Raw genomic sequence first — 57,027 nt, 5'->3', positions numbered from 1 at the left:
AGAGCTCGGCGAGCTGTTCGGGGGTGAACGCCTCGACGGGGCCGGTGACCATGTGGCCGGCGTTGTGGATCAGGACGTCGATACGGTCGTGCTCGGCGATGACCTGGGCGACGGCGGCGTCCACGGACTCCTGGGAGTTGACGTCGAGCTCGATGGAGCGCAGGTCGACGCCGTGTTCGCGGGCGTACTCGGCGGCGGCCTCGACCTGGGGGGCGTTGCGGGTGGTGGTCTGGCGCATGCCGGCGTAGACGGTGTTGCCCTGGTCGGCCAGGGCGCGGGCGGTGAGGGCGCCGAAGCCACTGGAGGCGCCGGTGATCAGGACGATGTTGCTCATGAGAGGTCTCCTCGACAGATGAGTGGAACGCGGAGGCGGTGGAAGGGGTGCCGGGTTTCCCGGCGGGCCGGTTGGCGTCACCGGCCCGCCGGGTCAGGCGATGCCGCCGTTGGCGAACAGGACCTGGCCGTTGACCCAGCGGGCGGGGCCGGCCAGGAACGCCACCGCCTCGGCGATGTCGTCTGGAGTGCCCAGACGCTCCAGCGGGGCGGCCTTGGCCAGGTTGTCGATCTCGGCCTGGTCCTTTCCGGCCAGGAACAGCGGGGTGGCGGTCGGGCCGGGGGCGACCGCGTTGACGGTGACGTCCCTGCCGCGCAGCTCCCGGGCGAGGATCGGGGTCAGGCCCTCGACGGCCGCCTTGCTGGCCACGTAGGCGCCGTAGGCGGGGAACAGCAGGCGGGTGACGGAGGTGGAGAAGTTGATCAGCGCGCCGCCCCGGCGCAGCCGGTGCGCGGCCAGCTGGGAGACGACGAAGGTGCCGCGGATGTTGGTGCGGTGCATCCGGTCCAGGTCGTCGAGATCGAGGGTGGCAAGGGGCGACAGCAGCATGATGCCGGCGGTGTTGACGACGACGTCGATCCCGCCGAACTCGCGCTCGACCGCGTCGAAGGCGGCGGCCATCTCGTTCTCGTCGGCGACGTCGCCGCGGACGAGGATGGACCTGGCGCCAAGCGTGGTGACGGCGTCGGCGACCTCCTGGGCGCGGTCCCTGTTGCCGGCGTAGTGCACGGCGATCGAGTAGCCGTCACGGGCGAGACGCTCGCAGACGGCGCGTCCGATGCCTCCGGAGGCCCCGGTGACCAGCGCGACGCGGTTCACGGTGTTGTGCGTGGTGGTGTCAACCATGGCAGATGTCCTTTCGAGGAGCAGTGAAGAGGTCGACCGGGGTCAGCGCTCGCTGTCGAGCGTGGCCATCAGCGGGGCGGCGTAGCGGTCGCCCGCCGCGGCCCCCACAGGGATCGCCGCCTCGATCTCGGCCAGGGTTCGGGCGTCGAGCACGAGGTCGGCGGCGCCGAGGGATTCGGCCAGGCGCTCGCGCCGGCGGGCGCCGACGAGGGGGACGATGTCGTCGCCCCGGGCGGTGACCCAGGCGATGCCCACCTGGGCGGTGGTCGCGCCCAAGCGCTCGGCGACCCGGCCGAGTGCCTCGACCAGGCGCAGGTTGGCCTGGAGGTTCTCGCCCTGGAAGCGAGGGCTGTGGGCGCGGAAGTCGCCGCCGCTCAGTTCCCGGGAGGCGGACCAGTGGCCGCTGAGCAGGCCGCGGGACAGCACGCCGTAGGCGGTCAGCCCGATGCCGAGCTCGCGCAGCGCCGGGATGATCGCTTTCTCCGGGCCGCGGGACAGCAGGGAGTACTCGATCTGCACGTCGCTGATGGGGGCGACGGCCGCGGCACGGCGGATGGTGCCGGCTCCGACCTCCGACAGGCCGATGTGCCGGATGTAGCCGGCCTGCCGCATCTCGGCGAGGGCGCCGACGGTCTCCTCGACCGGGATCCCCGGGTTCAGCCGGGCGGGCCGGTAGATGTCGATGTAGTCGGTGCCCAGGCGGCGCAGCGAGTAGGCCAGGCGGTCCTTGACCGCTTCGGGGGAGACGTCGTACGGGACGGGCTGGAAGGCGCCGTCAGGGGTGCGGCGGGAGCCGAACTTCACGCTGAGCACGATGCTGTCCCTCGGGCGGGACCTCATGGCCTCGGCGATGAGCATTTCGTTGTCGCCGGAGCCGTAGAAGTCGGCCGTGTCGATGAGGTTCACGCCCGCGTCGAGGGCCGCGTGCAGCGTGGCGATGCTCTCGGTGCGGTCGGCGGGGCCGTACAGGTCGGACATGCCCATGGCGCCGAGACCGATGGCGGATACCCGGGGGCCGTGGCTGCCCAGTGTGCGGGTCGGGATGGTCATCGTGGTTCTCCTCGGATGCGGATCGGCGGTCGCCGGTGGTCGGTGTCAGGCGCGGTGGAGCAGGCTGGTGACGCCCATGCGGCGGGCCAGGCGCAGGCGCAGTTCCTCGGCGGCGCCGTTGACGACCTCCGCTCCGTAGTCGAAACCGTCGGCGACGGGCACGCCCACATCGGGGCGGGCGACCCGGTGGAACAGGTAAGACGGATCGGCTCCGCGGGGTGCCTTCGTCCTCGCCTGCGGCACAAGATTCCCTTCCGGAGACGGCGCCCCACAATCGAGCGCACACCAACGCCCGTTGTGGGGCAGTCCCCACGCCTGGCTCGGGAAATCCTGAGGAATCGCAGCTGGAGACGCTGCGGCTGCGGGCCCCGATCAGGTCGCGCGAGGGGGGAGCGTGCAGCCCCTGGAGCCCTTGTTTGCCTGAAGAGGGTTTCGTGGGGTTGACCCCACAGCTCGGCATGGGGACGGCAACCCGTGATGTTGGAGGTGTCTCGACAGCCTTGGACGCGCGCTGTCAGCAGGCTGGAGCCAGGAAGCGAGGCGGGCGGAAGCCGGACGAGACATCGCGAACCGCGGCTCCTCTCAGCGCGGCTGAGACGTTGCCGCTCCGGTGGCCGTGAGCCTTCCCTGCCCGCCGATCCAGCGAGAGAAGATGCGAGAGCGCCATGTCCCACCACCTCGATTCGCCCATCGCCCGCCAGGACCCGCGCCTGGACATCACGGACCTGTACGTCTTCCGCGGAGAGCGGGGGACGGTGTTCGTGACGAACCACAGTCACTCGCTCGCCGGCGAGGACATCCCGCGCGGGCTGCACCCGGAGGGCCGGTACGAGTTCAAGATCGACGGCAACGGTGACGCCGTCGAGGATCTGACTTACCGCTTCACCTTCGCCGACGCCGACGGGGCCCAGGACTACGAGCTGCGCCGCCTGGCCGGCGCGGAGGCCCGCGACGCCTTCGCGGCCGGCACGGTGATCGCCCATGGGCGCACCGGCGAGGCCGTCGAGCTCGCGGGAGGTGGCCGGGTGTGGGTCGGCAAGGCGGGCGACCCGTTCTGGATCGAGCCGGACGTGCTGCACGCCGTCGGCCACGCCTTCCAGGACGGGACCGTCGTCGATCTGTCCTCCTGGAACCCGGCCGAGGCGAAGAACCTGTTCGCCGGGCACACGGTCTATTCGATCGTCCTGGAGGTCCCGGACGAGGAACTGCTGCCGGTAGCGGGAGACGGCCGCCGGATCGGCGTGTGGGGCCAGACCTGGCTGGCCACTGACGCCGGCGGGTGGCGTCCGATCAACCGAGCCGGGCTGCCGATGATCCACCCGCTGTTCACCCAGTTGAACGAGGACCTCGGTGACCGCCTCAACGAGAACGTCCCGGCCGACGACATCGAGATCTACGGCAAAGTGCTCACCGACATGGTGGCGGGCGTGGTGCGCGCCTACGGAACCGCCGAGGTCCCGGAAGCCTACGCCCGGGCCGTCGTCAGCAGGATCCTGCCCAACGTCCTGCCGTACACCGTCGGGACACCCGCTGTCTACGGGTTCGCCGAGTGGAACGGCCGGTCGCTGACCGACAACGCTCCCGACGTCATGTTCTCCTTCGCTGCCAACACGCCGATCGCTCTCGGCATCGGGAAGGAGTCGGTGACGGCCAAGCCGTCCTCCGGCTTCCCCTACGTGCCCTCCGTCTCCTGACGCGGGCGCCGGTTGTGGGCCTCTCGGGCTACTCGCCGAGCCTCAGTGCAGTCCGGGCGGCCTCGACGAAGTCGGTGACGAGCGAGGACGGCCGCGTGTCGTCCCACGCGAGGGCTACCCGGCCCGGCGGTACGTCGGTTACGGGGACGTAGGCGATGTCGGGGCGCGGGAAGAGGGCCGCCACCGGGTCGGGTATGAGGACGACACCGCGTCCCGCTCTGATATAGCCGAGGAGTTCCTCCATGTCGTGGAACGCGGGTCCCCGCGACGGCTCGGCGTTCCAGACGGCCGCCCAGTCCGGGTCGGCGTCGGCGTAGCGCAGGATCGGTTCGCCTGCGAGGGCGCTGATGCCGATCGCGGCCTCACCGGCCAGGGGGTGATCGGCCGGCAGGACGACGCTGAGCCGCTCCGGGTAAAGGGGCAGGACCTTCAGTCCTTCGGCATCGATGGGCAGCCGGACGAAGCCGATGTCGACTGTCCGATCCAGGAGCGGCTGCTGCTGGTTCCACCAGCGGATGCGGACCAGTTCGAGCGGCACATCGGGATGGCGGGCGGAGAACGCGTTAACGGCGGCGGTGACATCCGTGCCGAGCATGAAGCCGACGGTCACCGTGCGCTCCCCTGCGCCGATGCGACGGACCCGGTCCTGGACCGCCTGCCCCGCGGCCAGCAGAGTCTTGGCGTCGTCGAGGAACTGCTCGCCGGCGGCGGTGAGGGTGACGTTCCGGCTGGTGCGGGTGAAGAGCTCGACCCCGAGGTCGCGCTCCAGTTGGCGTACCTGGCGGGACAGTGCGGGCTGGGTGACGTGCAAGGCGAGGGCAGCCTGGCCGAAGTGCAGCCGCTCGGCGACGGCCACGAAGTACCGCAGCTTGCGCAGATCGAGATCCATCGGATTGTCGAGCATCCCACTCCCCCTTCCTGCACGGATGCCTTCCGGTTATGGGTCGCACCACAACAGGCATTGGACCTGCCTATAACTGTGGCTGCATACTCTCCTTGAATACCTGGTCCCCAGCACGGTGAACGGACGGCTGTCACCATGATCCGCCTCTCCTCGCGAACCTCTGCCGCCGGCGCAGCGGTTTCCATCACTGGGCGGGCATGAGAGTAAGACGAGGATACGAAGGTCCGCGACTGGGACTTACGAACCTCACGATTGCGGCGAGCGGCGTGCTCGCCTTATTGATCGGTGTCACGTTCGCCGTCCTGCTGTGGGAGATCGCCGATGCGAACAGCGCCACATCGGCGAGACGTGCTTCTCGGACGGCCCTCGTCGAAGCCGGCAGCCTGGAACAACTGGTCCTCGACTTCGAGACGGGGCAGCGCGGCTTCGTGATCACCAAGCGTGAGGAGTTCCTCCAGCCGTGGCAGGCGGCACGGAAGGAGCTTCCCGCACAGGCGCGGAGGTTCACCGGGACCGCCACCTCTCCCGAACAGCGGCGCATCGCCGAACAGATCGTGCGGGGCGTCGACTCTTTCGTGTACGACTACTCGGTTCCGCTCGTGGAGGCGGTCCGGCAAGGAGATCCCGCCGCGTCCGGTCTTGCGGCGACGGCCGAGGGGAAGCGGCGCGTCGACGCCTTGCGGGCCCGGTTCGATCAGTACACGGCGGACGAACGCGGCAAGCTCGCGGCGCGCGAAGACATCGCCGGGGCCAACGCCCGGCGAGCGGTGATCGCGGCAGGTGTGGGGCTGGCCGCATCGACTGCGCTGGTAGCCGCTTTCACGGTGCTCCAGCACCGCGCCGTCGTGCGGCCGGTCCGTAAGGCCGCGGCTGCGGCGGGGCGGCTCGCCACCGGCGATCTCGGGGTGCGGATCGCCCCCAGCAAGGTGGCGGAGATCGACGCGCTGGGGGCCTCCTTCAACAGCATGGCGGGCTCACTGCAGGACAGCCGCAGGCGCATCATGGAAAGCGTCGAGGAGGTACACCGGCGTACGGCTCGGGACCTGCACGACGGGGCGCAGCAACGACTCGTCAACCTGATGATCGGGCTCCGGCTCGCCCGGGAGCTGGTCCCCGATACGGAATCGTCCGCCACTGAGCTGCTGGACCAGTCCATCGCCGACGCGAAGACGGCGATCGACGAGCTGAGGGAGCTCGCGTCGGGGATCTACCCGCTCGTGCTGACGGTGAAGGGGCTGGTGGCGGCGGTGCAGGACCTGGCGACCCGCTGTGCGATTCCCGCCGTCGTGGAGAGCAACTTCGACCAGAGGATTCCCGCTGCCGTCGAGTCGAACGCCTATTTCGTCGTGGCGGAGGCCGTGACGAACGCGGTCAAGCACGCCCAGGCGTCCCGGATCGACATCTCCCTCGAGCTCGAGGAGGTCCTGCGGATCCGGGTCGTCGACGATGGTGTCGGCGGTGTGGGCGCCGCCACGGCCGGCAGCGGTCTGACCGGGCTGGCCGACCGGGTAGCCGCCTTCGACGGCGTGTTGACCATCGAGTCGCCCCCGGGCGGCGGCACGACGATCCTGGCGCGGATCCCGATGCCGGCCTGAGGCCCTCCGGGGGTGAATGTGGGGTTGGCCCCATGGTCTGCACGTTGTCCCATCGGAGATGCTGGTCCCGTGTCAGTCAATGTGGTGGTCGTCGACGACGACCCCGGGTTCCGTCGCGTCGCCAGGGCGCTGTTGACCGCACGAGGGCTGCGGGTCGTCGCCGAGTCGTCGGACGGGGCATCGGCGGTCGCGGCGGTGCAGGAGCACCGCCCCGACGGCGTGCTGCTCGATCTTCATCTTCCGGACGAGGACGGTCTGTCCGTCGCCCGAGCGCTCACACGGGGGAGGCATCCGCTGAGGATCGTGCTGACCTCCACCGATTCGTGGACGTGGTCCGAGGAGGAACTCGCCGGTGCGGGGATCGTGCGCTTCCTGGCGAAGGACCGGCTGTTCGACGCCGATCTGAAGGCCCTTTTCTCGCCTACCGCCTGAGGTAGCGCAGCACGGCGAGGACGCGGCGGTGCTGTGAGGACTCCGCCTGCTGCAAGCCCAGCTTGAGGAAGATGCCGGTCACGTGGCGCTCCACCGCGGGGACTGTCACGACGAGCTTGTCAGCGATGCCGGAATTGGAATGTCCCTCCGCCATCAGCGCCAGGACCTCCCTCTCCCTGGGAGTCAATCCGTCCAGCGGGTCCGCTGTGCGCTTGCGGCTGACGAGCGTGGCGATGACATCCGGGTCCAGTGCCGAACCGCCGGCGACGACCCTCTGCACGGCGTCCATGAGGACCTGCTGGCTGGCGACCTTCTCCTTCAGCAGGTATCCGACTCCACTCGGATCGTCTCCGACGAGATCAAGGGCGAACGATGCGTCCAGGAACTGCGACAGCACGATCACGGGGGTGCCGGGACGCTCCGCCCGAATCCGGCGCGCCGCCTGGAGTCCGTCGTCGGCGAGGTTCGGTGGCATCCGGATGTCCGCGATCACCACGTCGGGCTTGTGCTCCGCGGCAGAATTGACCAGTTCCACCGCGTTGGAGACGGACGCCACGACCTCGACGCCGGACCGCTCCAGCATGGCCGTGATGCCCTCACGGACGATGACCTGGTCTTCTCCCAGCACTGCACGCAGAGGCCCACTCATGGAGGCATCCTAGTCGGCGGCTCCGAGCCGACCGGATCGCGCGGGGCGACGGCGCCACGAGGTGAACCGTGGGGTTTTCCCCACGTGCGGCCTCGGGGCGGCCGACACAGGAACTGGAGGCGGCTCGACAGCCGTCCGGACGGCCCGTGACCAGACTCGAAGACATCGCCAGGCGGGGTCCCCGCGGAGCCCCCCGTTCAGCCCCGCCCTCGAGTGGAGGAGCATCATGTCCGAGACGTTCACACCGGTTACGCCCGTGCTGGAAGAGGCCGCCGCGGCGTTTGCCGAGGCCACGTCGAAGCCGCCGTTCCTGTACCAGCTGCCCCCGGTCGAAGGCCGCAAGACGGTCGACGAGGTCCAGTCGGGGGAGGTTCCGAAGCCCGCCGTCGACGAGGAGTGGATCACCGTGCAGGGCGGGCCGACGGGCAGCGTCCGCGCCCGTATCGTCAGGCCCACCGGAGCCCGGGGCCCGCTCCCGGTCGTGCTCTACATCCACGGCGCGGGCTGGGTGTTCGGCAACGCCCACACCCATGACCGGCTCGTCCGCGAGCTCGCCGTGGGTGCCGGCGCCGCCGTGGTCTTCCCCGAGTACGACCTGTCGCCCGAGGCGCGTTATCCGATCGCCATCGAGCAGAACTACACGGTGGCCCGCTGGGTCGTCACCGACGGCGCCGGCAAGGAACTGGACGCCTCCCGGATCGCCGTCGCGGGCGACTCGGTCGGCGGCAACATGACGGCCGCGATGACCTTGATGGCCAAAGAGCGCGGCGACCTGCCGCTGACGTTCCAGCTGCTGTTCTACCCGGTCACCGACGCGAGCTTCGACACCGATTCCTACCACCAGTTCGCCGAGGGATACTTCCTGACCCGTGAGGCCATGAAGTGGTTCTGGGACCAGTACACGACCGACGAGAAGGAACGCACCGAGATCACGGCCTCGCCGCTGCGCGCCACCGTCGAACAGCTCGCCGGACTGCCGCCGGCGCTCGTCATCACCGGCGAGGCGGACGTCCTGCGGGATGAGGGCGAGGCGTACGCCGCCAAGCTGCGCCAGGCCGGCGTTCCCGTGACCGCGGTCCGCTACCAGGGCGTCATCCACGACTTCGTCATGCTGAACGCCCTGCGCGGCACGCAGGCCGCCGACGCGGCCATCCACCAGGCCATCGCCGCTCTGCGTACGGCACTGGCCGTCTGATCGACACGGTCGCCGCCGCGCCGCCCGCGTCGATCAACTTGTCCCCCGCCGGAGCTTCGGGAGTGCCGGGCTTCGCCCTTCGCGAGGTCGCCGGCGAATCAGACGTCCGCCCTCGACACCGTGCGGGCCCGGGGCGGGGCTACGACTGCCCGGCGATGCGGGCGAGGAGCCGGGCGAACTCCGGCGGCGGCGCGACGACCAGCCGGGTCTGCCCGTCGTGGCTGATGAGGTCGGCCTGGATGCGGGTCAGCTTGCCCCGGCGCCACCAGTACACGTGGGGGCTCAGCCCGTCGGCCCGGCCGGCGTGCTCGCGGTGCGCGAAGATGCGCAGGCGCTCGATCGCACGGACCACGCCGATGCCGGCCACCGGGTGCACCGCGACCATGCCCCGGTGCGGCAGCACGGCGAGCATGCCGTCCTCGGGCACGTCCATGTACGCCGTCAGGCGGCGCAGGTGGGCCGCCGCGCTGGGCGCGGTCAGCAGCGACACCTCGGTGCCGGCGAGGTCGAGCCGCGACACGGTGGGCCGCTCGTCGGTCAGGGCGTTGCCGATGGCCACGTCGAGCGCCTCGGCCGGCGGGATGGGCCAGCAGAACGCCTCCTCGGGCCGTACCGGACGGGCGCCGATGGTCAGCACCTCGATCAGGTCGGCGCTGAGGTGGCGGCCGATGATGCGGGAGGGGTCCGGGAAGGCGGGGTCGTCGGCGGCGTGGACCCGGGTGCGCAGCAGCGGCTTGATCGGCGTGAGGTTGCAGGCGTCGAACGGCTCGCCCGACACGGCGTGGGCCAGGTGCTCGGAGACCAGCATGGGCCAGTCCTCGCGGGCGCGGCGACCGGCCTCCCGGCGCAGGCCGACGAGGTTCACCACCCGCTCGCGCTCGGGCGAGGTCAGCGTCAGCGACGTGCCGTCAGCCGCGAACGCGCAGGTGTAGCCCATGGTCTCGGCGACCAGGGCCAGCAGGGAGTCGAGATCGACGTCCTCGACTGCTCTCGGGGCGGGATGGTCCGGCCGCGTCCGGCTGAGCAGTCGCCGCAAGAGTCCCAACGCACCATCCCTTCGCCACGGCCCGGGCACGCATCCGGGCGCGTCTCAGGTTGCCGCGTCAGAGTCGCGGAAGGTGCCCGCGACAGAGCACGATTCGGTCACAATAGCCACATTCGTCTCCAACCACATCGCCATCTGTGGTGTGCCGTGGCCGACAGGCAGGCCCGCGACGGTCGGCACGCCCAGCGGGGCCAGGAGTTCGGCCAGCATGGGCAGGGGGTCGCCGCACTCCACCCACGATCCCAGCACGATGCCCGCCGCGCCGTCGAGACACCCGGCCTGCAGCAGTTGCGTCACCATGCGGTCGATCCGGTACGGCTCCTCGGTGACGTCCTCCAGCAGCACGATACGGCCCCGCGCGCGCAGCGCGTACGGCGTGCCGCACAGGGCGGCGAGCAGGGCGAGGTTGCCCCCGGTGAGACGGCCCTCGGTCCGGCCCGGCACGATCACCCGGTCGCCCGCGACAGGCGCGGGCCGGCCGCCCTCGAACAGCGCCTCGCGCAGATGGGCGAAGGTGACCGGCTCGGGCCCCTCCGGCTCGCTGATCGCCCCGGTGGCCGGCATCGGCCCGAACAGCGTCGCCAGGCCCAGCCGGTCGGCGAAGGCCCGGTGCAGCGCGGTGATGTCGCTCGACCCGAGCAGGATCTTCGGACCGGCCGCCGCCATGGCGTCCCAGTCGAACAGCCCGAGCAGCCGGGTGGTGCCGTAGCCGCCCCTGGCGCAGATGACCGCCGCCACCCCGGGATCGCACCACGCGTCCTGGAGGTCGGCCGCCCGTGCGGCGTCCGGCCCGGCCAGGTAGCCCTCCCGCGCGAGGATCGACGCCCCGTGCACGACCCGCAGCCCGAGCCCGGTCAGCACCTCGGTGCCACGCTCGAGCCGTACGGGATCGACGGGGCCGGCCGGCGCGACCAGCGCGACGGTGTCGCCGGGCCGCAGCCGCCGGGGCAGGCTCGGGACCGTTACCGAGGCGTCACCGCCCGCCCCGCCGGGGAAGCGCTCGCTCACCCTTCAAAGGGTGTCAGACTTAGCGGTATCTATGCGACCTCCGACGCACATCCTCGTGGTCAACGGTGTCAAGGTCCGCCGTCCGGTGTTCGTTGTCGCGGCGCCGCACTCCGGCGCGGACCTGCTGGGCCGTGCCCTCAAGCGCTCGCCCGGCTTCCACGTGACCATGGGCAGGGGCCCGGTGGCCCGCGTCGTCTACGCCTTCGCCAGGAGGCCGTCGATCGCCCGCAGCGGCGGCGCCCCGCAGGTGCTGCGCGACGTGCTGGCGGAGGCGTGGCAGGTGGTCCCGGCGGCGTGCGCGGAGTGCACGGCCACCTGCAGGGAGGCGGGCGGCATCGTCGGCGCGGGGCCCTGCGTCGGGCCCGGCACGCTGTCCCGGTTCGGCGACGCCAGCCCCGACCTGCTCTACAGTGCGCCGGTGCTCCTGCAGGCGTTCCCCGACGCCCGGCTCATCCAGATCATCCGCGACGGCCGTGACGTGGTCGCCGACATGCTCGCCGACCCCGCCTGCATGACCTGGGTCAAGCCCCACATGCTGAGCGAGGACGCCGAGTTTCCCAACCCGTTCCTCGGCGTGCGCTCCGCCGAGCATCGCGAGCGCTGGGCCGGGATGCCACCCGCGGGCAAGTGCGCCCTGCGCTGGCGCGGCGCCGTACGGCTGAGCGCCGCCCTGCGCCGCGAACTGCCCGGCGAGCACCTGCTCACCCTGCGGTACGAGGACATGGTGGCCTCGCCGGGAGAGGCCATCGACGCGGTGTCGTCCTTCCTGGAGGCCAAGGTCTCCACGATCGCGCTGTACGGCGCGACGATCCCCCGGCCGGGAAGCTGGCGCAGGCGGCTGTCGGCCGAGGACGCCGAACTGGTGGAGAAGGTGGCCAAGGAGGAGCTCGCCCGCCTGGGCTACCGCTGAACCGTCATCCCGGCGTCTCCGGCGTTTCGGGCGTCTCAGGAACCGCCCGGGCCGGAGCCGGTGAACTGGGTGCGATACAGCTCGGCGTACGCGCCGCCCCGGTCCAGCAGCTCCTCGTGCCGGCCGCGTTCGACGACGTGGCCGTCCTCGACCACCAGGATCGTGTCGGCCTCGCGGATCGTCGACAGCCGGTGGGCGATCACCAGCGACGTCCTGCCCCGCAGGGCGGTCTTCAGCGCCTGCTGCACCGCGGCCTCGGACTCCGAGTCCAGGTGGGCGGTGGCCTCGTCGAGCACCACCACCCGCGGCGCCTTCAGCAGGAGGCGGGCCAGGGCGATGCGCTGCTTCTCCCCTCCCGACAGCCGGTAGCCGCGGTCGCCGACGACCGTCTCCAGCTCCTCGGGCAGGTTCTTGACGAGGTCGGCGATCTGGGCCGCGCGCAGGGCCTCCCAGATCTCCTCGTCGGTCGCCTCGGGACGGGCGTAGCGGAGGTTGTTGCCGATCGTGTCGTGGAACAGGTGGGCGTCCTGCATGACCACGCCGACGGTGTCCCTGATGCCGTCCAAGGTGGCGTCGCGGACGTCCACGCCGTTGATCCGCACGGCTCCCTCGTCCACGTCGTACAGCCGGGACACCAGTTGGGTGATGGTCGTCTTGCCCGCGCCCGAGTGGCCGACGAGCGCCACCAGCTCGCCCGGGTGCGCGGTGAACGACACGCCCTTGAGCACCTCCTGGGAGGGCCCGGTGTCCGGGCGGGCCACCGACTCGAGCGAGGCCAGCGACACCTCGGAGGCGGCCGGGTAACGGAAGCGGACGTCGTCGAACTCGATCGTGACCGGTCCCTCGGGGATCGGCCGCGCGTCCTGCTTCTCGGCGACCATCGGCTTGAGGTCGAGCACCTCGAAGACCCGGTCGAAGCTCACCAGCGCGGTCATCACGTCCACGTGCACGTTCGACAGGCTGGTCAGCGGGCCGTACAGGCGCATGAGCAGGGATGACTGGGCGACCAGGGTGCCGAGCGCGAAGGCCCCGGAGATCGCGAGCGCGCCGCCGAGGCCGTAGACCAGCGCGGTCGCCAGCGCGGCGACCAGGCCCAGCGCGATGCGGAACACCGCGCCGTACATGGCGACGATCACACCCACGTCGCGGACCCGGCCCGCGCGCTCCGCGAAGTGGGCCGCCTCGTCGTCCGGCCTGCCGTACAGCTTGGCGACCATGGCCCCGGCCACGTTGAACCGCTCGGTCATCACCGAGCTCATCTCGGCGTCGAGCTGCATCTGCTCGCGGGTCAGCGCGGACATCCGGCGGCCCACCCACTTGGCCGGGAAGATGAAGATCGGCAACAGCACCAGCGCGACCAGCGTGACCTGCCACGACAGCACGAGCATGGTGCCGAGCACCATGACCAGGCTGATGACGTTGGACACCACCGACGACAGGGTGCTGGTGAGGGCCCGCTGCGCCCCGATGACGTCGGTGTTCAGCCGGGAGACCAGCGCGCCGGTCTGGGCGCGCATGAAGAAGGCGACCGGCATGCGCTGCACGTGGTCGAAGACCTCGGTGCGCAGGTTGTAGATCAGGCCCTCGCCGATGCGGGCGGAGAACCACCGCTGCACCAGGCCGAGCCCGGCGTCCAGCACCGCGAGCGCCCCGATCGCCACGGCGAGCCACACCACGACGTCGACCCGCCCGGGGGTGATGCCGTAATCGATGATCGCCTTCATCAGCAGCGGGTTGGCGACAACGATGACCGCGTCGACCACGACCAGCGCGAGGAACCCGGCGATCTGGGTGCGGAACGGCCGGGCGTAGCCGGCGATGCGCCGGACGGTCCCCGGCGCGAGCCGCTCCTTCGTCACGGAGCTGTCACGCCGTAAGGACCGCATCACCTGGAGACCGTAGCCCCCGTTCATCATCGACATATGCCGTACATCCTCCCAGCCGTGCAGCGGTGGGAGGACTCCCCCGATTCCCCCGTCAGCTCGAAGCGAACAGCGTCGGTCGGTTCGAAGCGGCCGGCGCTCGCAGTTCGCCCCGACACAGTGCTCGTCAGTTCGGCGCGAACAGTACCCGTCAGTTCGCCCCGAACAGTGCCCGGATGCGCGTCACCTGCTCGGCCCGCTCGGCGGCGGCCTGCTCCTCCAGCGTGCGTCCCGGCGCGGCCTGCAGCAGCCTCTTCGTGGCGGCCGCGGCGGCGCGGTCGGTCGCCAGCAGCGCGGCGGCAAGGTCCTGCACGGCTTGGGCCAGCTCGGACGCGGGCACCGCGATCTCGGCCAGGCCGAGCCGTACGGCCTCGGCGGCCCCCACGGTACGCGCGGTCAGGCACATCTCGATGGCCCGGGGAACCCCCACGATGTCGGCCAGGGGCTTGGTCCCGGTCAGGTCGGGAACCAGCCCCAGCGCGGGCTCCTTCATGCAGAACTTCACGTCGTCGGTGACGACACGCAGGTCACACGCGAGTGCGAGCTGGAAGCCCGCCCCGATCGCGTGGCCCTGCACGGCCGCGATCGACACGATCTCCGGCCTGCGCAGCCACAGGAAGCCCTTCTGGGCCTCAGCGATCCGCTGCTCGAACTCGGTGTCGCCGAGCGCCGCGGCGCTCGCGAACGATCCCTGCCCGGGCACCCCCTCGGGCGTGAACATCCGCAGGTCGATCCCGGCTGAGAAGGACGGCCCCTCGCCTCTGACCACGACCACTCTCACCTGCTCCGGAAGGGTCTCCCCGATCCGGGCCAGGGCCGACCATGTCGCGAACGTCTGCGCGTTGCGCTTGTCCGGCCGGTCCAAAGTGACGGTCGCGATCTCGCCGTCCACCTCGAAGCGCAGTCCGACCTCGGCCGGCGCGGCCGCCGAGATCGTCGACACATCGGAGCCGTCGCCCGTCTCACGGGCGTGCTCCAGATTCCCCCCCATTGCCGCTTCCGCCATGCCCTGCTCCTGCGTCCGGTGCGGAGCGACGTCGCCTCGCACGGCCGGTCCGGTGCGGCGCACCGTCCGTGCCGGGCGTCCGCCCTCCTGGTTCATCCCGCGGTCGCGCCCGAGCTTACCGAATATCGTTCTGGCGAGTCGGACGCGACCGCTCCTCCTGCAGGAACGAGCGGCTGCGGTCGCGCGTCTTGAGGTGGATCTCTAGCGCTTGGACTTGCCCCGGGTCGCGCCGCCGCGCCCGCGCAGAGTCACCCCGGACTCGCTCAGGATGCGGTGAATGAACCCGTACGACCGGCCGGTGGAAGCAGCCAGAGCGCGGATGCTCTCACCCGCGGAATAGCGCTTCTTGAGATCAGCGGCCAGCTTTTCCCGGTCGGCCCCGGTCACCCGGGTGCCCTTCTTCAGAGTCTCGGCCACGAGTACCTCCTGTAGTGCCAGACTTCCGCAGCGTTACTTCAGCCCATGATCAGTCATTTCGACGGGATCGGCTACCTACTCCGCGGGAAAAGATCCCTACCCGCTCAAATTAAGATCAGGCAAGCGCCACAAGATCGGAAAATTCGTCGCTCCATGCGTCTTCTACTCCGTCTGGCAACAGAATCACCCTATCCGGCTTCAGCGCCTCCACGGCCCCCTCGTCGTGCGTGACCAGCACAATCGCGCCCGTGTAGGAGCCGAGGGCCGCCAGCACCTGATCGCGGGAGGCCGGATCGAGGTTGTTGGTGGGCTCGTCGAGCAGCAGCACGTTGGCGCTCGACAGCACCAGCGTCGCGAGGGCGAGACGGGTCTTCTCGCCGCCGGACAGGACCCCGGCGGGCTTGTCCACGTCGTCGCCGGTGAACAGGAACGACCCCAGCACCTTGCGCAGGTCGACGTCGGCCAGGTCGGGCCCGGCCGACCGCATGTTCTCCAGGACCGTGCGCTCGGGGTCGAGCGTCTCGTGCTCCTGCGCGTAGTAGCCGAGCTTGAGCCCGTGGCCGGGCAGGACCTCGCCGGTGTCGGGCTTCTCGATGCCGGCGAACAGGCGCAGCAGGGTGGTCTTGCCCGCGCCGTTCAGGCCCAGGATGACGATGCGCGAGCCCCGGTCGACCGCGGCGTCGACGTCGGTGAACACCTCCAGCGAGCCGTACGACTTGGACAGGCCGCGGGCCGTCAGCGGGGTCTTCCCGCAGGGCGCGGGGTCGGGGAAGCGCAGCCTGGCCACGCGGTCGGAGCGCCGCTCGCCCTCGACGCCGGAGAGCAGCCGTCGCGCGCGCCGCTCCATGTCCTGGGCCGCCTTGGCCTTGGTGGCCTTCGCCCGCATGCGGTCGGCCTGGGACAGCAGGGCGGACGCCTGCCGCTCGGCGTTGGCCCGTTCCCGCTTGCGCCGCTTCTCGTCGGTCTCCCGCTGGGCCAGGTACGCCTTCCAGCCGACGTTGTAGGTGTCGATGACGCAGCGGTTGGCGTCGAGATGGAGCACCCGGTTTACCGTCGCATCAAGAAGGTTTACGTCATGGCTGATGATCACCAAGCCGCCCTGGTGCGAGCGCAAAAAATCACGAAGCCAGCCGATCGAGTCCGCATCGAGGTGGTTTGTCGGCTCGTCAAGCAGGAGAGTCTCCGCTCCGGAGAACAGGATGCGGGCCAGTTCCACCCGCCGTCGCTGGCCGCCGGACAGGGTCTCCAGCGGCTGGCCGAGGACGCGGTCGGGCAGCCCGAGGCTGGAGGCGATCGAGGCCGCCTCCGACTCCGCGGCGTAGCCGCCGAGGACGTGCAGCCGGTCCTCCAGGCGGCCGTACGCGCGCACCGCCCGGTCGCGTACGCGCTGGTCGTCGGCCGCCATGCCGGCCTCGGCCTCGCGTAGTTCGCGGAGCACGTCGTCGAGGCCGCGGGCCGACAGGATCCGGTCGCGCGCCAGCACGCTCAGGTCGCCGGTGCGGGGGTCCTGCGGCAGGTAGCCGACGCTGCCGGAGATCGTGACCGTGCCCGCGGCGGGCAGGCCCTCTCCGGCCAGCACCTTGGTGAGGGTGGTCTTGCCGGCCCCGTTGCGGCCGACCAGACCGATCTTGTCGCCCGGGTTCACCCGGAACGAGGCGCCCTCGATGAGCAGGCGCGAGCCGGCGCGGAGTTCGATGTCAGAAGCGATGATCATGATGAAGGGGACACTCCCGTAGGTGATGAGGTCAGGATCGGCACCGGGAGCGATCAATCGGGAGTGCGCATGGGCTCAAGTGTAGTGCCGCCGCGTCCACCGCCGCCTGGCCGCGAGATCCGGCCGCTCCGCCGCTCGCCAGGCGACGTCCGGCGGACGACACCCCTCGCCCTGCGGCCCCCGGGGTTCGCCGGCGGCGTGCCACCCGCCGGGGAGTCCGGCTGCCCGGCTCAGGGTGAGCCGCACGTCCTCCGGTACGGCGTCCCCTTGATGAATCGGCGCCATTCTTCTGGAGTGAGGTCACGCCCGACAGCCCGGCAGATGCGGCTCGCCGTCTCCTGGGCGCCGGTGTCCCACAGCATCACGTTGTGATCGGCGCCGGCGGTGGCGAGCGTGCGGCCGTCAGGGCTGAAGGCCACCGCTGCTACCGCCTGCGAGTGACCGAAGAGCTGAGCTGTATGGGCCCGGCGACGGACGTCCCACAGGGTGACCGTGTGGTCACCGCTGGTGAAGGCGAGGGTGCGGCCGTCGGGACTGAAGGCGACGCCGTTGACCGGCAGGCTGTGGCCGGTGAGGGTGGCCAGGCGGGCGTGCCGGGCCGCGTCCCACAGAATCACGGTCTTGTCGGCGCTCGCGGTGGCCAGAGTGCGGCCGTCGGGGCTGAAGGCGACGTCCAGCACGGCATCGGTGTGTCCCGCGAGCGTGACGGAGGTCCCCTTCTCAAGATTCCACAGGGTGACGGTGCCGGTCGGCGTTCCCGGGGACGGTGCGATCTCCGCCTCCGCCATGGCGAGCGTACGCCCGTCGGGGCTGAAGGCGAGGGCGTTCACGGGCGGGGTCGCGGCCGTGCGTACGCCGCGCAGGGATCGATCTCGGATATCCCACACCATCGTTCGATGGGCGCTGGTCGCGGCGAGCAGGCGACCATCGGGGGTGAAGGCGACGTCGACGACCTCCGTGGCGTGACCGGCCAGGGATGCCTGCGCGGTGTCCCACAGGATGATCCTCCCGTCTTCTCCCGCCGAGGCCAGCATGGACATGCGGGGGTTGAAGTCGAGGGTGTAGACGTTGGCCTTGTGCCCGCTGAGGCGTCCCCGCAGCACACGGCGTTGGACGTCCCACAACAGAATCGCCGGGTCGTGTCCCGAGGTGGCGAGGGTTCGTCCGTCGGGACTGAACCTGAGGGCGATCACCGGCCCCGGCCGCCGATGGGTGAAGGTCGCAAGGCGGGCGCGCCGGCCGACGTCCCACAGGATCACGGTCGTGTTCCCGCCCGCGCTGGCCAGAGTGCGACCGTCGGGGCTGAAGGCCACGGCGCTGGCAGTCTCGGCGTGCCCGGTCAGGGTCGCCAGCTGGACACGCCGCGCGAGGTCCCACAGGATCACCCGTCTGTCGTCGCCCCCCCGTGGCCAGAGTGCGACCGTCGGGGCTGAAAGCCACGCCGCGGACCTTCGCGGTGTGCTCCCTGAGCGTCGTCAGGCGGGTATGCCGGACGGCGTCCCAGAGGATGACCGTGTGGTCGTCACTGGCGGTGGCCACCGTCTGTCCGTCCGGGCTGAAGGCGATCTCTCTGATCTGCGCTGTGTGCCCGGCAAGGGTGGCGACACGCGCACGTGCCGCCGTGTCCCAGAGCACGAGATCCCCATCGTCTCCGCCGGTCGCGAGCACCTCCCCGTCCGGGCTGAGCGCCGCGGCCTTCAGCCAGGTGTCGTGCCCGGTCAGTGCGGCCAGCCGGATCCGGCGCCGGACATCCCACACCCCCACCGTCCTGTCCCTGCCGACGCTGAGAAGCGTTCGGCCGTCGGGACCGAAGAGCACCTGGGAGACGGCGCCGGTGTGGCCGGCGAGCGTACCGTTGTGGGCCTGCAGGACCGAGAGGCTCAGCAGGGCCCCGCGTGCCTCGTCGGTCGGCGCGCGGGCGAAGGCCTCCGCGGCCAGCAGCATGGCGGTCTCGGACTCGGAGTCTGTCAGGGTGAGCGTCTGGGCGGCGAGCTGACGCGACAGCGCGATCCGGTGGGCGGCTTCGGCGTCCCGCCACTGCTGGACCGCTGTCAGGCCGGTAGCCGTGGTGACAAGCAGCAGGAGTGCGAGGCCGAGCGCCAGGTAGCGCAGTTGACGGCCGCGGCGGACGGCTCTCGCGCGCTCGGCCTCGTCCCTGTGGATGGAAGCGTCCAGGAAGTCGCGTTCCCGCCTGTTCAGCACACCGCGGTGGCCGTCGCCGGCGGCCCACTCACGGGCGATCGCCAGCCGGGCGCCCCGGTACAACGCCCCGGGATCGTGGTCGAGCGCCGCCCATGCCTGGGCAGCCTCGGTGAGCTGGCGGCGCACGCGCAGGGCCTCCCGGTCGTCCGTCAGCCGCCGGTGCAGGCGAGGCCAGCCCCGGAGCAAGGCCTCGTGGGCGATCTCCACGGTGTCGTCGCCGAGGGTGATGAGCCGGGCCTCGGCGAACAGGCCGAGGACGGCCTGGGAATCGGGGTCGTCGATGTCCAGTTCGTCCTTGGTGATCCGGCGGGCGGTGTCGTCCGTGCCCTCTCCCAGGGCGGTCAGCCGGATGAACAGGTCCTTGGCACGAGATTGCTGCGCGGGGGTGAGTGCGGCGTAAAGTGTCTCCGCGGTTCTGACCAGAGCGCCGTGGATTCCCCCCGCCGCCCGGTATCCCGCGAGGGTGAGCGTGTTGCCGCGACGCCGGCGCCAGGTCTCCGCCAATGCGTGGGAGACGAGGGGCATGGCCCCGGGCTGCCCGACGGCGTCGGCGACGATCGCGGCGAGCAGGGCGCCTTCGACGCTGCAGCCGACGGCGCGGGCGGGCTGCGTGACGGCCTGCCGCAGTTCCTCGGTCGTCATGGAAGCCAGGAGGATCTGCGCGTCCGTGAGCGCCGCCGCGAGATCGGGGAATCGGGGGCGGACTCTCGGTCGCCCTGTCCGCCGGTCCGGCGTACGGGTCCACAGCGAACTGCACGAACGGAGCCAACGGCTTCGTCAGCATCCCCCACAACAAGTCCGGGACCGTCGAGACCACCGCCGACCTCGGCGGCGGCCGGCGGGCCGAACTACACATCGCCTGGATCAATGGCGTCCCGCACAGATGGGCCAGGATCAGCGGAACCACCAAGGCCGGGGATCTGGTCTGGCTGGACTACAGCACGACCTATGGAAACGGCTGGATTCAGTGTGGACCCTGGACCGTGCAGAGCAACGGGTCGCCCAACACCAGCGCGGCGCACCCGGTGGCACGCACGCCCGGCGAGCAGTACCGCGCCTGCGGGCGACGGGTCGACGGGAACTCCGTATGCGGACCCTGGTTGTAGGTGAAGGTCCGGCGGCTGACGGTGCGTCAGGGGTCGAGCAGGCGGATCCGTACGGCGCGGAACAGTGCGGGGGCGCCCTCCAGGACCGTCAGCCGGGGGTCGGGGACGGTGAGGAAGGGGCCGGTCTCCAGGGCGAACAGCGGCGCGAGGCGCCGGTCCAGCCTGATCTCGTCGATCGAGCGCCGGTCCCCGCCGAGCACGACGGCCTCCAGGTCCGCGAGCCTCGGCAGGAGCACCCGGGCGGCCACGTCGGCGGCGGCCCGCAGCGCCTCGGCCGACTGCTTGTCCCTGCGCCGGGCGAAGCGCTGCTGCGACCACCCGCCCGCCGCGCTGCGCCCGTGGACCTGGCGCGAGCCGACCTTGGCGGTGACGAGGCGGGAACCGGTGAAGACGCCGGCGGCGTGCCCGCCGAGCCGGGCCAGTAGCACGCCGACGGTCCGCTCACGGCGCACGTGGGCCACCAGCGCCGCCGCGGGCGGAGGAAGGCGGAACTCGCCCTCGCGCCCGCCGTCTCCCCCGGCGCTCTCGCCCGCGTCATCGTGCGCTTCCGGCACCGCCGGCCGCGGTGCTACCCGGACGGGCTCCGGCGACGGGGACGACGAGCGCGGCGGCGGCATCGGGGAGCGCAGCGGCGGGAACGGCACGTGGCACTCGGCGACCGCGCCGTCGGCGGCGTCGAGACGGACCAGGTCCGGCAGGACGACGGCCTCGATCGCGCCGTGCCGCCCGGCGAAGCGCGCGATCCATCCGGCGAGCCGCTCGGGGGCGACCGAGATCCATCTGCCGCCTCCCGCGGCGGGCCGTGCCGTCATGGCTGATCAGCCTACTCATGCACCCGTCTGTCGGATTCCGTCCAACTGACGGGGAAATATAGGTGAATTTCCTCCTGCGGACGTCAACGTCGGGGTCCCGGGGTCCCACAATTCAATCGTGTCGCTCCCCTCCCCTTCGGCGGCGCCGCTCGCCGCGACCACTCAGAGCGTCCCGGCGCCCGGCCCGGCCCCGGCGACCCCGTTACCCCCGGACAGCGCGCGGGAACACGGCCCGGCCAACGTCGTGTGGGAACACGCCCCGGCCAATATGGTGCGGAGGTACACCCCGGCGGCCGCCGCCCAGCCGTACGACCAGCGCGCGTACGCGCCCGCGGCTCCCGCGCCCGGCTTCCCCGGCCCGGCCGCCCCGCTTTTCCTTCCGGTGGTCGACCTCGACACCGGCGGCGCCGTGGCCATCGAGGTGATCGCCGAGGGTTCCTCCTCCGGCGCCCCGGGCGTGGAGGGCACGGTGAACGGCGTGCTGGCCGCCGCCCGCGAGGAGGCCCTGCTGCCGCTGGTCCTGCCGATCTCCGCCACCGCCGTGGCCGGGGGCTCGGCCGGCCTCGCGCCGCTGCACGAGGCGATGCGCATGTGCAACCGGCGTCCGCGCGAGGTCATCCTCGTGATCGAGGGCGATCACGCGCCCGTGACGCGTACGGCCCTGCTGTCCGGGATCGACGGACTGCGCGCGGTGGGCTACCTCATCGCGTTCGGCGGCATCGGCACCGCCGCGCTGCCGCTCGACCTGCTCGCCGACGCCTCGCCGTACGTGATCGCGCTGTCCGCCGACCTCGTGGCGCGGGGGCCGCGCGATTCCCGGCGCGGCGCGCTCGCGGAGTCGCTGGTCCGTCTGGCGCGCGGCGTCGGCGCGCACGTGCTCGCCCCGGGCGTGCGGGACGAGGCGCAACTGGCGGCCGTACGCGGCTGGGGCATCAGGCTCGCGCAGGGTCCCCTGCTCGCGCCGTCCGACTGGCGGCCCTCCCACGGGTACAACCGCGTCCACGTGCCGCTGCCGGTGCCGGAGGCGGCCGCCGTCAACGCGGCGCTGGGCCCCCGGGTGCAGGAGTTCCTGCTTCCCGCGGTGACGCTGCCCGCCGGGTCGACGGCCGAGGAGGTGGTCGCCGTGCTGAGCGCCGAGCCCTCGATCACGAGCGTGATCCTCGTGGACGAATACCAGCGTCCGCAGGGCAGCATCGACCGCAGCCGGTTCCTGCTCTTCATGGCCGGGGCCTACGGCCACGCGCTGCACGCGAAGAAACCGGCCGGCCGCCTGGCGGACCCCGCGAAGATCGTGGCGAAGACGACTCCCGTGATCGCGGCCATGCAGGTGGCGGGGCGGGACAACGCCCGCGTGTACGACGACCTCGTGGTGGTCGACGAGGTCGGCAGGTGCATGGGCGTGGTCCGGGTCGGCGACCTGCTGCGGCACGCCGCCGACCTCCAGGCGCAGCCGTCCCGCTGAGACCACCGCGCGCTCGCGGCCGAGGGCGCGTTCGGCCTTCTTCATCCGCCGTGCAGCGGCGGCGACCATCCGTCGAGGCCTAGGGGAAGTCGTGCGCCGACATCGGCGAGGAACCGGCCCACGTCGCAGACCTGCGACGCGTCGCGACTCAGAGCCAGCCCTGCGCCTGCGCCTTCTGGACGGCCTCGATGCGGTTGCGCGCGCCGGTCTTCTGGATGGCCGCCGACAGGTAGTTGCGCACCGTGCCCTCCGACAGGTGCAGCCGCAGCGCGATGTCGTTGATCGTCGAGCCGTCCGCGGCTGCGGACAGCACGTCGCGCTCGCGCGGCGACAGGGGGTTCGGGCCGGCGCTGAGCGCGGCGGCGGCCAGCCCCGGATCGATCACGCGCTCGCCCCGCAGCACCCGCCTGATCGCGGCGGCCAGTTCGCTCGCGGGGCTGTCCTTCACCAGGAAGGCCACCGCCCCTGCCTCCATCGCGCGGCGCAGGTAGCCGGGCCTGCCGAAGGTCGTGAGGATCACCACCCGGCACCCGGGCACCCGGCGGCGCAGCTCCTCGGCGGCGGCGATCCCGTCCCTGCCGGGCATCTCGATGTCGAGCAGCGCGATGTCCGGCCTGGTCGCCTCGGCGACGGTGATCACCTCGTCCCCGTTCGCCGCCTCTCCGACCACCTCGATGTCGGGCTCCAGGCCGAGCAGGGAGGCGAGCGCTCCCCGCACCATGCTCTGATCCTCCGCCAGCACGACCCTGATCATTCGCCCAACCTATCCGCGATCATCTCCGCCGTACGGTCCAGGGGCGGCGCAACCGCGATCCGCACCCGGAACCCCCGCTTGCCGGCCTCGACCTCGAGGTTCCCGCCCGCCGCACGCACCCGCTCGCCGAGCCCGGCGAGGCCGTTGCCCGGCTCGTACGCACCGCCGCGGCCGTTGTCCCCGATCTCCAGCACCGCGCTCTCCTCGCCGTACGACACGTCGATCTCGCAGCGGGTGGCTCCGGAGTGCCGTACGACGTTGGTGGTGGCCTCGCGTACGGCCCAGGCGAACAGGCCGTCGAGGTCCTCGGGCAGCGGGGTGCCGCGGGTCCGCACGGTGAGTGCGACGCCGGCGGCGCCCAGCGCCGACCTGGCCCCGTCGATCTCCTCCGACAGGCGGCGCCGGCGGTATCCGCTGACGGCCTCGCGCACCTGGGCCAGCGCCTGCCGCGCCACCGACTCGATGTCGGCCACCTCCCCGGCCGCCTTCGGCGAGCCCTGCTCGCCCAGGCGGCGGGCCAGCTCGCTCTTGAGCACGATGAGCGAGAGGCTGTGTCCCAGCAGGTCGTGCAGATCGCGGGCGATCCGCAGCCGCTCCTCGGTGGCGGCCAGCCTGGCGACCTCGCTCTGCGCCTGCCTGAGCTGGACGACGAGGACGCGGGTGTTGCGAACGCTCATGAACAGCACGCCGAGCGTGACGACCTGCAGCACGAGCGCCCACACCGTGCCGTCGTCGGCGCCCATGGCCTTGCCCTCCGCGAGGACGAGCGCGGCCATGGCCGCGACACCCAGCAGGGCGCGGCGGGGCGGCAGTCCCATGGCGTAGGCGACCACCAGGTAGACCGGCAGGGTCAGCCAGGAAGGGCTCCGGAACAGCAGCGGGAAGACGGCCCCCATCACCGTCGCGACGCCGAGCAGGGGGAACATCCACCGGGGGTGGTCGTCGAGGGCGCGCGGCCCCAGCACGACCGTCAGGTAGACGGCCACGAAGACCGCGAGCGCGGCCATCCACCAGACCGCCCGCGCGCCGGTCACCGTGCCGTCGACCACCTCGGACACCGGGTAGAAGAGGTAGATCAGGCCCAGCGACATGCCCATCAGGCGCCTCAGGCGAGAGGGACGGTCGTCCATCCCGCCGAAGGTGAACACTCTGGCCAGCCGGCTCATCCCGCTGTCCCTCCGAACGTGGTGATGTCAGGTGCGCGCTGTCGCACTGTCCCGATCAGGCGCGCGCTGTCGCACTGTCCCGATCAGGCGCGCGCTGTCGCACTGTCCCGATCAGGTGCGCGCTGTCGCACGACGGTAGGCGACGAGAGCCAGCGCCACCAGGGCCACCCCCCAGACGAGGATGCCGGCCGCGTCGGCCGCGTGCGGGGTCTCGCCCGCCGCGATCCGCCATCCGATGCGCGCGTAGTCGTACGACGGGGTCACGTGCGCGATGCTCTTCATTGCCGCGGGCATCATGCTCTCGGGGAACCAGAGCCCGCCGAGCAGGGCCAGCCCGAACATGCCGATCATCGCGACGGGCTGCGCGGTGTCGGGCGGCAGCAGGGAGCCGATCGCCAGACCGAGCGCCGCGAAGGGGATCGTGCCGGCCCACATCGCCAGGATCAGCTCCACCCACCGCACCGGCGACAGCGACACGTGCTGGGTCAGCACCGCGGCCAGGCCGACGAGCAGCAGCGACGGCAGGACCAGCAGCAGCGAGGAGACCAGCTTCGTCAAGATGATCGCCCGGCCCGGCAGCGGGGTGATCTGGAGCTGCCGCAGCCAGCCGCTGTGCCGCTCCTGCGACCAGGGCACGGCCGTCGACATCATGGCGGCGGCAAGCGCGCCGTACGCGGCCATCGAGACCATCAGCAGCACGCTGCCGCGCAGGCCGGTCGCCTGATCGGACTCCGATCCCCAGAGGTTGGAGTAGAGGAGGTAGAACCCGACGGGGAAGGCGACCACGAAGATGACGTAGCGCTTGTTGCGCAGCATCCGCAGCAGTTCGACCTTGATGTAGTGCCGCATCGTCAGGCCTCCTTGGTGAGGGCGAGGAAGGCGTCCTCCAGGTCGGCCCCGTGGAGCTGGAGGTCGCGGATGTCGAGGGTGGTCTTGCGATACAGCGCGGCGACGGTGGCGTCGAGGTCGGTGGTGCGCAGCGTGACCCGGCCGCCCTGGAGTTCCACGCCGGTCGTCCCGGGCAGGGCGTCGAGCCCGGCGACCGGCTGCTCGCCCAGCAGGAAGCTCACCGCCTGACCGGCGACCCCCGCCTTGATCTCGGCGGCGCTGCCGTCGGCGACGACCCGGCCGCGGGCGATCACGACGACCCGGTCGGCGTTCTCGTCGGCCTCCTCCAGGTAGTGGGTGGCGAACAGGATCGTCCGGCCCCGTGCGGCGTACGCCCGCATGTTGTCCCAGAACGTACGGCGGGACTCGACGTCCATGGCCGCGGTCGGCTCGTCGAGCAGCAGCAGCCTCGGCCCGCCCGCGATCGCCAGCGCGAACCGGACCCGCTGGGTCTGCCCGCCGGACAGCCGGTCGGCCCGCCGCCGGGCGAGCTCGGTGAGGTCGGCGAGCCGGAGGATCTCCTCCAGCGGCAGCGGACGGGGGTAGAGCCGCCGCACGAAGTCCACGGTCTCGGCCACGGTCAGCTCGGGGATCAGCGCGCCCTCCTGGAGCATCGCGCCGATCTCCCCGTTGGCGACCGCCGTCTCCGGCGGCTCGCCGAAGACCCGGATCTCACCGGAGCTGGGCCGCAGCAGGCCGAGCAGCATGTTGATCGAGGTGGACTTCCCGGCCCCGTTCGGCCCGAGGAGGGCGACCGTGGCGCCGGTCGGGACCTCCAGGTCGAGGCCGTCGACCGCGAGCACGTCCCCATACCTCTTGGTGACGTCGGTGAAGGCGATGGCGTTCATGCCCTCACGGTAGAGATCGGGCGGGTCCGCCCATCAGTGCCGCGTCTCCGGCCTTCGCGATGACATTTGTCACCCGCCTCCCTCCCCCGTACGAGAGGGAGGGAGGAAACACAGGGGTCGTCAGGCCACGCGTCTCAGGTCCATCTGGAAGTTCTGCCGCCAGGTGGCGCCGCCGTCGAGGGTGTACTCACCGACCTCGTGCCACGTTCTGCCGGTGAAGCGCAGGGTGTACCGGATGGTGGGCCCCCCGGTGTGGAGGCTCCACTGGAAGAAGTCGTCGCCGACCACGGGCACGGACTCGGTGATGTGTCCCTGGGAGAACGCCTCCCACCGGTACTGCCCGGTCTGGTCGCTGTAGCTGACGACCGCGAGCGCGGTGTCCACAATCCTGCGCGGATCGATCTTGTCCCGCCCCTGGCCCTCCACCGTGAGCACCTGGCCGCCCGCCTTGTAGGCCACCTTTTCGGTCTGGAGGAACTCCTGCCGGCCGGAGGCGGTGTCGACCCATCCCGAACCGGCCCATCGCCCGACCATGAAATCGAGCCTGCGGATCGCGTCGAGTTGCGTCGGGGGGACGTCCGCCGCCCCCGCGCTGGTCGCCGAGTGCTCCGCCGCGACGGCGGGCGCGCCCGCCGCGAGGGTGAGCGCGCAGATCAACGGCACCAGCAGACGATGTAATCGCATCATGACGCGATCTTGACACACGTCCCGCCACGGTGACAGCGGGTCGGGAAAGCCTGGTTCAGAGGCGGCAGGCGAAGATGGCGGTGACGAGGATCGCCTTGGCGCCGATCTCCCAGAGCTGGTCCATCACCTGCTGGTGGCCCTTGCGCGGGACCATCGCCCGCACGGCCACCCAGCCCTCGCGGTGGAGCGGGGAGACGGTCGGCCCCTCCATACCCGGGGTGATGGCGATGGCCTCGTCGATGCGCTCGGCCCGGATGTCATAGTCGATCATGACGAAGTCGCGGGCCACGATCACGCCCTGCAGGCGGCGGATGAGCTGCTGGAACCCGTTGGCCTCGGGGGCGCCGGCCCGCTTGATCAAGATGGCCTCGGAGTGCGCGATGGGCTCGCCGAACACCTCCAGGCCGACGTTCCGCAGCGTCGTGCCGGTCTCCACCACGTCGGCGACCGCGTCGGCGACCCCCAGCCTGATCGCCGTCTCGACCGCGCCGTCGAGCTTGATCACCCGGGCGTCCACGCCCTGGTCGGCCAGGTACTTGCCGAGCAGCCCGGCGTACGAGGTGGCGACGCGCAGGCCGGACAGCCCGGAGACGCCGGAGTAGGCGCCCGGCGTGGAGGCGAAGCGGAACGTCGACCGGCCGAACCCCAGCGGCATGACCTCCTCGGCGGGGGCGCCGGAGTCGAAGAGCATGTCGCGGCCGGTGATCCCGGCATCGAGAGTGCCCTCGCCGACGTAGACGGCGATGTCGCGCGGGCGGAGGAAGAACAGCTCGCAGGAGTTCTCGGAGTCGACGACCACGAGCTCCTTGCTGTCCCTGCGCTGGCGGTAGCCCGCCTCCTTCAGCATGGTCTGGGCGGCCTCGGAGAGCGCGCCCTTGTTCGGTACGGCGATACGCAGCATGAGTGGGAGATCCTTTCGGGCAAGAACGAGGTCGATGGACGATCCGGGCCGCCGTGGCGGCTACAGATGCTTGTAGACCTCGTCCAGCCCGATCCCGCGCGCCAGCATCAGGACCTGGACGTGGTAGAGCAGCTGCGAGATCTCCTCGGCCGCCCGGTCCGCCGACTCGTGCTCGGCCGCCATCCAGCTCTCCGCGGCCTCCTCGACGACCTTCTTGCCGATGGCATGGACGCCGGCGTCCAGGGCGGCCACGGTGCCGGACCCCGCGGGCCGGGTGCGCGCCTTCTCTGCCAGCTCGGCGTACAGCTCTTCGAAGGTCTTCATGGTCTCTCTCGGGTCGTGAACCTGTGCCTTCAGGGTATCGGCCCCAGGGTAGTCGCGGGGGCGGGCCGCCGCGCCCCGCGTCCACCCTGCGAGATCGGGGCCTGCTCGGGCCGCTGCGAGATCGGGCTCAGCCGAGGATCTTCCTGGCCAGCCTGAGCAGCTCGAGCGCCTGCTGCGACTCCCCGCCCTCGTGCCCGTTGAACGGCCAGACCGTGATGTCCTTGGGGCCCGCGTAGTGGTTGTAGGCCCCGAACACGGTCGAGGCCGGGGTGACGCCGTCGCGCAGGGCGACGGAGAACCGGGCGGGCGTGCGGGCCCGCGCCGCGAAGTGCAGCCCGTCGAAGTAGTCGAGGGTCGCGAAGATGTCCTCGACCCGGGTCCTGTGGATCCCGCAGAACCGGCCCAGCTCGCCGTACGGGTCCTCGTCTGTGATCTCGACCGCGCGCCGGATGTCGCACATGAACGGCACGTTGACGAACGCGTAGGCGAGGTCCGGCACGAGCGCGGCGGCGGCCAGCGCCATGCCGCCGCCCTGGCTGCCGCCGGTCACCACGACCCGCCCGGCGTCCACCAGGGGATGCGACCTGGCCGCCTCGACCGCGCGCACGACGTCGGTGTAGAGCCGCCGGTAGTAGTAGTCGTCCCGGTCGAACACGCCCTGCGTGAGCTTGCCGGGAATCTGCGCGCCGTTGCCGCCCACCGGGTCGGGGGTGTCCCCCGCGCGCCAGGTGCCGCCCTGCCCGCGGGTGTCCATCACGAACGTCGCGTATCCGGCGGCCGGCCACAGCAGCCAGTCGTGCGGCCGGCCGCGCCCGCCGCCATACCCGATGAACTCCACCATGCACGGCAACGGGCCTGACGCGCCCGCCGGCGCGATGAACCACCCCTTGATCGGATGCCCGCCGAATCCCGCGAACGTCACGTCGGCCACGTCCACCAGCGCGAGATCGGCCTCGTACGGCTCGAAGACGGGGTTCAGGTCGTGCGCGCGGGCCTCGGCCAGCGTGCGATCCCAGAACGCGTCGAAGTCGGCGGGCTCCCGGCGCTCGGGCAGGTACGCGCGCAACTGGTCGAGGGGCATGTCGACGAACATGGGGGCTCCCGTGGGGATGGCGGGCCTGGCTCGTGTACGCCGCAAGGTTACACAAATGCCCTGTTTCATACTTCTGACCCGGTTAAGAGTAGTCCGCTGGAATCCACCTCACCGCCACCAACGCCACTGACCTGGGAAATCACGCCCAGAACGGCGCGACGTCCGGATTGACAGGATGAAACGCCCTCTTGAAACTAATCCGGTTTAGTGCTGGACTCTGCACGAATTCCAAGCGTGGGAGGTGCGCCGCATGGGCACGGCCTCGCGGCGGGCCGCCTCTCGGGGGCACGACATGTCAGTCGATCACTTTCCGTAGAGATCGGAGACGTCCATGCGACGAGCGACGGCGGCCACCTGCGCCGCCCTGATCGCCGCCTTCGGCGCGGGCTGCGCCACCAGCGGCACGTCCGAGACCAAGCAGGCGGACGCGAACGCCCCCGCCGCCATCACGTGGTGGTCCACCGGGGGCGACGACGAGAGCGCGGCCTTCCAGAAGGCCGCCGACCTGTACACGAAGTCGCACCCCAACGTGACGATCAAGGTGCAGACGCTGGCCTGGGACGACGCGTACGCCAAGCTGCTCGCGGCCTCGACCGGCCGCAGCGGACCCGACATCATCTCCGGCGGCATGACCTGGACCATCCAGTTCGGCCTGCGCGGCGGCATGGTCGACCTGCGCAAGTACGGCATCGAGCAGCTCCAGGCCCAGGCGCAGCCCGCCCAGTGGAAGTCGGCCGTCTCCCCCGACGGCACGATCTACGGCATTCCCCTCGACATGTCCACCGAGGCGCTCTACTACCGGACCGACCTGTTCGACAAGGCCGGGATCAAGGAGCCGCCCAAGACCTGGGACGAGCTGATCGCCGACATCGAGAAGCTCAAGAAGTCGGGGGTCAAGACACCGTTCGGCATCGACTGGGGCAACCTCGACTGGATCGGCTACTTCAACTTCCTCTACCAGGCCGGCGGCAGCTTCTACACGCCGGACTGCAAGCCCTCGCTGAACACTCCCCAGGCCGAGCAGGCGCTGTCGTACTGGATCGACCTGCACCGCAAGTACGGCGCGCCGACCGACACGGTGACGACCTCCGACGCGCTGGACGCGGGCACCGCGATGGTCTACGGCGGCAACTGGAATGCCCTCGGCATCGACACCAGCAAGCCCAAGATGAAGGGCAAGTGGGCGATCGCCCCGCTGCCGGCCGGCCCGGCGGCGCCCACGACCTTCATCGGCGGGCGGGCCGTCGGGGTCACGTCCTACAGCAAGCACATCCAGCAGGCGGCGGACTTCGTGAAGTTCCTCTACACCGACGAGGCCGTCGATGCGGTGACGGCGGAGTCGAAGGCCCGCAACATCGCCTACATCCCGCCCCGCCCGGACAAAATCGCCGACTCCCCGTTCACGCCGGAGCACTCGGCGGTGTTCGCGGAAATCATCAAGACCGGCGCGGCGGCGCCCGGATGCCCCGGCTGGGACGAGAGCGCGTCCGACGTGGCCAAGCAGTTCCAGGCCGCGATCCTCGGCAAGGCCGACGTGAAGACGGCGCTGACCGAGGCCGCCAAGGTCATGGAGCGCAACGCCGGATAGCCGGGACGGCCGTGGCTCGCCGGTGACGCCTGACCCCTCACCGGCCGCGGCCTCCGTCCTCCACACCTGCCCGGGCCGGTGCCGCCCGACCCCGCACCGGCCCGGGTCCGCCCACGGTTTCCCTCTGACTGGGAACGCCCCCTGACTGGGAAAGACCCGACTGGAGACGACATGGCAACCCACGCCGCCACGCCCCGGCAACGATGGCGCCGCTACGGCACGTCCTATCTGATGCTGCTGCCGTTCCTCGGCCTGTTCGCCGGTTTCCTCGTCTGGCCGCTGGCCAACTCGCTCTACCTCAGCTTCACCAAGTTCGACGGGGTGAACGCCCCCGAGTTCGAGGGCCTGGAGAACTTCCGGCACCTGCTGTTCGACGACGACCGGTTCCGGCACGCCCTCGGCAACACGTTCCTCTACGTCGTGGCGTCCGTCGGGATCGGCACGCTGCTGTCGCTCGGCCTCGCGCTGGCCTTCAGCGGGTCGAGCTGGCCGCACCGCATCATGCGGACGATCTTCTTCCTGCCCTCGGTGACCTCGTCGATCGCGCTCATGCTGCTCTGGAAGTGGATCTTCAATCCGGGCGACTTCGGCCTCGCCAACACCGTCATCACCTGGTTCGGCGGCAGGGCCGTCGAATGGCTCGCCACCCCCGGGCTGACGATCCCCATCCTCGTGCTCATGTCGGTCTGGGGCGGGATGGGCTACGGCATGGTGCTGTACGTCGCCGGGCTCAACACGATCCCGCTGGAGTACTACGAGGCGGCCCGCATCGACGGCGCCGGCACCTGGCAGCAGTTCCGCCGGGTGACGCTGCCGCTGCTGCGCCCGGTCACCACGTACGTGGTCGTGACCGGCCTCATCGGGGCCTTCCAGGTCTTCGAAGCCGTCTACATCGTGTTCCGGGGCACCAACAACATCGGCGGCGTGCTCGACTCGGGCCTGATGATTGTGCCCTACCTGTACGACCAGGGCTTCACGCACTTCAAGCTCGGCTACGCCTCGGCCATCGCGTGGGTGCTCTTCCTGATCATCTTCGCCCTCAGCATGGTCAACCTCCGCATCGGCCGCGCCCTGAAGGAGCTGTGATGGCCGTCGCCCCCACGACCACTCCGATCGTCGCCGACCCCGCCGCCGCGCCCCGGCAGGCGCCCGCCGCCGGGCCGGGCGCCACCTGGCGAGGCCACCTGCTTCGCCTGCCGTTCTACCTGCTGTCGCTCACCATGATCGCGCCGTTCTACTGGATACTGATCACGGTGTTCAAGCCGGTGACGGAGCTGAACCGGCAGCCGCCGTCGTTCGTGCCCGAGCATCCCACGCTGAACAACTTCTACGACCCCGGCTACTCCCCCACCCGGGTCAACCCCGGCCATCTCCAGGGCATCTTCCAGCGATTCCAGGTGGACTTCGGGTTCGGCCGCTTCATGTTCAACAGCCTGGTGATCACGGTCGCGATCACGGTGGGGTCGCTGCTGATCGCCTCACTGGCGGCGTACGTGATCACCAAGCACCGCGTGCCGGGGCGGCGGCTGATCTTCCTGTTGATCGTCGCCTCGATGATGGTGCCCTGGCAGACCACCCTGGTGCCGAACTACGTCATCATGCGGAACCTGGGCTGGCTGGACACCTACCAGGGCTACATCATCCCGGCGCTGGCCAAGGCGTTCGTGCTGTTCTTCCTGGTGCAGTTCCTCCACTCGGTGCCGGATGAGCTCATCCAGGCCGCCCGGGTCGACGGCGCCGGGGAGTGGCGCATCTGGTGGCAGATCGTGCTGCCGCTGCTGCGCCCGGCCCTCGCCGCGATGTCGATTTTCATCGTGCTCGCGGAGTGGAACAACTTCCTGTGGCCGCTGATCATCGTGCAGAGCGACGAGATGGCGAACATCCCTGTCGCGCTGGCCCGCCTCAACTCCTACTTCACGGGCGCGCAGAACCAGGGGGCGATCATGGCGGGCGGCCTGCTCGCCTCCCTGCCGTCGATCGCCTTCTTCCTCGCCTTCCAGCGCTACTTCACCCGCGGGATCGTGCTGAGCGGCCTGAAGGGCTGACGGCAGGCGCGCCCGGGGAGGCGTTCCACGCGCCGACCGCTTGGGCGACATCCTCGGGGTGCGTCAGCTGGGGGTGGTGACCCGTGCCCGGGATCACCGTCACGGTGGCCCGCGGGAGCGCGTCCAGGAGGGCCCGTCCTTCCGGGCCGAGAGGGTCGCGGGAGCCCACGACGACGTGCACGTGTCCCGGGTAACGCGCCAGCTCGGCCCGGAGGTCCGCCCGCCACCGCGGCGACGCCGCCACGGCCAGGAGCCGGGCGGCGGTGGCGGCGCCGCCGCGGGCCCGGCCCAGCGCCGCGACGACCGGCGCCCAGGTGTCGGCGTTGACCGGCAGACCCGGCAGCACCACCGTGGGCGCGGCCGGTTCGCCGAGCTCGAACGTCCGCACCCCACCCGGGCCGGTGAACCGCCTGCCGTCGGCGGGGGCGTCCCCGAACCGGCTCGCCGCCAGGTGGTCGGCCCAGCGGCGGATCGTCGTGGCGGTGTCCGGCATGGTCAGCCCATGGCGGGCGGCGAAGGCACGCGCCGAGCCGGTGGGATAACGGTCGGCCGACAGGAACGTCAGCGTCTCCGGATCGGCCTTCGTGAGACGGCGGGGCAGGCGCTTCACCAGGGCCACCGGAACCCGCACCCGGGGCGCCCTGACCCGGTAGTGCTCCGCGACGAGCGCGATCAGGCCGGGCAGCGCGGGCGTGTCGTCGTCCAGCAGCCAGTAGGAGGCGCGCTCGGCGGTCTCGTCCAGCGGCAGCAGGGCCATGAACCGGGCGAGGTAGTCGACCGCGACCACGGGGACGAACGTCCGCGCGTTCCCCGGAACCGCCGCGAGGCGGCCCTGCCAGAGGTCGCGCAGGGTCGACGCGAGCCCGAGGTACTGGCCGGACTCGCCGGTGACGCTGTCACCGATCACGCTGGCCGGATTGACGATCGACCAGGGAACACCCAGCCGCTCCGCCTCGGTCTGGAAGACGGCGTCCGCCTCCACCTTGGACGCCTCGTACGCGCCGAGGGCCCGGTAGGCCTCCCGCCGCCGCTCCTCGCTCCAGTGAAGGGGATCCTGCCGGCCCACGCGATACCCCGAGACGTGGACGAGGCGGCGCAGGCGCGGCAGTCGCGCCGCGAAGGCGACGATCGCCCGGACGCTGTCGACGTTGGCTCGGCGGGCCTCGTCCGCCGACATGCCGAACCGGTAGGCGCCGGCACAGTTGTAGACCTCCGTGACGTCGTCGAGCTCCCCCTCGATCGGCGACGGCGTCGTGAAGTCGACCCGGAGGTCGGCGGGCGCCTCGTCATGCCCGTGCTCGGCCAGCCAGCGGGCGAGCCGCCGCTAGGACTCGTGGCTCCGATTGGCCGTGCTCACCCGGACGCCGGCATGGCCGAGCGCGAGGACCAGGTGGCGCCCGACGAAGCCGGTCGCGCCCAGGACCAGCGCGTGCCGGTCCGCGGCGCTCACGACGCCACCATGCTGACCGCGGCCGTGGCCGTCTTTCCGGTCATGCGGCGAGAATAGACCGGTCTACATAGTTGATGTCAACAGGGCCCCACACGCCACCGGGCCGCCCGTACGGACGGCCCGGTGGTAGGAGGTCGATATGGATCAGCGGCCGGTGAAGCGGCTTCCGCGGCCGCGGCGCCCGCCACGGCCGCCGTCCCCGCCGTAGCCTCCGCGTCCGCTCTGGCCGCCGTGCCCGGCCTGACCGCCGTATCCGCCCTGGCCCCCGTATCCGCCCTGGCCCCCGTATCCGCCCTGGCCGCCGTGCTCTCCGGTGCGGCCACGGCGGTGGCCGCCGCGGGACTCGGTGCGGCCGTCGCCGGCCCAGGGGCCGCGAGGCCGCTCACCCTGGTCGGACGGCCTGCGCCGGCCGTCCCCGTCGCCCGGGCGGTCGGCGCCGCGGTGGCGGTCCCCGCCGTGCCGGCGACGGCCGGGCGTACGGTCGTCCCGCGCGGGCCGCAGCGGCCTGCGCACGTCGGGCTCCCACACCGGGACGGCCTCGCCGCTCGGCCGCCGGGCCCCGGCGATCTCGGCCAGGATGGGGTCGCCCGGCACCACCCGGTGACGGGACGGGGTCACCCCCGCCTTGCGGGTCATCGACTCGGTGGCGCGGCGCTCGCTCGGCAGGACCAGCGTCAGCACCACGCCGCGCTCGCCCGCGCGGGCCGTACGGCCGCCCCGGTGCAGGTAGCTCTTGTGGTCGGCCGGCGGGTCCACGTGCAGCACGAGGCTCACGTCGTCCACGTGGATGCCGCGGGCGGCGACGTCGGTGCAGACGAGCACCCCGATGGTGCCCTCGCGGAACCCGTCGAGGATGCGGGTGCGCTGGTTCTGCCGCTTGCCGCCGTGCAGACCGCCCGCGCGGACCCCCGAGCGGGCGAGTTGCTTCACGACGCGGTCAACGCCGTGCTGGGTGCGGACGAACATGATCGTACGGCCGGCCCGGTTGGCGATCTCCGCCGTCACGTCCGCCTTGTCGTCGCGGTGCACCTGGAGCAGGTGGTGCTCCATCGTCTCCACCGAGGAGGTGGCCGGGTCCAGGGAGTGGATCACCGGGTCGGTCAGGAAGCGTTTGACCAGCGTGTCCACGTCACCGTCGAGTGTCGCGGAGAACAGCAGGCGCTGCCCGTCGGCGGGCGTGCGCGCCAGCAGCGCGCTGACCACGGGCAGGAACCCGAGGTCGCACATGTGGTCGGCCTCGTCGAGGACGGTGATCTGGACGTCGTCCAGCGCGCACTCGCCCTGCTCGATGAGGTCGGTGAGGCGGCCGGGCGTGGCGACGACGATGTCGACCCCCCGGCGCAGGTCCTCGATCTGGCGGCCCATGGACATGCCGCCGACGACCGTACGGGTGCGCAGCGACAGCCCGCGGCCGAGCGGTTCGAGGGCGTCGGCCACCTGCAGGGCCAGTTCGCGGGTGGGCACCAGGACGAGGGCCCGGGGACGGCCGGGGCGCGACTTCTCCCCCGCGACCCTGGCCAGAGTGGGCAGGCCGAAGGCGAGCGTCTTGCCGGAGCCGGTCTGGCCCCGGCCGAGGACGTCGTATCCGGCGAGGATGTCGGGGATGGCCGCCCGCTGGATCGGGAACGGCGCGGTGATGCCCTGCCGGGCGAGCCCTGTCACGAGCGGTCTGGGCAGCCCAAGCACCGCGAACTCGGCGGGGGTGGTCGTGCCCTCACCGAGGTCAGAGATGGTCACGTAATCGTGCCTTTCGAGAAAAGACGTGCCGGAACACGCGGGCGCGTCACTTCTGCGAAAGGACGAGCCGGGTCGGGTACGGCAGGCGAGCCGTACCGATCGAGCGCTACGGGCCGGAGACTGAAGCGGCCTGCGCCCGCATGATGCGGTGAGCACGCGTCCCGCAGAAGTGGAGACCGCCGGGCGGCGGCTCTCACGGACGCCTTTCACTCACGTCGCACAAGGGAAAGCAAAGAACAACTGTACGGCATTCCCGCGCCGCGCCGGCCGTCCGTGCCGCCGTGGCGCGCCTGGCGCGGCACGGCCGCACGCCCGGAAACCGGTCGAAAAGCCACGCGTCCCGCCGCGTACCAACGCGGCGGGACGGCGAGGAATGTCCCGGACGGGAAGCCGGCTAGGGAGTGCCGCGTGATCTTTTGCCGTAGCGAGGATCGGCCAGATGGATGCGTCGCAAGGCCGAGGAGGAGCCCATAGCGGAGCTATGGGCGTCTTTCCCGGGCCCCACGGAAATTCCGAGCCTGCGAGGAATTTCCGTGGGTGGGGCGAGAACGCAGCGAGGCGCCATCTGGGCGACCACAGCAGGCGGGAAAGATCACGGGACACGACCTAAGGTCAGACGTTGAAGCCGAGCATCCTGAGCTGGTCGCGGCCCTCGTCGGTGATCTTGTCGGGGCCCCACGGCGGCAGCCAGACCCAGTTGATGACCACGTTGGAGACCAGGTCGGCGAGCGCCGAGTTGGCCTGGTCCTCGATGACGTCGGTCAGCGGGCAGGCGGCGCTGGTCAGCGTCATGTCGATGGTGGCGATCGGGCGCTCGCCCTCGCCGGCCGGGTCGAGGTTGACGCCGTACACGAGGCCGAGGTCCACCACGTTGATCCCCAGCTCGGGGTCCACGACGTCCTTCAGCGCCTCGAGCACGTCGTCGAGGGCGGTCTCCCCGTCGTACGTGCCGGGGGCGGCGGCCGTCTCCGCGACCGGTCCCGTGGGGGTCTGGGTCGGCTTGCTCACGTCGTCTCCTCACCTCGCGGCGCCCGCGTCGCGGCGCCGTTCTCACCAACGCGCCGAAGGCCGCCGGTCATCCCTGGCTCCTCATCAGCGCGTCCTTGTACGCCATCCAGGCCAGCAGCGCGCACTTGACGCGGGCGGGGAACTTCGCCACACCGGCGAACGCCACCGCGTCGCCCAGCACGTCCTCGTCGGGCTCCACCTGGCCCCTGCCCTGCATGAGCCGGGTGAACTCCTCCACCACCGACAGCGACTCCTCCACCGTGGAGCCGGTGGCGAGCTCGTGCAGCACGGAGGCGGCGGCCTGGCTGATGGAGCAGCCCTGACCGTCGTAGGACACGTCGAGCACCTTGCCGCCGTCGGCCACCTTCACCCGCAGCGTCACCTCGTCGCCGCAGGTCGGGTTGACGTGGTGCACCTCCGCGTCGTACGGGTCGCGCAGGCCGCGGCCCTGGGGATGCTTGTAGTGCTCCAGGATCAGCTCCTGGTACATGGATTCACCGATCATGGCTCAGCCGAACACCTTCTGCACGTGGTGGAGGCCGCGGACCAGTGCGTCGATCTCGGCCGTCGTGTTGTACAGGTAGAAAGACGCCCGCGTGGTCGCCGGAATTCCGAACCTGAGGTGGAGCGGCCGGGCGCAGTGATGACCTACCCGCACCGCGATCCCGTACACGTCGTCGAGGATCTGCCCCACGTCATGCGGGTGGATCCCCTCCAGCGTGAACGAGATCGTGCCGCCGCGGGCGATGGGCGTGCGCGGGCCGATGATCCTGAGCCCGGGGACCTCCGGCAGCGCCTCCAGCGCGTACGCGACCAGCTCCTTCTCATGCGCCTTGATCTGGTCCATGCCCACGGCGGTCAGGTAGTCGGCCGCGGCGCCGAGGCCGATCGCCTCGACGATGGGCGGCGTGCCCGCCTCGAACTTGTGCGGCACCGGCGCGTACGTCGAGCGGTCCATCCAGACCGCCTCGATCATCTCGCCGCCGCCGAGGAACGGCGGCATGGCGTCGAGCAGCTCGCGGCGGCCCCACAGCACGCCGATGCCGGACGGCCCGACCATCTTGTGACCGGTGAACGCGACGAAGTCGACGCCCAGCTCGGTCACGTCCACGGGCTGGTGGGGCACCGACTGCGACGCGTCGAGCATCATCAGCGCGCCGACCTCGCGTACGCGGGCCAAGATCGGCGAGACCGAGTTGACCGTGCCGAGCACGTTCGACTGGTGCGCGATCGAGACGATCTTCGTACGCTCGTTGACCAGCTCCTCCAGGCCCCCGATGTCGAGGCGGCCCTCGTCGGTCACCGGGAACCAGCGCAGCGTCGCGCCGGTCCGCTGCGCGAGCAGCTGCCACGGCACGATGTTGGAGTGGTGCTCCATCTCGGAGATGACGATCTCGTCGCCGGGCCCGATCCGGAACCGCTCGTCCTCGCCGACGGGGTTGCCGAAGGCGTACGCCACGAGGTTGAGGGCCTCGGAGGCGTTCTTGGTGAAGACGATCTCGTCGCGCGACGGGGCCTTCACGAACGCCGCGATCTTGTCGCGCGCGGCCTCGTACGCCTCGGTCGACTCGCTGCCCAGCACGTGCAGCGCCCGGCCGACGTTGCCGTAGTGCCAGGTCAGGTGATCGCGCATGGTCTCGATCACCTGGGTCGGCTTCTGGGAGGAGTTGCCGGAGTCGAGGTAGACCAGCGACCTGCCTCCGGGGAGTTCGCGGGCGAGGACCGGGAAGTCCTTCCTGATCCTCTCCACGTCGAAGCCGGGCGCACTCATCAGGCGGACGCCTTCGTGTAGGCCTCGTACCCCTCGTTCTCCAGCTTGTCGGCCAGCTCGGGGCCGCCCTCCTCCACCACGCGCCCGCCGGCGAAGACGTGGACGAAGTCCGGCTTCACGTAGCGCAGGATGCGGGTGTAGTGGGTGATCAGCAGCACGCCGGTGTCGCCGGAGGCGCGGAACCGGTTGATGCCCTCGGAGACGACGCGCAGAGCGTCGACGTCGAGGCCGGAGTCGGTCTCGTCCAGCACCGCGATCTTGGGCTTGAGCAGCTCGAGCTGGAGGATCTCGTGGCGCTTCTTCTCGCCGCCGGAGAAGCCCTCGTTGGTGTTGCGCTGGGCGAAGGCCGGATCGATGGACAGCGCGTCCATGCCCGTCTTCAGCTCCTTGGCGAAGTCGCGGAGCTTCGGCGCCTCACCGCGGACCGCGGTGATCGCCGAGCGCAGGAAGTTCGACACGCTGACACCGGGAACCTCGACCGGGTACTGCATGGCGAGGAACAGGCCGGCGCGGGCGCGCTCGTCCACCGACATCTCCAGCAGGTCCTCGCCGTCGAGCAGCACGGTGCCGGAGGTGACGGTGTACTTGGGGTGCCCCGCGACGGCGTACGCCAGCGTGGACTTGCCCGAGCCGTTCGGGCCCATGATGGCGTGCGTCTCGCCGCTGCGGACCGTCAGGTCGACGCCGCGCAGGATCTCCTTGTCGCCCACGGCGACGTGCAGGTCACGAATCTCAAGGGTGGACACTTGTATTTACTCCTTCGAGAGCGAGACGTACACGTCGTCGCCTTCGATCTTGACTCGGTAGACGTTGACGGGCCTGGTCGCGGGCGGCCCGGTGGGCTTGCCGGTGCGCAGGTCGAAGCAGGAGCCGTGCAGCCAGCACTCCAGCGTGTGGTCGTAGACCTCGCCCTCGCTGAGGCGGACCTCGGCGTGCGAGCACACGTCGTGCAGGGCGAAGACCTCGCCGCCGGTCCGCACCAGCGCGACCGGCGTCTCCCCGACCTCCAGGCCGAGCACGCCGCCGTCGGGGATGTCGCCGACCTGGCAGGCCTTCTCCCAGTGGGCGGTCTCGGCGCTCATCGGGCCAGCTCCGCCTCGACCGCGGACAGGACCCGCTCGCGGATCTCCGGCACCTCGATCTTCTCCAGCAACTGGGCGAAGAAGCCGTGGATGACCAGGCGGCGGGCCTCGTCGAACGGGATGCCGCGGGCCTGCAGGTAGAAGATGTGCTCGTCGTCGAGGCGGCCGGAGGCGGACGCGTGGCCCGCTCCCGCGACCTCGCCGGTGAGGATCTCCAGGTTCGGCACCGAGTCGGCACGGGCGCCGTCGGTGAGGATGAGGTTGCGGTTCAGCTCGTAGGTGTCGGTGCCCTCGGCCTCGGCCCGGATGATCACGTCGCCGATCCAGACCGCGTGGGCGCCGTCGCCCTGCAGCGCGCCCTTGTAGGTCACGTTGCTGCGGCAGTTCGGCACGCTGTGGTCCACCAGGAGGCGGTGCTCCAGGTGCTGGCCCTCGTCCACGAAGTACAGCCCGGTGAGGTCGGCGTCGCCACCCGGGGCGGTGTACGACACCGAGGGCGACAGCCGTACGAGGTCGCCGCCGAGGGTGACCACGAACGAGCGGAACGTCGCGTCCTTGCCGAGCCGCGCGTGGTGGTGGGAGACGTGCACGGCGTCGTCGTCCCAGTCCTGCAGGCTGACGACCTTGAGCGTCGCGCCCTCGGCCACGTCGAACTCGACGTTGTCGGCGTAGACGGCGCTGCCGCGGTGGTCCAGGACCAGCACGGCCTCGGCCATCGGCTCCACCGACACGAGGATGTGCCCGTACGCGGCGGCGCCCGCCCCGGCCCCCCGCAGCGTGATCACGGTGGGCCGGGATGCGGCCGTCATCTTCGGCACCGTGACGACGGTGGCCTTCTCGAACGACGAGTACGCCTGCGCGCTGACCCGGTCGGCCGGCGTGTAGGCCTTGCCGAGCCGGGCGTCGTCGCGGCCGACGGTCTCGACGCGCACCTCGGGCGCGGCCTCGACATCGACCACGACGCCGCCGGTGACGGCGGCGGTGCCGTTGTGCAGCCCCTTCAGCCGCGACAGCGGCGTGAAGCGCCACTCCTCCTCGCGGCCCGTCGGCACCGGGAAGTCGGCCACGTCGTACGACGACTTCTCGTGCAGCGTCGACAGCGGCTTGGTCTCCAGGCCCATCAGCCGACCGCTCCTTCCATCTGCAGCTCGATCAGGCGGTTGAGCTCCAGGGCGTACTCCATGGGCAGCTCGCGGGCGATCGGCTCGACGAAGCCGCGCACGATCATGGCCATCGCCTCGTCCTCGCCGAGGCCGCGGCTCATCAGGTAGAAGAGCTGGTCCTCCGACACCTTGGAGACGGTGGCCTCGTGGCCCATCGACACGTCGTCCTCGCGCACGTCCACGTAGGGGTAGGTGTCGGACCGGCTGATCTGGTCGACCAGCAGCGCGTCGCACTTGACGGTCGAGGCCGAGCCGGCCGCGCCCTCCTCGATCTGCACCAGGCCCCGGTAGGACGTGCGGCCGCCGCCGCGCGCCACGGACTTGGAGATGATCGTCGAGGACGTCTTGGGCGCGAGGTGCACCATCTTGGCGCCCGCGTCCTGGTGCTGGCCCTCACCGGCGAAGGCGACCGACAGCGTCTCGCCCTTGGCGTGCTCGCCCATCAGGTAGACGGCCGGGTACTTCATCGTGACCTTGGAGCCGATGTTGCCGTCGATCCACTCCATGGTCGCGCCCTCGTACGCCACGGCGCGCTTGGTGACCAGGTTGTAGACGTTGTTCGACCAGTTCTGGATCGTCGTGTAGCGGCAGCGGGCGCCCTTCTTCACGATGATCTCGACGACCGCCGAGTGCAGCGAGTCGGACGAGTAGATCGGCGCGGTGCAGCCCTCGACGTAGTGGACGTAGGAGTTCTCGTCCACGACGATCAGGGTCCGCTCGAACTGGCCCATGTTCTCCGTGTTGATCCGGAAATAGGCCTGCAGCGGGATCTCGACGTGCACGTTCGGCGGCACGTAGATGAACGAGCCGCCCGACCACACGGCGGTGTTGAGCGCGGCGAACTTGTTGTCGCCCACCGGGATCACCGTGCCGAAGTACTCCTTGAAGAGCTCCTCGTGCTCACGCAGGCCGGTGTCGGTGTCGACGAAGATGACGCCCTTCTCCTCGAGGTCCTCACGGATCTTGTGGTAGACGACCTCGGACTCGTACTGGGCGGCGACGCCGGCGATGAGGCGCTGCTTCTCCGCCTCCGGGATGCCGAGCTTGTCGTAGGTGTTCTTGATGTCGGCGGGCAGCTCGTCCCAGGACGCGGCCTGCTTCTCCGTCGAACGGACGAAGTACTTGATGTTGTCGAAGTCGATGCCCGTGAGGTCGGAGCCCCAGGTCGGCAGCGGCTTCTTCTCGAACAGCCGAAGGCCCTTGAGGCGCAGGTCGAGCATCCACTCCGGCTCGTTCTTGAGCGCGGAGATGTCGCGGACGACCTCTTCGGACAGCCCACGACGGGCCGTGGCCCCGGCCACGTCCGTGTCGGCCCAGCCGAACTTGTAATTCCCGAGGCCTTCCAGCTCCGGGCGGTCGGTGACAGTCACCTTCCGGACTCCTTGCTCGTCGATGTGCTCGATAGATGTGCGGCCGATGGATCGGCGATCGATGAATCGGCGGCCGATGGATCGGCGGTCGATGGATCGGGACGCGCGTGCCGTGCGGCGAGCGCGTGTGAACTCACGTGGGTGGTGCAGACCCCGTCGCCGTTGGCGATCGTGGCCAGCCGCTGCACCGGCGTGCCCAGCAGCCGGGCGAAGGCCTCGGTCTCCGCCTCGCACAGCTGCGGGAACTGCGCCGCGACGTGCGCGACCGGGCAGTGGTGCTGGCACAGCTGCTCGCCGCCCTTGCCCGTGGCGGACGCCGACGCCGCGTAGCCCTCGGCGGACAGCGCCTCGGCCAGCACGCGGACCCGCTGCTCGGCGGGGACCTCGCGCATCAGCGCCTCGAGCCGGCCGACCAGGCCGGACACCTGCGCCCGAGCGAACTCGGACACCGCCTCGCCGCCCAGGCGCTCGGCCAGGAAGCGCAGCGCGCTGCCGGCCAGGTCGTCGTAGGCGTGGACGAAGGCGCTGCGGCCCGCGTCGGTGATCGCGAACATCTTCGCCGGTCTGCCGCGCCCCCGCTGGCCGCGCGGGCGGGCCGTACGGGGCTCTATCATGCCCTCGGCCAGCAGCGCGTCGAGATGGCGGCGCACCGCGGCCGGGGTCAGCCCGAGCCGCTCGCCGAGCGCCGCCGCGGTGACCGGGCCGTGCTCGAGGATGAGCCGTGCCACCCTGGCCCGGGTGCCGCGCTCGGCACTGATGTCCATGTGCACAGGGGATGCCGAAACGGGCCGCGTCACCACGGCCTTCTCGGCGCTCTGCTTCCCCTGCACGTTTTTCACAACATCAGTGTGCCGTAATTCCTTCCCCGGCGACAAACCCAAGGCGGGGTCGACGGAGATGCAATTTCTCACGCAGGCAAGCCTTACCTAACCTGCGACGACAGGACTTTTCCGCATCCTTTACCTCCAAGGGCTGGAATGGCGGCACTCGCCGACGAGAGCGCGCCTCCCGCTCCCTAGACTCGATGCCGTCGACGACTGACCAGGGCGGCCGCATCCGGCCGGCTCCGGCGGTCGGTCCTGCGAGGGGAGGCCGGTGGGAGTGCCGGGGGTTGACAGCACGTTCGAGAGCACGCTCGGCAGCGCGGGCGGCGGCGCCCCGGCGGTCGAGATCGACGGGCTGGTCAAGCGCTATGGAAGCACCACGGCCGTCGACGGGCTCACCCTCACCTGCGCGCGGGGCGCCGTCACGGCGATCCTCGGGCCGAACGGCGCGGGCAAGACCTCCACGATCGAGATCTGTGAGGGCTTCCGCCGGCCGGACGGCGGAACCGTGCGCGTGCTCGGCCAGGACCCGGCCGACCCCGCCCTCAGGCCGCGCCTGGGAATCATGCCGCAGACCGGAGGGGTGCCCCCCGCCGCCCGCGCGGGCGAGTGGCTGCGGGTGGTCTCCCGGTTCTACGCCCACCCGCTCGACCCCGACGCCCTGCTCGGCCTGCTCGGCCTGGCCGACCACAGGCGCACGCCGTACCGGCGGCTGTCGGGCGGCCAGCAGCAGCGCCTGTCGCTCGCGGCGGCGGTGATCGGGCGGCCCGAACTGGTCTTCCTGGACGAGCCGACCGCCGGGCTCGACCCGCAGGCGCGGCACGCCTGCTGGGACCTGGTCGCCGCGCTGCGCGCCGCCGGGGTGTCGGTGGTGCTGACGACCCACCAGATGGACGAGGCCGAGAAGCTCTCCGACCACGTGGTGGTCATCGACCACGGCCGGGTGGTGGCCGAGGGCACGCCCGCGTCGCTGACCGGCGCCGAGCGTCAGCTCAGGTTCCGCGCGCGCCCGGGACTCGACCTGGAGGAACTGCTGGCCGCGCTGCCGCCGGGCAGCGCCGCCAAGGAGTCGCCCTCGGGGCACTACATCATCGAGGGGCAGGTCGGCCCGCAACTGCTCGCCACCGTCACCGCCTGGTGCGCCACCGAGGGCGTCACCACCGAGGACCTGCGCATCGAGCGGCGCACGCTGGAGGACGTCTTCCTCGAACTGACCGGCAGGGAGCTGCGGTGAGCACGATCGCCACGCTGGACCTCACGCCGCGGCCGGGAGCCGCGCCGCTGCACCGGATGGTCCTCGCCCAGGCGGGCGCGGAGATCCGGGCCATGCTGCGCAACGGCGAGCAGCTCCTGCTCACGATGATCATCCCGATCCTGCTGCTCGTCGGTTTCTCCACCGCCCCGCTGGTGGACGTCGGCGGCGGCGCGCGCGTCGACTTCGTCGCCCCCGGCATCCTCGCGCTCGCGGTCATGTCGACCGCGTTCACCGGGCAGGCGATCGCGACCGGCTTCGAGCGCAGGTACGGCGTGCTCAAGCGCCTGGGCGCGACCCCGCTGTCGCGGGCCGGGCTGCTGCTGGCCAAGACCGTCGCGGTCGTCGCCGTGGAGGCGCTGCAGGTCGTGATGATCGTCGCGGTGGCGCTGGCGCTCGGCTGGTCGCCCCACGGCGACCCGCTGTGGGCCCTGCCGCTCCTGCTGCTGGGCACGGCGGCCTTCAGCGGCCTCGGCCTGCTCATGGCCGGCACGCTGCGGGCGGAGGCCACGCTGGCCGGGGCCAACCTCGTCTACCTGGTGCTGCTCGGGCTCGGCGGCGTGCTTTTCCCGCTGGACCGGTTCCCGGCCGGGGTGCAGCACGTGCTCGGGCTGCTGCCGATCAGCGCGCTCACCTCCGGCCTGCGGACCGTCCTGAGCGACGGCGGCGGCTTCCCCGGCGGCGCGCTGCTCGTGCTGCTGTGCTGGACGGTCGCCGCGCTCGCCCTGGCCGCCCGCACGTTCCGCTGGGAGTGACACCCGGCCGCCGAGGATGACACCGCGCCGCCGGGAACGACGCCGGGGGCCTTACCTGCGGCCTGACGGCCGGCGCATATGATTGCGGACGTTTGTTCATGATCTATGCCATTTTGTGGGGTTGCCGGCATGACCGCTGAATCCCTTCCGGGAGCCGAGCCGTACCGCATGAGGCGGTCGCCGGCCGGGGCGCTGCGGGCCGCCTCTGACGCGATACCGCCGTCGGGGCTGGTGCTGCTGGGCATCCTGTCGGTCCAGGTGGGCGCCGGACTGGCCAAGAACCTGTTCGCACAGCTGCCCCCTTCGGCCGTGGTCTTCCTGCGCATCGCCACCAGCGCCGTCATACTGCTGGCCATCGTCCGGCCCAAGGTGCGCGGGCTGTCGCGGCGCGACCTCGCCGTCGGCGTCGCGTTCGGGCTCAGCCTCGGCCTGATGAACCTGTCGTTCTACGAGGCCCTCGCCCGGCTGCCGATCGGGATCGCGGTGGCCATCGAGTTCATCGGGCCGCTCACCCTGGCCGTGGTGTCCTCCCGCCGCCGGCTCGACCTGCTGTGGGTGGGACTGGCCGCCGCGGGCGTGATCCTGCTCGCCCCATGGGGAGGGGCGGGGACCGTGAGCTGGGCCGGCATCGGGTTCGCGGCGCTGGCGGGGACGTTCTGGGCCGCCTACATCGTGTTCTCCGCGGCCACGGGCGCCCGCTTCCCCGGCGCGAGCGGGCTGTCGTTCGCCATGATCGTGTCCACGATCGTCATCGCGCCCATCGGGGTCACCGCGGGCGGGAGCGACCTGCTGCGGCCCGAGATCCTGCTGATCGGTGCGGGGGTCGGCCTGCTCTCCTCGGTCATCCCCTACTCGCTGGAACTCGAGGCACTGCGCCGGATGCCCAAGCGGGTCTTCGGCATCCTGATGAGCCTGGAGCCCGCCGCCGCCGCGCTCGTCGGCCTGTTCGTCCTGCACGAGGTGCTCCAGGTCCGCGAGTGGGCCGCGATCGGCTGCGTGGTCGTCGCCTCCATCGGCGCCACCCGCGTCGGCGACGGCTGAGCCGTACCGGTCAGGCCGATGGCGGGTGCGCCGACCAGATCGCGCGCACGTGCCGGAGATGGTGGGTCATCAGGCTCTCGGCCGCCGCGGCGTCGCCGCGTACGAGGGCGTCGAGAAGGTCGAGGTGCTCGCGCGCCGAGGCCGCCATCATCCGCGCGTCGGGCAGCCCGCGCAGCCCGTAGAGCCGGGCCCGGGCGCGCAGGTCACGGACCGTCTCGACCAGCCGGGCGTTGCCCGACAGGGCCAGCAGCGCGAGGTGGAACCGCTGGTCGGCGGCCACGTAGGCGAGCAGGTCGCCCCTTCCCGCGGCCGAGACGATCTCCTCGGCGATCGGGCGCAGCCCCTCGGCCTCCGCGGCCAGGGACTGTCCGGCGAGCCGGGCCACCGTGGGCACCTCGATCAGCCGCCTGATCTCGATGATCTCGTCGAGGTCGCGCTCGGACACCTCCGCGACCCGGAAGCCCTTGTTGCGCAGGGCCTCGAACAGGCCCTCCTTGGCGAGGTCGAGCATCGCCTCCCGGACCGGTGTGGCCGAGACCCCGAACCTGGCCGCCAGCGCGGGGGCCGAGTAGACGACGCCGGGCCGCATCTCCCCGGCCACCAGCGCGTCGCGCAGCGCCTGCGCCACCTGCTCACGCAAGTTCTGCCGCGCTCCGGCGCCCGGCGCGCGGCGGTCGTCGCGCTCGCGGCCCGCCGGTCCGTCCCACGCCCCGCCCATCGGCCGGCCACCGCCCTCCTCGGTCCCGTACGGCCGATCGTACCGGCCCCTGCCGGGGGAAACGATCAGTTCGTACCCGGCCGGGAGCCGCCCGGGCCCCGCCGGACGGCACGTGGGCCGGGGAAGGGACCACCCACAGGGCCGCCTACGATGAAATCCGTGAATCCCACGACTGACCGGATCCGCGGCACGCTGCTCGCCTTCTACCGCTCGTTCATGTTCCCGACGAGCGAGTCGATGCGGCGGTGGGCGCTGGCGGCGATCGTGGTCAACGTCGGCATCACCGTCACCGGCGCCGCCGTCCGCGTCACCGGCTCCGGCCTCGGCTGCCCGACCTGGCCACGCTGCACGCCGGACAGCTTCGTGCCGGCGAGGATCGACACGCACGCGCCGGTCAACATGGCGATCGAGTTCGGCAACCGGCTGCTGTCGTTCCTCGTGCTCGCGGTCGCGGTCGCGTGCGTGATCGCCGCGTGGCAGCTGTCCCGGGGCGAGCGCGGCCGCCCGGTCCTGCTGCGGCTCGCGCTGCTGCAGCCGGTCGGCGTCGTCGTCCAGGCCCTGTGGGGCGGGCTCGTGGTGCACACGATGCTCAACCCGGTGACCGTCAGCGTCCACTTCCTGCTGTCCATCGGCATGACCGCCGCCGCCGTCGTGCTGTTCGCCCGGGCGGGCGAGGGCGACGCCCCGGCGCGACGGCTGGTCCACAGGGACATCCGCACGCTCGGATACGTGCTGGCCGCGGCCGCCTTCGCGCTGCTGCTGGCCGGGGTGGTGGTGACCGGCACCGGGCCGCATTCGGGAGACGAGGCCGCCTCCCGCTTCGGCTTCGACATCCAGAGCGTGGTGCGGCTGCACACCGACATCGCCTACGTCGTCGTCGGGCTGACGTTCGCCCTGCTGTTCGCCCTGCACGTCACCGGCTCCCCCGGGCGCGTCCGGCGCGCCGCGCTCGTGCTGCTCGGCGTGGAGCTGTCCCAGGGCGTGATCGGGTACGTGCAGTACTTCCTCGCCGTCCCCGCAGCGCTGGTGCTCCTGCACGTGCTCGGGGCGACGCTCGTGTGGGTCTGCGCGCTGCGCGTCGTGTTCCTGATGCGGACCCGTGGCCCCGCGCCCGCCCCCGCTCCCGAGCAGCCGGAGCTCCACCACGCGGGGGTTTGACGGGTGCGCGGCCTGCGCCCCTGGACCTGGTCCCGTACGGCCCTGCGCCGGGGTATCCAGGGGCTGGTCGCCCTGAGCGTGCTGCCGCTCGCGCCGATGACCTGGGCCTGGCTGACGAGCGCCGCCCACCGGGTGACGGCAGAGCCGGGCACGCGCTGGACCGCCGAGGTGCCCGTGATGCCGGCCGCGCTCGTGCTGGGCGCCGGGGTCCAGGGCGACAAGCCGTCCGCCATGCTGAGGACCCGGCTCGACATCGCGGCCGAGCTGTACCGCACGGGCAGGGTGCGGGCCCTGCTGCTGTCCGGCGACAACAGCCGCAGGGACTACGACGAGCCCTCGGTCATGCGCGGCTATCTGGTCTCCCGCGGCGTGCCGGCGGAGAGGATCGTGCTCGACTACGCCGGGTTCGACACGTGGGACTCCTGCGTACGGGCCAAGACGATCTTCGGTGCGTCCCGTCTCGTCGTCGTGACCCAGGTGTTCCACCTCCCCCGGGCCGTCGCGCTGTGCCGTGCGGCCGGGCTGGACGCCTTCGGCGTCGGCGACGACTCCAGCCGCGACTGGCCGATGGAGACGGTGGCCTACGCCGTCAGGGAGTTCCCCGCCTCGGCCAAGGGCCTGCTGGACAGCCTGGTCCTGCACTCCTCGCCGCGCTTCCTCGGCCGTCGCGAGACCGCGCTCGACCGCGCGCTGGCCCGCTGACTCTCGACCCCCCGACGTTCGCAGAGGGCGGCACGGCGGGCGGCGCGGCGGGCGGCGCGCGAAACTTTCATCGGGCGGCACAGCCTGAGCTGGGCGGACAGGGCGGGCGGAGGCGCGTCCGCTGGCCGGTGGCGGCGCGGCGCGTTAGGGTCCGGGCCATGTGGGAGCGCTCCCACCATCCCCAGAGGGAGGTGAGGCCACACCCACAGTGGCTATCGCACCGCGGGTACGAGGCGGATCCTCCTCCGCCCACCCATCGCGCAGCGCCCGGGGAGCCGCCGTGACGGCGTCCCCGGGCGTCACCCGCGGGGTCCGGTGCCGGGCCGCACCCGGCGAGATCGGGTCCCGCCCGGCCGCCCGGCACCGCCGGGATCCGCTCAGCCGCAGCTGATGTCGCTGATCGACGGCGTGGCCGACCCGCTGCCGAGGAACCCGGCCGTGGCCGAGGCCCCAGGGGCCAGCGAGGAGTTCCACTCCGGCGCGTGGATCATCGCGAACGGCCCGCTCTGCATCGACGTCCCGTTCCACGCCTGGGTGATCGTCGCGCCGTTCGACATCTGCCACTGGACGTACCAGCCGTTGAGCGGGCCCGTGCCGGTGTTCTTGATCGTGACCTCGCCCTGGAAGCCGCCCTGCCAGGTGTTGGTCAGCTTCACCGTGGCCGTGCAGGCCGGGTTCCCGGCCGTCGGGGAGGCCGAGGGGCTCGGCGACGGGCTCCTGGTGGGCGAGGCGCTCGGCGACGGGCTCGGCGAGGGGCTGGGCGTGGCGTTGTCGTTGACGAAGTTCACGTCCGAGCAGCCGTAGAAGGTCTCCTGGCTGTCCGACCGATACCAGACCGCGTAGATGATGTGCCGGCCGCTCTTGTTGGGCAGCCTGCCGGAGAAGCGGTAGGCGCCGTTGCTGACCGCGGGCTCGGGGTCGACCGTGAGGAACGGCTGCTCCTCCATGTCGGCCCACGTCAGCGGCTTGGTCGGGTCGTAGCCGTCCTTGGTGACGTAGAGCTTGAAGCCGCCGGGGTGCGGCACCCACGCGCCGTAGACGAAGTCGTACGTGCTGTTGGCCTTCAGCGTGGTGGTCGGCCAGTCGGCCCTGGGCGCGTCGTAGGCGGCGTACTTGCTGAAACCACCGCTGCACAGCTGGCCGTCGGGGATGAAGCCCCGGGTGCGGCCGCCCCCGTCGGAGCGGAGCACGCCGTACCAGTCGTAGAGGGGCTGGGTGCCGCCGGCCGCCACGGCGTCCTTGCACGCGGGGTTCTTCGGGATGATCTGGCCGCCGGTGAGGCCGTCGGTGTAGCACGCGTACGTACGGCTCGCGGGGGCCTGCAGGGCGCCGTGCGCCTCGGCCGCCGTCTGCGTCAGGACCGCGACGAGGCCGGCGAGCACGGCCGCCACCGCGGCGAGGACGGCGAGCTTTCGCCCGGATCTCAGGGACAGCGATCTCGGACGCGGGGATTGCACTGTGCTTCCCGTGGTGGGGGTTCCCATGGTGGGGGTTCTCCTCATGGTGGGCGGGCACGCCTTCCGGGGAAGGGCGCGCCGTCGGGGCTGTCGTACGAGAAGAACGCATGCGGCATCGCCGCACGCCCTCCTGGAGCCCACCCATCAAGTGGCCACCGCGCACAGTGATTGAAACACGCACCGGCCGTCCGGGCCAAGCGGTGCCGCGATCTTGCCGTCGCCCCGATCAGCGCCGCGGGTCGCCGGGCCAGGGGCCCGGCCCGGCGCCGGGGCCCGGACCGCTCTGGGCCGGACCCTGCGGCGGGCTCTGCGGCGGGCTCTGCGGACCCTGTGGCGGTCTCTGCGCCGGGTCCTGTGGCGGGCTGGGCGGCTGTCCGGGACCGCCCAGGGGGTGCCCGTATCCGGGAGGCGGCCCGCCCGGCGGCGGACCGTAGCCCTGCCCGCCCGGCTGCTGCCCGTACCAGGGCGGCACCGCGGGACCGCCGCCCGGCCACCGGCCCGGCGGCGGGGCGCCCGGCGCGTACCCCGGCGGGGGCACCCCCCGGGCGGCGTTCGCCTGGTGGCGTTCCGGCAGCGGGAACGACATCCGGGCGTAGGCCATGAGGTCCGCGAGCGATCGCTGCTGGGCGCGGAAGGCCTCCTCGTCCACCCCGCCCCGGGCCGCGCGGGCGTGCAGCAGCCCGAGCTCGGTGGAGGCCACCTGGTAGTCGATCATCGCCCGTGCCCCGGCCCTGCCGCCGTGGGCCTTGGCCCACGCCCTGGCCTGCCGCCGCCGGCGCAGGGACGACAGCATGAAGATGTCGGCCTGGTTGATCAGCCCGTTGCGCTCGTACGGCGGCAGGTAGTGCTGGATCAGGCCGACGATCCGCCGTCTGTCCCGGAAGATCACGATGATCTCGACGATGAGCAGGATCATCAGCAGCAGATAGGCGATGGCGAGCCCGCCGAGGCCGCCGAAGGAGGCGAAGCCGTTCCAGAGGCCGTGCAGCAGCATGGCGCCGATCCACCCGATGACGATGACGACGACCCCCACCGCGCCCCCGCGCTGGGCGGCGTACGCCACCGCGATGCCGATCAGGGAGGTGAACAGCGGATGGGCGAACGGCGACAGCACGGCCCGCAGCACGAGCGTGGCGGCCAGCCCCTGCGCGCCGTTCTCCTCCAGGGCGGCCAGGTAGTAGCTGACGTTCTCCGACATGGCGAAGCCGAGCCCGACCATGCTGGCGTAGATGATCCCGTCGGTGGGCCCGTCCAGCTCCTGCCGCCGGAACCACAGCAGCCCGAGCAGGACCAGCCCCTTGGCCGTCTCCTCCACCGGCGGGGCGCCGAACGTCGCGACGAGGTTGCGCGCGCTGGTCGTGTCCCCGAGCTGATGGGCCACGTAGACGAGGTTGAGCGAGTTGAGCACGCCGGCGAGCAGGACGGCGATGCCGGCGCCCCAGGCGAACGCGAAGATCAGGTTGCTGCGCGGCTCCGGTTCCATCCGGTCCAGGGCGAGCACGCCCGCGAGCAGCAGCGGCACGGGGGCCACGGCGAGCCCGAGCGCGATGAAGAACTGGACCGGCTCGCCGTTGATGATGTCGAAGGAGAACGACACCAGGGCGCAGATTCCGGCGACGACCAGACCCACGATGAGGCCGATGGACGGACGCTCCCTGAGAACGGCGCGGGGGTCGAGGCCTGCCACTGTGCGACTGTAACCGACCACGCCCGCCGAGGTCCTCCTCCGGCCCCAAAAGATCCCCATGCATTCCGTGCCGGGGCAAGTATCTCGCAGGCCGGGCGTGCCGTCCGTCCCGAACACGTCCCGGTTGCGGGCACAATGGGCGATCATGGATGTCGCACCACGTGGCGGGCTCGGACGACGCGGTTTCCTCCGTGTCGCGTGCGCCGCCGCCGTCGGCTCGGTCGCCGCGTGCGCGCCCGGGTCCCGGGAAGCCTCCGCTCCCGCCTCCCCCGCGCCCTCTCCCTCCCCCACGGCGGCCGGGAAGCCGGTGCCGGAACGGCTGCAGCCGGGCGACCCCGACTGGCGGGTGCGCAGGCGGGGCCCCGACGAGGCGATCGAGGGCTACAGCGACCGCGCGAGCGTGCTGCCCGGGGAGGCGTTCGGGCTGCACGTCTCCACCACCGAGGGCCGCTACCGGGTCACGGCCTACCGGATGGGCTGGTACGGCGGGACACTCGCCCGCCGGGTGTGGCGTTCCGGGTGGATGAGGGGACGCGACCAGGGCCGCGGACGGCTCGCCGGCGACACCCGCACCGTACGGGCCGGGTGGCGGCGCTCCCTGAGCGTTTCCACCGAAGGCTGGCCTGAGGGGGCATACCTGCTGCGCCTGGACACCGAGCGCGGCCACCAGCGCTACGTGCCGCTGGTCGTGCGCTCGGCCTCCGGGGCTGGCCGCACGGTCCTGGTCCACGCCACCCCCACCTGGCAGGCGTACAACCGGTGGGGCGGATACAGCCTCTACTACGGCGAGGACGGCCGCTACGACAGCCGCTCGCTCGCGGTCAGCTTCGACCGGCCCTACGACCCCACCGGGATGGAGAAGTTCCTCATCCACGAGCGGCCGGTGGTGGCGCTGGCCGAACGGCTCGGCCTGCCCCTCGCGTACACGACGGGCGGCGATCTGGAGGCCGGCGACGACGTGCTCACCGGCGCCGCCGCGGTGATCTTCCTGGGGCACGACGAGTACTGGACGCCCGGCGTGCGCCGCACCGTGACCGAGGCACGCGACGCGGGCGTCAACCTGGCCTTCCTGGGCGCCAACACCTGCTACCGCCGCGTCCGCATGGAGGAGGACGGCAGGCTGGTGGTCTGCTACAAGACCGCGGTGGACCGCGATCCGCTGGTCCGCACGCGCCCGTCGCAGGCGACGACCGACTTCCGGGCGGCGCCGAAGGCCGACCCCGAGTCGTCGCTCATCGGAGTGTACTACGACGGCTATCCCGTGGACGCGCCGTTCGTGGTGCACGATCCCGGTCACTGGATCTTCGCGGGCACCGGCGTGCGCCGCGGCGACGCGTTCCCGCACCTGGTGGGCGTGGAGTACGACCGGGTGAACACGGACGTGCCGACGCCCAGGCCGCTGCGGATCCTCGCCCACTCGCCGGTGACCTGCGTGGGGCGGCCCAGCTTCGCCGACGCGGCCTACTACACGGTCCCGAGCGGGGCCGGAGTCTTCGCCTCGGGGACCATGCGGTGGGCCGAGACGCTCATGGCGGGCACTCGCGACCTGCCGCGGGCCCACGGGATCGGCGCGCGTACGCGGGCCTTCGTCACGGCCGCGACGACCAACCTGCTGAAGGGCTTCGCCGAGGGCCCCGCCGCCGAACGCCTTCCCACGCCCGACGACAACGTCCGCCGCACCTACCGCGGCTGACGCCCACGGCCCCGGCTGGAAGCCGCAGATCCAGCAGGCCCGACCCGTTCGCCGGGTCGCTCCCAGGCGACCCTGTTGACGAGTAGATCAACCGGTCGATATAACACTATAGACCGAACGTTCTATTTCCCAAGGAGCCGAAGTGCCGCAACGGACCACGGCCGAGGTCATCGACCGTTTCAACCACGCGTTCGTTCACCACGACCCCGAGATCCTCGACGACCTGATCGCCGAGGACTGCGTGATGGAGGCGATCCAGCCGGCTCCGGACGGGGAGCGCGTCGAGGGACGCCAGGCGTGCCTGACGTTCTGGCGGACGCTCGCCGGCGACCACACCACCCAGTTCGGGCCCGAGGACGTCTGGGTCGACGGCGACCGCGCGACGATTCTGTGGCGCTACCGCTTCGGCGACGGCCCCGAGGACTCGGTGCGCGGAGTGAACCTCATGCGGGTCCGGGACGGGAGAATCGTCGCGGCCCTCGGCTACAGCAAGACCGGCGCCCCCGTCCCGCTCGCCACCGACTCCGAGGCCCGAGCCTGACGATGCGCAGCTACCATCTCGACAGCGGCGCCGGGCCTGCGGGCCTGACGATCAGGGACCATCCCGACCCGGTCCCCGGTGCCGGTCAGGTCGTCGTCGCCGTACGCGCGGCGTCTCTGAGCTTCCGGGAACTGATGATCGCCCGCGGCGACTACGTCCTGCCGGTGAAACCGGACGTGGTCCCGGTATCCGACGGGGCCGGGGACATCGTGTCGGTCGGGCCCGGGGTCGACTCCCGGCGGATCGGCGAACGGGTCACCGCCACCCTATTCCCGAGCTGGCAGGACGGCCCGTTCGGCATCGAGCACCTGCCGCAGCGTGGCGGCTCGCTGGACGGCATGCTCACCGAACGCGCCGTGATCGACGAGGACGCCCTGGTGCCGGTTCCCGGTCATTTGTCTTACCAGGAGGCGGCGACGCTCCCGTGCGCCGCGGTCACCGCCTGGAACGCCGTGACCGGCGCGGACGGCCTGCGTCCTGGCCAGACCCTGGTGACGCAGGGATCGGGCGGGGTGTCGCTGTTCGCCCTGCAGTTCGCCAAGACGCTCGGCGCCCGGGTGATCGCCACCACCAGCGGCCCCGAGAAGGCGGCCCGCCTGCTCGATCTCGGCGCGGACGAGGTCATCGACTACCGGGCCGTCTCCGACTGGCCCGCGAGCGTCCGGGAACTCACGGGCGGGCGGGGCGCCGACCGCGTCGTCGACGTGGCCGGCCTGCTGGAACAGTCCCTCAAGGCGGTGGCGATGGCAGGCCACGTCGCGTGCGTGGGCTTCGTCTCCGGCACCGTGCCTCCGATCGACGCACGCACGCTCTTCGCCTCCGGCGCCACCGTGCGCGCCGTCGCGGTCGGCAGCCGAGCCCAGTTCCTCGCCATGAACCGAGCCATCGAGGTCAACGGCCTTCGCCCGGTCATCGACCGCACGTTCCCCTTCGACCAGGCTCACGACGCCTATCGCCACTACGCCTCGGGCAAGGCGTTCGGCAAGGTCGTCGTCACCATCTGACCGGAACAAAGGACGAGGTCCCGTCCGAACTCCTCTCGGACGGGACCTCCTGGGTGAATCAGACGAGCAGGGAGTCGATCGCGACGGCGAGGAACAGCAGCGCCAGGTAGATGTTCGACCAGTGGAAGAACCGCATCGGGCGCAGGTCGACGCCGGTCTTGCCGGCGTTCACCCGGCCGAGCAGGCGGTAGACCTCCACCAGGCAGACCGCGCCGAGCACGAGCGCGGCGGCCGGGTAGAACAGGGAGGTGCCGGCGATCGGCCACAGCAGCAGCGAGCACAGCACGGTGGCCCAGGTGTAGGCCACGACCTGCTGGACGACCCGGCGCTCGGTGGTGACGACCGGGAGCATGGGCACCTCGGCCGCCGCGTAGTCCTCGCGGTAGCGCATGGCGAGCGTCCAGGTGTGCGGCGGCGTCCAGAAGAACACGACGCCGAAGAGCACGACCGGGGCCCATGACACCCCGCCGGTGATGCCGGCCCAGCCGATCAGCACCGGCATGCAGCCGGCGATGCCGCCCCACACGATGTTCTGCGACGTACGCCGCTTGAGCACGAGCGAGTACACGAAGACGTAGAACAGGATCGCGCCCAGCGCCAGCGCCGCGGCCAGTCCGTTGACCGCGAGGGCGAGGCCGAGCGTGGAAAGAGTGCCGAGAATCACACCGAAAATCAGCGCGCCCGCCGGCGACACGTCGTGCTTGGCGAGCGGCCGCCTGCGGGTGCGCCGCATCGTCCGGTCGATGTCCCGGTCGATGTAGCAGTTCAGGACGTTCGCGCTGCCCGCCGACAGGGTGCCGAACACCATGGTGGCGGCCGCGGTCCACAGGTCGGGCAGGCCATGCGCCGCGAGGAACATGACCGGCAGGGTCGTGATCAGCAGCAGCTCGATGATCCGGGGCTTGGTGAGCGCCACGTAGGCCTTCACGAGCGCCCCGATGGAGCGGGGAGCCGTGGCCGTCGCGGTGGACCCGAGGGGGGCCGCCGTCTGCTTGTTCGTCAGGACCGTCAAGGCGCTTCCAACACGTGCGGGGTCAACGCGTAACCTCTGATTAGGGCGGATCTCCGGGCAGCCTGTCTCCGGGCAGCAGCCGGCACTTGCGAAATCACTGTAGTCGCCACCGCAGGTGGTCCCCGAACCGGGGCCGAAGCCGCAGGCACCGTTACCGAGGTGGCTACCAAACGGTATTACGAGGAACCCGTTAGGGTCCCCTGTGGGCGGGAAATGCCAGAACCGGCGCGAAAACAAGAGGGGATCGAGCAGTTGAGCAGCGCAAGCCTTGAGTGGAGTGACCTTGACCGGCAGGCGGTCGACGTCGTGCGGGCCCTGGCGATGGACGCCGTGGAGAAGGCGGGATCGGGTCACCCCGGCACCGCGATGAGCCTCGCGCCCGCCGCCTACCTTCTCTTCCAGCGGGTCCTGCGTCATGACCCCTCGGATCCCAAGTGGGCGGGACGAGACAGGTTCGTCCTTTCCTGCGGGCATTCGAGCCTGACGCTCTACATTCAGCTCTACCTGTCCGGCTACGGCCTGACCCTGGACGACCTCAAGGCGCTCCGGCAGTGGGGCAGCCTCACTCCGGGCCACCCCGAGTACGGCCACACGGCCGGCGTGGAGACCACGACCGGCCCGCTCGGCCAGGGCATCGGCAACGCCGTCGGCATGGCCATGGCGGCCCGCCGCGAGCGCGGCCTGTTCGACCCGGACGCCGCGCCCGGCACCTCGCCGTTCGACCACATGATCTGGTGCTTCGCCTCCGAGGGTGACCTCGAGGAGGGCATCAGCCACGAGGTCAGCGCCCTCGCCGGCCACCAGAAGCTCGGCAACCTCGCCGTGGTCTTCGACTCCAACCACATCTCCATCGAGGACGACACCCAGATCGCCCTGTCCGAGGACATCGCCAAGCGCTACGAGGCGTACGGCTGGCACGTCCTGGAGGTCGACTGGACCGCCACCGGCGAGTACAAGGAGGACGTCCAGGCGCTGTACGACGCGCTTGAGGCGGCCCGCGCCGAG

General features: G+C 71.4%; 53 protein-coding genes and 2 pseudogenes (2 of these 55 running past the window's edge). 18 read left to right on the top strand and 37 right to left on the bottom strand.

Annotated features, from left to right (window positions below; translation table 11 throughout):
• The 4 genes from IL992_RS29065 to IL992_RS29050 form a co-directional block, all read right to left on the bottom strand.
• Positions 1-334, bottom strand: the beginning of a protein-coding gene (locus IL992_RS29065; protein WP_193206550.1) for an SDR family oxidoreductase. It extends 566 nt beyond the left edge of the window; 334 of the gene's 900 nt are visible here — the first part of the coding sequence; its start codon is at positions 332-334; its stop codon lies beyond the left edge, outside the window.
• Between the two features lie 93 nt (positions 335-427).
• Positions 428-1,180 (bottom strand): SDR family oxidoreductase, encoded by a 753-nt coding sequence (locus tag IL992_RS29060; protein ID WP_193206549.1) that lies wholly within the window; start codon positions 1,178-1,180, stop codon positions 428-430.
• A 42-nt stretch (positions 1,181-1,222) separates the two neighbouring features.
• The gene (locus IL992_RS29055) at positions 1,223-2,230 is read right to left on the bottom strand and encodes an aldo/keto reductase (protein WP_193206548.1); all 1,008 of its coding nucleotides are present in this window, start codon (positions 2,228-2,230) and stop codon (positions 1,223-1,225) included.
• A 45-nt stretch (positions 2,231-2,275) separates the two neighbouring features.
• Entirely contained in the window at positions 2,276-2,473 is a 198-nt protein-coding gene (locus IL992_RS29050) for a hypothetical protein (protein WP_193206547.1), read from the bottom strand.
• A gap of 422 nt (positions 2,474-2,895) precedes the next feature.
• On the opposite strand from IL992_RS29050, the gene IL992_RS29045 reads away from it, so the two are divergent.
• Positions 2,896-3,924 carry a DUF4331 family protein gene (locus tag IL992_RS29045; protein ID WP_193206546.1) on the top strand — a complete coding sequence of 343 codons (1,029 nt, stop codon included), beginning with the start codon at positions 2,896-2,898 and terminating at the stop codon, positions 3,922-3,924.
• Between the two features lie 28 nt (positions 3,925-3,952).
• Here the strand turns inward: IL992_RS29045 and IL992_RS29040 are convergent, their stop codons facing one another.
• Positions 3,953-4,828, bottom strand: coding sequence for a LysR family transcriptional regulator (locus tag IL992_RS29040; RefSeq protein ID WP_226873961.1), 876 nt, complete (start codon positions 4,826-4,828; stop codon positions 3,953-3,955).
• Between the two features lie 266 nt (positions 4,829-5,094).
• Between IL992_RS29040 and IL992_RS29035 the strand changes: the two genes are divergently transcribed.
• Positions 5,095-6,423, top strand: a complete 1,329-nt coding sequence (locus tag IL992_RS29035; RefSeq protein WP_319018893.1) for a CHASE3 domain-containing protein — start codon at positions 5,095-5,097, stop codon at positions 6,421-6,423.
• A 69-nt stretch (positions 6,424-6,492) separates the two neighbouring features.
• Positions 6,493-6,855 carry a response regulator gene (locus tag IL992_RS29030; RefSeq protein ID WP_193206544.1) on the top strand — a complete coding sequence of 121 codons (363 nt, stop codon included), beginning with the start codon at positions 6,493-6,495 and terminating at the stop codon, positions 6,853-6,855.
• Here IL992_RS29030 and IL992_RS29025 read toward each other — a convergent pair.
• A complete protein-coding gene (locus IL992_RS29025) occupies positions 6,845-7,504 on the bottom strand; it encodes a response regulator transcription factor (protein ID WP_193206543.1) in 660 nt (219 codons plus the stop codon). The genes IL992_RS29030 and IL992_RS29025 overlap by 11 nt on opposite strands.
• A 226-nt stretch (positions 7,505-7,730) precedes the next feature.
• On the opposite strand from IL992_RS29025, the gene IL992_RS29020 reads away from it, so the two are divergent.
• Complete coding sequence (locus tag IL992_RS29020) at positions 7,731-8,699, top strand: alpha/beta hydrolase (protein ID WP_193206542.1); 969 nt, start codon at positions 7,731-7,733, stop codon at positions 8,697-8,699.
• Positions 8,700-8,838: 139 nt separating this feature from the next.
• Here the strand turns inward: IL992_RS29020 and IL992_RS29015 are convergent, their stop codons facing one another.
• Both IL992_RS29015 and IL992_RS29010 read right to left on the bottom strand, forming a co-directional pair.
• Positions 8,839-9,744, bottom strand: coding sequence for a hypothetical protein (locus tag IL992_RS29015; RefSeq protein WP_226873960.1), 906 nt, complete (start codon positions 9,742-9,744; stop codon positions 8,839-8,841).
• Positions 9,745-9,789: 45 nt separating this feature from the next.
• The gene (locus IL992_RS29010) at positions 9,790-10,752 is read right to left on the bottom strand and encodes a S66 peptidase family protein (RefSeq protein WP_319018892.1); all 963 of its coding nucleotides are present in this window, start codon (positions 10,750-10,752) and stop codon (positions 9,790-9,792) included.
• Between the two features lie 31 nt (positions 10,753-10,783).
• Between IL992_RS29010 and IL992_RS29005 the strand changes: the two genes are divergently transcribed.
• The gene (locus IL992_RS29005) at positions 10,784-11,662 is read left to right on the top strand and encodes a sulfotransferase family protein (protein ID WP_193206541.1); all 879 of its coding nucleotides are present in this window, start codon (positions 10,784-10,786) and stop codon (positions 11,660-11,662) included.
• Between the two features lie 35 nt (positions 11,663-11,697).
• On the opposite strand, the gene IL992_RS29000 is transcribed toward IL992_RS29005, so the two are convergent.
• From IL992_RS29000 to IL992_RS28965, 7 genes and pseudogenes are all read right to left on the bottom strand, one after another.
• Positions 11,698-13,584, bottom strand: coding sequence for an ABC transporter ATP-binding protein (locus tag IL992_RS29000; protein ID WP_193206540.1), 1,887 nt, complete (start codon positions 13,582-13,584; stop codon positions 11,698-11,700).
• A gap of 151 nt (positions 13,585-13,735) precedes the next feature.
• Positions 13,736-14,590 (bottom strand): enoyl-CoA hydratase/isomerase family protein, encoded by an 855-nt coding sequence (locus IL992_RS28995; RefSeq protein ID WP_193206539.1) that lies wholly within the window; start codon positions 14,588-14,590, stop codon positions 13,736-13,738.
• A gap of 201 nt (positions 14,591-14,791) precedes the next feature.
• Positions 14,792-15,007 carry a helix-turn-helix domain-containing protein gene (locus IL992_RS28990; protein WP_030507271.1) on the bottom strand — a complete coding sequence of 72 codons (216 nt, stop codon included), beginning with the start codon at positions 15,005-15,007 and terminating at the stop codon, positions 14,792-14,794.
• Positions 15,008-15,122: 115 nt separating this feature from the next.
• Positions 15,123-16,721, bottom strand: coding sequence for an ABC-F family ATP-binding cassette domain-containing protein (locus IL992_RS28985; RefSeq protein WP_193206538.1), 1,599 nt, complete (start codon positions 16,719-16,721; stop codon positions 15,123-15,125).
• 230 nt (positions 16,722-16,951) lie between these two features.
• On the bottom strand, positions 16,952-18,106 hold the full coding sequence (locus IL992_RS28980) for a WD40 repeat domain-containing protein (RefSeq protein ID WP_193206537.1): 1,155 nt from the start codon (positions 18,104-18,106) through the stop codon (positions 16,952-16,954).
• A gap of 25 nt (positions 18,107-18,131) precedes the next feature.
• Positions 18,132-19,670: pseudogene (locus IL992_RS49035) on the bottom strand (WD40 repeat domain-containing protein); the annotation flags it as partial.
• A 385-nt stretch (positions 19,671-20,055) separates the two neighbouring features.
• Positions 20,056-20,841 (bottom strand): acVLRF1 family peptidyl-tRNA hydrolase, encoded by a 786-nt coding sequence (locus IL992_RS28965; protein ID WP_193206536.1) that lies wholly within the window; start codon positions 20,839-20,841, stop codon positions 20,056-20,058.
• Between the two features lie 118 nt (positions 20,842-20,959).
• On the opposite strand from IL992_RS28965, the gene IL992_RS28960 reads away from it, so the two are divergent.
• A complete protein-coding gene (locus tag IL992_RS28960; protein WP_319018890.1) occupies positions 20,960-22,303 on the top strand; it encodes an EAL domain-containing protein in 1,344 nt (447 codons plus the stop codon).
• A gap of 148 nt (positions 22,304-22,451) precedes the next feature.
• Here the strand turns inward: IL992_RS28960 and IL992_RS28955 are convergent, their stop codons facing one another.
• From IL992_RS28955 to IL992_RS28920, 8 genes are all read right to left on the bottom strand, one after another.
• Positions 22,452-23,057, bottom strand: coding sequence for a response regulator transcription factor (locus tag IL992_RS28955; protein ID WP_079318769.1), 606 nt, complete (start codon positions 23,055-23,057; stop codon positions 22,452-22,454).
• Positions 23,054-24,223: a sensor histidine kinase gene (locus IL992_RS28950; RefSeq protein ID WP_193206535.1), complete on the bottom strand. Its 1,170-nt coding sequence runs from the start codon at positions 24,221-24,223 to the stop codon at positions 23,054-23,056. Before IL992_RS28950 ends, IL992_RS28955 begins: the two co-directional genes overlap by 4 nt.
• Before the next feature lie 111 nt (positions 24,224-24,334).
• Positions 24,335-25,072, bottom strand: a complete 738-nt coding sequence (locus IL992_RS28945; protein WP_193206534.1) for an ABC transporter permease — start codon at positions 25,070-25,072, stop codon at positions 24,335-24,337.
• Positions 25,073-25,074: 2 nt separating this feature from the next.
• Positions 25,075-25,959 (bottom strand): ABC transporter ATP-binding protein, encoded by an 885-nt coding sequence (locus tag IL992_RS28940; protein WP_193206533.1) that lies wholly within the window; start codon positions 25,957-25,959, stop codon positions 25,075-25,077.
• A gap of 120 nt (positions 25,960-26,079) precedes the next feature.
• Positions 26,080-26,646, bottom strand: a complete 567-nt coding sequence (locus IL992_RS28935; protein WP_193206532.1) for a hypothetical protein — start codon at positions 26,644-26,646, stop codon at positions 26,080-26,082.
• 55 nt (positions 26,647-26,701) lie between these two features.
• Positions 26,702-27,547 (bottom strand): ATP phosphoribosyltransferase, encoded by an 846-nt coding sequence (gene hisG / locus IL992_RS28930; protein ID WP_193206531.1) that lies wholly within the window; start codon positions 27,545-27,547, stop codon positions 26,702-26,704.
• 60 nt (positions 27,548-27,607) lie between these two features.
• On the bottom strand, positions 27,608-27,871 hold the full coding sequence (locus IL992_RS28925) for a phosphoribosyl-ATP diphosphatase (protein ID WP_030507281.1): 264 nt from the start codon (positions 27,869-27,871) through the stop codon (positions 27,608-27,610).
• A gap of 127 nt (positions 27,872-27,998) precedes the next feature.
• Positions 27,999-28,964 carry an acetylxylan esterase gene (locus IL992_RS28920; RefSeq protein WP_193206530.1) on the bottom strand — a complete coding sequence of 322 codons (966 nt, stop codon included), beginning with the start codon at positions 28,962-28,964 and terminating at the stop codon, positions 27,999-28,001.
• A gap of 331 nt (positions 28,965-29,295) precedes the next feature.
• On the opposite strand from IL992_RS28920, the gene IL992_RS28915 reads away from it, so the two are divergent.
• The 3 genes from IL992_RS28915 to IL992_RS28905 all read left to right on the top strand — a co-directional run bounded on the left by IL992_RS28915 (position 29,296) and on the right by IL992_RS28905 (position 32,597).
• Positions 29,296-30,552, top strand: a complete 1,257-nt coding sequence (locus IL992_RS28915) for an extracellular solute-binding protein (protein WP_193206529.1) — start codon at positions 29,296-29,298, stop codon at positions 30,550-30,552.
• Between the two features lie 171 nt (positions 30,553-30,723).
• Positions 30,724-31,638 (top strand): carbohydrate ABC transporter permease, encoded by a 915-nt coding sequence (locus tag IL992_RS28910; protein WP_193206528.1) that lies wholly within the window; start codon positions 30,724-30,726, stop codon positions 31,636-31,638.
• Positions 31,638-32,597: a carbohydrate ABC transporter permease gene (locus IL992_RS28905; protein ID WP_193206527.1), complete on the top strand. Its 960-nt coding sequence runs from the start codon at positions 31,638-31,640 to the stop codon at positions 32,595-32,597. The genes IL992_RS28910 and IL992_RS28905 overlap by 1 nt, the downstream gene beginning before the upstream one ends.
• On the opposite strand, the pseudogene IL992_RS28900 reads toward IL992_RS28905, so the two are convergent.
• The 10 genes and pseudogenes from IL992_RS28900 to IL992_RS28855 form a co-directional block, all read right to left on the bottom strand.
• Positions 32,560-34,047 (bottom strand): annotated as a pseudogene (locus IL992_RS28900) (SDR family oxidoreductase). The gene IL992_RS28905 and the pseudogene IL992_RS28900 overlap by 38 nt on opposite strands.
• A 144-nt stretch (positions 34,048-34,191) precedes the next feature.
• Positions 34,192-35,784 (bottom strand): DEAD/DEAH box helicase, encoded by a 1,593-nt coding sequence (locus IL992_RS28895; protein WP_193206526.1) that lies wholly within the window; start codon positions 35,782-35,784, stop codon positions 34,192-34,194.
• 612 nt (positions 35,785-36,396) lie between these two features.
• Positions 36,397-36,792 carry a metal-sulfur cluster assembly factor gene (locus IL992_RS28890; protein WP_193206525.1) on the bottom strand — a complete coding sequence of 132 codons (396 nt, stop codon included), beginning with the start codon at positions 36,790-36,792 and terminating at the stop codon, positions 36,397-36,399.
• Between the two features lie 67 nt (positions 36,793-36,859).
• Complete coding sequence (gene sufU / locus IL992_RS28885) at positions 36,860-37,297, bottom strand: Fe-S cluster assembly sulfur transfer protein SufU (RefSeq protein WP_139573119.1); 438 nt, start codon at positions 37,295-37,297, stop codon at positions 36,860-36,862.
• A gap of 3 nt (positions 37,298-37,300) precedes the next feature.
• Positions 37,301-38,563, bottom strand: coding sequence for a cysteine desulfurase (locus IL992_RS28880; protein ID WP_079318707.1), 1,263 nt, complete (start codon positions 38,561-38,563; stop codon positions 37,301-37,303).
• Complete coding sequence (sufC, locus tag IL992_RS28875) at positions 38,563-39,309, bottom strand: Fe-S cluster assembly ATPase SufC (RefSeq protein ID WP_193206524.1); 747 nt, start codon at positions 39,307-39,309, stop codon at positions 38,563-38,565. Before sufC ends, IL992_RS28880 begins: the two co-directional genes overlap by 1 nt.
• 6 nt (positions 39,310-39,315) lie before the next feature.
• A complete protein-coding gene (locus tag IL992_RS28870; RefSeq protein WP_193206523.1) occupies positions 39,316-39,645 on the bottom strand; it encodes a non-heme iron oxygenase ferredoxin subunit in 330 nt (109 codons plus the stop codon).
• Entirely contained in the window at positions 39,642-40,766 is a 1,125-nt protein-coding gene (sufD, locus tag IL992_RS28865; RefSeq protein ID WP_193206522.1) for a Fe-S cluster assembly protein SufD, read from the bottom strand. The genes IL992_RS28870 and sufD overlap by 4 nt, the downstream gene beginning before the upstream one ends.
• Positions 40,766-42,202, bottom strand: a complete 1,437-nt coding sequence (sufB, locus tag IL992_RS28860) for a Fe-S cluster assembly protein SufB (protein WP_275414193.1) — start codon at positions 42,200-42,202, stop codon at positions 40,766-40,768. The genes sufD and sufB overlap by 1 nt, the downstream gene beginning before the upstream one ends.
• Positions 42,175-42,942 carry a helix-turn-helix transcriptional regulator gene (locus IL992_RS28855; protein ID WP_193206521.1) on the bottom strand — a complete coding sequence of 256 codons (768 nt, stop codon included), beginning with the start codon at positions 42,940-42,942 and terminating at the stop codon, positions 42,175-42,177. Before IL992_RS28855 ends, sufB begins: the two co-directional genes overlap by 28 nt.
• A gap of 337 nt (positions 42,943-43,279) precedes the next feature.
• On the opposite strand from IL992_RS28855, the gene IL992_RS28850 reads away from it, so the two are divergent.
• The 3 genes from IL992_RS28850 (at position 43,280) to IL992_RS28840 (ending at position 46,050) form a co-directional block, all read left to right on the top strand.
• Positions 43,280-44,236: an ABC transporter ATP-binding protein gene (locus IL992_RS28850; protein ID WP_193206520.1), complete on the top strand. Its 957-nt coding sequence runs from the start codon at positions 43,280-43,282 to the stop codon at positions 44,234-44,236.
• A gap of 56 nt (positions 44,237-44,292) precedes the next feature.
• Positions 44,293-45,009, top strand: coding sequence for an ABC transporter permease (locus IL992_RS28845; protein ID WP_193206641.1), 717 nt, complete (start codon positions 44,293-44,295; stop codon positions 45,007-45,009).
• Positions 45,010-45,138: 129 nt separating this feature from the next.
• Complete coding sequence (locus IL992_RS28840) at positions 45,139-46,050, top strand: EamA family transporter (protein ID WP_193206519.1); 912 nt, start codon at positions 45,139-45,141, stop codon at positions 46,048-46,050.
• A 10-nt stretch (positions 46,051-46,060) separates the two neighbouring features.
• Here the strand turns inward: IL992_RS28840 and IL992_RS28835 are convergent, their stop codons facing one another.
• A complete protein-coding gene (locus tag IL992_RS28835; protein ID WP_193206518.1) occupies positions 46,061-46,768 on the bottom strand; it encodes a GntR family transcriptional regulator in 708 nt (235 codons plus the stop codon).
• A 150-nt stretch (positions 46,769-46,918) separates the two neighbouring features.
• On the opposite strand from IL992_RS28835, the gene IL992_RS28830 reads away from it, so the two are divergent.
• Together IL992_RS28830 and IL992_RS28825 are read left to right on the top strand one after the other, a co-directional pair.
• Positions 46,919-47,926, top strand: coding sequence for a COX15/CtaA family protein (locus tag IL992_RS28830; protein WP_193206517.1), 1,008 nt, complete (start codon positions 46,919-46,921; stop codon positions 47,924-47,926).
• A gap of 3 nt (positions 47,927-47,929) precedes the next feature.
• Entirely contained in the window at positions 47,930-48,628 is a 699-nt protein-coding gene (locus IL992_RS28825) for a SanA/YdcF family protein (protein ID WP_319018889.1), read from the top strand.
• A gap of 377 nt (positions 48,629-49,005) precedes the next feature.
• Here IL992_RS28825 and IL992_RS28820 read toward each other — a convergent pair whose 3' ends face one another.
• The gene (locus tag IL992_RS28820; protein ID WP_319018888.1) at positions 49,006-50,019 is read right to left on the bottom strand and encodes a lytic polysaccharide monooxygenase auxiliary activity family 9 protein; all 1,014 of its coding nucleotides are present in this window, start codon (positions 50,017-50,019) and stop codon (positions 49,006-49,008) included.
• Between the two features lie 292 nt (positions 50,020-50,311).
• Positions 50,312-51,772 (bottom strand): PrsW family intramembrane metalloprotease, encoded by a 1,461-nt coding sequence (locus IL992_RS47845; RefSeq protein ID WP_319018887.1) that lies wholly within the window; start codon positions 51,770-51,772, stop codon positions 50,312-50,314.
• A gap of 145 nt (positions 51,773-51,917) precedes the next feature.
• Between IL992_RS47845 and IL992_RS28810 the strand changes: the two genes are divergently transcribed.
• The 3 genes from IL992_RS28810 to IL992_RS28800 all read left to right on the top strand — a co-directional run bounded on the left by IL992_RS28810 (position 51,918) and on the right by IL992_RS28800 (position 55,010).
• On the top strand, positions 51,918-53,465 hold the full coding sequence (locus tag IL992_RS28810) for a N,N-dimethylformamidase beta subunit family domain-containing protein (protein WP_193206514.1): 1,548 nt from the start codon (positions 51,918-51,920) through the stop codon (positions 53,463-53,465).
• 142 nt (positions 53,466-53,607) lie between these two features.
• Entirely contained in the window at positions 53,608-54,006 is a 399-nt protein-coding gene (locus tag IL992_RS28805) for a nuclear transport factor 2 family protein (protein WP_193206513.1), read from the top strand.
• A gap of 2 nt (positions 54,007-54,008) precedes the next feature.
• A complete protein-coding gene (locus IL992_RS28800; RefSeq protein ID WP_193206512.1) occupies positions 54,009-55,010 on the top strand; it encodes a zinc-dependent alcohol dehydrogenase family protein in 1,002 nt (333 codons plus the stop codon).
• Between the two features lie 58 nt (positions 55,011-55,068).
• Here IL992_RS28800 and IL992_RS28795 read toward each other — a convergent pair whose 3' ends face one another.
• Entirely contained in the window at positions 55,069-56,022 is a 954-nt protein-coding gene (locus tag IL992_RS28795; protein WP_193206511.1) for a heme o synthase, read from the bottom strand.
• A gap of 213 nt (positions 56,023-56,235) precedes the next feature.
• On the opposite strand from IL992_RS28795, the gene tkt reads away from it, so the two are divergent.
• Positions 56,236-57,027 carry the 5' end (the start) of a transketolase gene (gene tkt / locus IL992_RS28790; protein WP_193206510.1) on the top strand. The gene runs 1,350 nt beyond the window's last position, so only the first 792 of its 2,142 coding nucleotides appear in the window; its start codon is at positions 56,236-56,238; the stop codon falls past the right edge of the window.

It is taken from the genome of Microbispora sitophila (assembly GCF_014892245.1).
In the GTDB taxonomy this organism is placed as follows: domain Bacteria; phylum Actinomycetota; class Actinomycetes; order Streptosporangiales; family Streptosporangiaceae; genus Microbispora; species Microbispora siamensis.
The sequence above is the reverse complement of the archived record's forward strand: the minus strand, read 5'-3'. Positions and strand labels throughout refer to the sequence as shown.

Coding starts and splice junctions, on each gene's coding strand:
- IL992_RS28910 (WP_193206528.1), top strand. CDS start 30,724: ATGGCAACCCACGCCGCCACGCCCCGGCAACGATGGCGCCGCTACGGC.
- IL992_RS28995 (WP_193206539.1), bottom strand. CDS start 14,590: ATGGCGGAAGCGGCAATGGGGGGGAATCTGGAGCACGCCCGTGAGACG.
- IL992_RS28920 (WP_193206530.1), bottom strand. CDS start 28,964: ATGTTCGTCGACATGCCCCTCGACCAGTTGCGCGCGTACCTGCCCGAG.
- IL992_RS28985 (WP_193206538.1), bottom strand. CDS start 16,721: ATGATCATCGCTTCTGACATCGAACTCCGCGCCGGCTCGCGCCTGCTC.
- IL992_RS29055 (WP_193206548.1), bottom strand. CDS start 2,230: ATGACCATCCCGACCCGCACACTGGGCAGCCACGGCCCCCGGGTATCC.
- IL992_RS28915 (WP_193206529.1), top strand. CDS start 29,296: ATGCGACGAGCGACGGCGGCCACCTGCGCCGCCCTGATCGCCGCCTTC.
- IL992_RS28845 (WP_193206641.1), top strand. CDS start 44,293: ATGGTCCTCGCCCAGGCGGGCGCGGAGATCCGGGCCATGCTGCGCAAC.
- sufU (WP_139573119.1), bottom strand. CDS start 37,297: ATGATCGGTGAATCCATGTACCAGGAGCTGATCCTGGAGCACTACAAG.
- IL992_RS28880 (WP_079318707.1), bottom strand. CDS start 38,563: ATGAGTGCGCCCGGCTTCGACGTGGAGAGGATCAGGAAGGACTTCCCG.
- IL992_RS29000 (WP_193206540.1), bottom strand. CDS start 13,584: ATGTCGATGATGAACGGGGGCTACGGTCTCCAGGTGATGCGGTCCTTA.
- IL992_RS28810 (WP_193206514.1), top strand. CDS start 51,918: ATGGATGTCGCACCACGTGGCGGGCTCGGACGACGCGGTTTCCTCCGT.
- IL992_RS28955 (WP_079318769.1), bottom strand. CDS start 23,057: ATGATCAGGGTCGTGCTGGCGGAGGATCAGAGCATGGTGCGGGGAGCG.
- hisG (WP_193206531.1), bottom strand. CDS start 27,547: ATGCTGCGTATCGCCGTACCGAACAAGGGCGCGCTCTCCGAGGCCGCC.
- IL992_RS29045 (WP_193206546.1), top strand. CDS start 2,896: ATGTCCCACCACCTCGATTCGCCCATCGCCCGCCAGGACCCGCGCCTG.
- IL992_RS29025 (WP_193206543.1), bottom strand. CDS start 7,504: ATGAGTGGGCCTCTGCGTGCAGTGCTGGGAGAAGACCAGGTCATCGTC.
- IL992_RS28925 (WP_030507281.1), bottom strand. CDS start 27,871: ATGAAGACCTTCGAAGAGCTGTACGCCGAGCTGGCAGAGAAGGCGCGC.
- IL992_RS29040 (WP_226873961.1), bottom strand. CDS start 4,828: ATGCTCGACAATCCGATGGATCTCGATCTGCGCAAGCTGCGGTACTTC.
- IL992_RS29005 (WP_193206541.1), top strand. CDS start 10,784: ATGCGACCTCCGACGCACATCCTCGTGGTCAACGGTGTCAAGGTCCGC.
- IL992_RS28940 (WP_193206533.1), bottom strand. CDS start 25,959: ATGAACGCCATCGCCTTCACCGACGTCACCAAGAGGTATGGGGACGTG.
- IL992_RS28835 (WP_193206518.1), bottom strand. CDS start 46,768: ATGGGCGGGGCGTGGGACGGACCGGCGGGCCGCGAGCGCGACGACCGC.
- IL992_RS28870 (WP_193206523.1), bottom strand. CDS start 39,645: ATGAGCGCCGAGACCGCCCACTGGGAGAAGGCCTGCCAGGTCGGCGAC.
- IL992_RS29020 (WP_193206542.1), top strand. CDS start 7,731: ATGTCCGAGACGTTCACACCGGTTACGCCCGTGCTGGAAGAGGCCGCC.
- IL992_RS28965 (WP_193206536.1), bottom strand. CDS start 20,841: ATGACGGCACGGCCCGCCGCGGGAGGCGGCAGATGGATCTCGGTCGCC.
- IL992_RS28830 (WP_193206517.1), top strand. CDS start 46,919: ATGAAATCCGTGAATCCCACGACTGACCGGATCCGCGGCACGCTGCTC.
- IL992_RS28935 (WP_193206532.1), bottom strand. CDS start 26,646: ATGATGCGATTACATCGTCTGCTGGTGCCGTTGATCTGCGCGCTCACC.
- IL992_RS28840 (WP_193206519.1), top strand. CDS start 45,139: ATGACCGCTGAATCCCTTCCGGGAGCCGAGCCGTACCGCATGAGGCGG.
- IL992_RS29060 (WP_193206549.1), bottom strand. CDS start 1,180: ATGGTTGACACCACCACGCACAACACCGTGAACCGCGTCGCGCTGGTC.
- IL992_RS28800 (WP_193206512.1), top strand. CDS start 54,009: ATGCGCAGCTACCATCTCGACAGCGGCGCCGGGCCTGCGGGCCTGACG.
- IL992_RS28945 (WP_193206534.1), bottom strand. CDS start 25,072: ATGCGGCACTACATCAAGGTCGAACTGCTGCGGATGCTGCGCAACAAG.
- IL992_RS28950 (WP_193206535.1), bottom strand. CDS start 24,223: ATGAGCCGGCTGGCCAGAGTGTTCACCTTCGGCGGGATGGACGACCGT.
- IL992_RS28855 (WP_193206521.1), bottom strand. CDS start 42,942: ATGGACATCAGTGCCGAGCGCGGCACCCGGGCCAGGGTGGCACGGCTC.
- sufD (WP_193206522.1), bottom strand. CDS start 40,766: ATGGGCCTGGAGACCAAGCCGCTGTCGACGCTGCACGAGAAGTCGTCG.
- IL992_RS28905 (WP_193206527.1), top strand. CDS start 31,638: ATGGCCGTCGCCCCCACGACCACTCCGATCGTCGCCGACCCCGCCGCC.